General features: G+C 74.4%; 50 protein-coding genes and 1 pseudogene (2 of these 51 cut by a window edge). 21 read left to right on the forward strand and 30 right to left on the reverse strand.

All coding sequences use genetic code 11. The features are described 5' to 3' along the window. The 4 genes from amcB to LPA42_RS15295 form a co-directional block, all read right to left on the reverse strand. On the reverse strand, positions 1-894 hold the 5' portion of the coding sequence (gene amcB / locus LPA42_RS15280) for a cyclophane-forming radical SAM peptide maturase AmcB (RefSeq protein ID WP_304442013.1). It extends 213 nt beyond the left edge of the window; the window shows 894 of its 1,107 coding nt (coding positions 1-894); its start codon is at positions 892-894; its stop codon lies off the left edge, out of view. A gap of 131 nt (positions 895-1,025) precedes the next feature. Then, positions 1,026-2,180, reverse strand: a complete 1,155-nt coding sequence (purM, locus tag LPA42_RS15285; RefSeq protein WP_077935509.1) for a phosphoribosylformylglycinamidine cyclo-ligase — start codon at positions 2,178-2,180, stop codon at positions 1,026-1,028. A 64-nt stretch (positions 2,181-2,244) separates the two neighbouring features. Beyond that, a complete protein-coding gene (gene purF / locus LPA42_RS15290) occupies positions 2,245-3,783 on the reverse strand; it encodes an amidophosphoribosyltransferase (protein WP_077935508.1) in 1,539 nt (512 codons plus the stop codon). A gap of 158 nt (positions 3,784-3,941) precedes the next feature. Next, positions 3,942-4,307 (reverse strand): sterol carrier family protein, encoded by a 366-nt coding sequence (locus LPA42_RS15295; RefSeq protein ID WP_043961208.1) that lies wholly within the window; start codon positions 4,305-4,307, stop codon positions 3,942-3,944. A gap of 160 nt (positions 4,308-4,467) precedes the next feature. On the opposite strand from LPA42_RS15295, the gene LPA42_RS15300 reads away from it, so the two are divergent. Next, positions 4,468-6,738, forward strand: coding sequence for a carboxypeptidase-like regulatory domain-containing protein (locus tag LPA42_RS15300; RefSeq protein WP_077935524.1), 2,271 nt, complete (start codon positions 4,468-4,470; stop codon positions 6,736-6,738). A 102-nt stretch (positions 6,739-6,840) separates the two neighbouring features. Here the strand turns inward: LPA42_RS15300 and LPA42_RS15305 are convergent, their stop codons facing one another. From LPA42_RS15305 to purS, 4 genes and pseudogenes are all read right to left on the reverse strand, one after another. Further along, positions 6,841-7,602, reverse strand: a complete 762-nt coding sequence (locus LPA42_RS15305) for a 2-phosphosulfolactate phosphatase (protein WP_077935507.1) — start codon at positions 7,600-7,602, stop codon at positions 6,841-6,843. 453 nt (positions 7,603-8,055) lie between these two features. Then, positions 8,056-10,536 (reverse strand): annotated as a pseudogene (gene purL / locus LPA42_RS15310) (phosphoribosylformylglycinamidine synthase subunit PurL); the annotation flags it as partial. 64 nt (positions 10,537-10,600) lie between these two features. After that, the gene (purQ, locus tag LPA42_RS15315) at positions 10,601-11,284 is read right to left on the reverse strand and encodes a phosphoribosylformylglycinamidine synthase subunit PurQ (RefSeq protein ID WP_043961201.1); all 684 of its coding nucleotides are present in this window, start codon (positions 11,282-11,284) and stop codon (positions 10,601-10,603) included. Next, positions 11,281-11,544: a phosphoribosylformylglycinamidine synthase subunit PurS gene (gene purS, locus LPA42_RS15320; protein WP_043961200.1), complete on the reverse strand. Its 264-nt coding sequence runs from the start codon at positions 11,542-11,544 to the stop codon at positions 11,281-11,283. The genes purQ and purS overlap by 4 nt, the downstream gene beginning before the upstream one ends. A 366-nt stretch (positions 11,545-11,910) precedes the next feature. Between purS and LPA42_RS15325 the strand changes: the two genes are divergently transcribed. Both LPA42_RS15325 and LPA42_RS15330 read left to right on the forward strand, forming a co-directional pair. Then, a complete protein-coding gene (locus tag LPA42_RS15325; protein WP_077935506.1) occupies positions 11,911-12,594 on the forward strand; it encodes a DUF1986 domain-containing protein in 684 nt (227 codons plus the stop codon). Between the two features lie 24 nt (positions 12,595-12,618). After that, complete coding sequence (locus LPA42_RS15330; RefSeq protein WP_091282542.1) at positions 12,619-13,185, forward strand: YbjQ family protein; 567 nt, start codon at positions 12,619-12,621, stop codon at positions 13,183-13,185. A gap of 131 nt (positions 13,186-13,316) precedes the next feature. On the opposite strand, the gene purB is transcribed toward LPA42_RS15330, so the two are convergent. The 7 genes from purB to LPA42_RS15365 form a co-directional block, all read right to left on the reverse strand. Further along, positions 13,317-14,741 (reverse strand): adenylosuccinate lyase, encoded by a 1,425-nt coding sequence (purB, locus tag LPA42_RS15335; protein ID WP_228986635.1) that lies wholly within the window; start codon positions 14,739-14,741, stop codon positions 13,317-13,319. Between the two features lie 83 nt (positions 14,742-14,824). Continuing rightward, positions 14,825-15,520, reverse strand: coding sequence for a hypothetical protein (locus LPA42_RS15340; RefSeq protein ID WP_077935502.1), 696 nt, complete (start codon positions 15,518-15,520; stop codon positions 14,825-14,827). Positions 15,521-15,595: 75 nt separating this feature from the next. Beyond that, positions 15,596-15,847, reverse strand: coding sequence for a hypothetical protein (locus tag LPA42_RS15345; protein WP_043961194.1), 252 nt, complete (start codon positions 15,845-15,847; stop codon positions 15,596-15,598). Between the two features lie 28 nt (positions 15,848-15,875). Then, on the reverse strand, positions 15,876-16,736 hold the full coding sequence (locus LPA42_RS15350; protein ID WP_158229359.1) for a TNT domain-containing protein: 861 nt from the start codon (positions 16,734-16,736) through the stop codon (positions 15,876-15,878). Between the two features lie 136 nt (positions 16,737-16,872). Beyond that, positions 16,873-19,248, reverse strand: coding sequence for a hypothetical protein (locus tag LPA42_RS15355; RefSeq protein ID WP_144082510.1), 2,376 nt, complete (start codon positions 19,246-19,248; stop codon positions 16,873-16,875). Then, complete coding sequence (locus LPA42_RS15360) at positions 19,241-20,320, reverse strand: glycosyltransferase family 2 protein (RefSeq protein WP_228986636.1); 1,080 nt, start codon at positions 20,318-20,320, stop codon at positions 19,241-19,243. Before LPA42_RS15360 ends, LPA42_RS15355 begins: the two co-directional genes overlap by 8 nt. Positions 20,321-20,491: 171 nt before the next feature. Further along, positions 20,492-21,784 (reverse strand): acetyl-CoA C-acetyltransferase, encoded by a 1,293-nt coding sequence (locus LPA42_RS15365; RefSeq protein ID WP_077935499.1) that lies wholly within the window; start codon positions 21,782-21,784, stop codon positions 20,492-20,494. 56 nt (positions 21,785-21,840) lie between these two features. Here LPA42_RS15365 and LPA42_RS15370 point away from each other — a divergent pair, with 56 nt between their 5' ends. From LPA42_RS15370 to LPA42_RS15400, 7 genes are all read left to right on the forward strand, one after another. Continuing rightward, the gene (locus tag LPA42_RS15370) at positions 21,841-23,196 is read left to right on the forward strand and encodes a 3-oxoacyl-ACP reductase (protein ID WP_077935498.1); all 1,356 of its coding nucleotides are present in this window, start codon (positions 21,841-21,843) and stop codon (positions 23,194-23,196) included. Next, positions 23,196-24,077, forward strand: coding sequence for a MaoC/PaaZ C-terminal domain-containing protein (locus LPA42_RS15375; RefSeq protein ID WP_077935504.1), 882 nt, complete (start codon positions 23,196-23,198; stop codon positions 24,075-24,077). The genes LPA42_RS15370 and LPA42_RS15375 overlap by 1 nt, the downstream gene beginning before the upstream one ends. An 81-nt stretch (positions 24,078-24,158) precedes the next feature. Next, positions 24,159-24,911: an NUDIX domain-containing protein gene (locus tag LPA42_RS15380; protein WP_077935497.1), complete on the forward strand. Its 753-nt coding sequence runs from the start codon at positions 24,159-24,161 to the stop codon at positions 24,909-24,911. Further along, a complete protein-coding gene (locus tag LPA42_RS15385) occupies positions 24,908-25,894 on the forward strand; it encodes a serine/threonine protein kinase (RefSeq protein ID WP_077935496.1) in 987 nt (328 codons plus the stop codon). Before LPA42_RS15380 ends, LPA42_RS15385 begins: the two co-directional genes overlap by 4 nt. 10 nt (positions 25,895-25,904) lie before the next feature. Further along, positions 25,905-26,867 carry a hypothetical protein gene (locus tag LPA42_RS15390; RefSeq protein ID WP_077935495.1) on the forward strand — a complete coding sequence of 321 codons (963 nt, stop codon included), beginning with the start codon at positions 25,905-25,907 and terminating at the stop codon, positions 26,865-26,867. Further along, on the forward strand, positions 26,864-28,117 hold the full coding sequence (locus LPA42_RS15395; RefSeq protein WP_077935494.1) for an adenylosuccinate synthetase: 1,254 nt from the start codon (positions 26,864-26,866) through the stop codon (positions 28,115-28,117). The genes LPA42_RS15390 and LPA42_RS15395 overlap by 4 nt, the downstream gene beginning before the upstream one ends. A gap of 42 nt (positions 28,118-28,159) precedes the next feature. Beyond that, positions 28,160-28,780, forward strand: coding sequence for a DedA family protein (locus LPA42_RS15400; protein WP_077935493.1), 621 nt, complete (start codon positions 28,160-28,162; stop codon positions 28,778-28,780). 15 nt (positions 28,781-28,795) lie between these two features. On the opposite strand, the gene LPA42_RS15405 is transcribed toward LPA42_RS15400, so the two are convergent. Both LPA42_RS15405 and LPA42_RS15410 read right to left on the reverse strand, forming a co-directional pair. After that, positions 28,796-30,040, reverse strand: coding sequence for a HEAT repeat domain-containing protein (locus LPA42_RS15405; protein WP_144082509.1), 1,245 nt, complete (start codon positions 30,038-30,040; stop codon positions 28,796-28,798). Positions 30,041-30,114: 74 nt separating this feature from the next. Continuing rightward, positions 30,115-30,750, reverse strand: coding sequence for a TetR/AcrR family transcriptional regulator (locus tag LPA42_RS15410; RefSeq protein WP_043961177.1), 636 nt, complete (start codon positions 30,748-30,750; stop codon positions 30,115-30,117). 73 nt (positions 30,751-30,823) lie between these two features. Here LPA42_RS15410 and LPA42_RS15415 point away from each other — a divergent pair, with 73 nt between their 5' ends. The 4 genes from LPA42_RS15415 to LPA42_RS15430 all read left to right on the forward strand — a co-directional run bounded on the left by LPA42_RS15415 (position 30,824) and on the right by LPA42_RS15430 (position 35,454). Beyond that, positions 30,824-31,276 carry an SCP2 sterol-binding domain-containing protein gene (locus LPA42_RS15415; protein WP_043961175.1) on the forward strand — a complete coding sequence of 151 codons (453 nt, stop codon included), beginning with the start codon at positions 30,824-30,826 and terminating at the stop codon, positions 31,274-31,276. A 2-nt stretch (positions 31,277-31,278) separates the two neighbouring features. Next, positions 31,279-32,493, forward strand: a complete 1,215-nt coding sequence (locus LPA42_RS15420; protein WP_077935491.1) for an acyl-CoA dehydrogenase family protein — start codon at positions 31,279-31,281, stop codon at positions 32,491-32,493. Positions 32,494-32,580: 87 nt separating this feature from the next. Beyond that, positions 32,581-34,143 (forward strand): AMP-binding protein, encoded by a 1,563-nt coding sequence (locus LPA42_RS15425; protein WP_077935490.1) that lies wholly within the window; start codon positions 32,581-32,583, stop codon positions 34,141-34,143. An 87-nt stretch (positions 34,144-34,230) separates the two neighbouring features. Next, positions 34,231-35,454, forward strand: a complete 1,224-nt coding sequence (locus LPA42_RS15430; RefSeq protein WP_255704514.1) for a serine hydrolase — start codon at positions 34,231-34,233, stop codon at positions 35,452-35,454. A gap of 65 nt (positions 35,455-35,519) precedes the next feature. Here LPA42_RS15430 and purD read toward each other — a convergent pair whose 3' ends face one another. Both purD and LPA42_RS15440 read right to left on the reverse strand, forming a co-directional pair. Next, positions 35,520-36,770, reverse strand: a complete 1,251-nt coding sequence (gene purD, locus LPA42_RS15435) for a phosphoribosylamine--glycine ligase (protein ID WP_077935489.1) — start codon at positions 36,768-36,770, stop codon at positions 35,520-35,522. 44 nt (positions 36,771-36,814) lie between these two features. Further along, complete coding sequence (locus LPA42_RS15440) at positions 36,815-38,104, reverse strand: adenylosuccinate synthase (protein WP_043961166.1); 1,290 nt, start codon at positions 38,102-38,104, stop codon at positions 36,815-36,817. 122 nt (positions 38,105-38,226) lie between these two features. On the opposite strand from LPA42_RS15440, the gene LPA42_RS15445 reads away from it, so the two are divergent. Together LPA42_RS15445 and LPA42_RS15450 are read left to right on the forward strand one after the other, a co-directional pair. Continuing rightward, positions 38,227-39,267, forward strand: a complete 1,041-nt coding sequence (locus LPA42_RS15445) for a hypothetical protein (RefSeq protein ID WP_077935487.1) — start codon at positions 38,227-38,229, stop codon at positions 39,265-39,267. Positions 39,268-39,851: 584 nt separating this feature from the next. Then, positions 39,852-41,801: a chromosome partitioning protein gene (locus tag LPA42_RS15450; RefSeq protein WP_308291150.1), complete on the forward strand. Its 1,950-nt coding sequence runs from the start codon at positions 39,852-39,854 to the stop codon at positions 41,799-41,801. A 92-nt stretch (positions 41,802-41,893) separates the two neighbouring features. On the opposite strand, the gene LPA42_RS15455 is transcribed toward LPA42_RS15450, so the two are convergent. Beyond that, a complete protein-coding gene (locus LPA42_RS15455; protein ID WP_077935482.1) occupies positions 41,894-42,322 on the reverse strand; it encodes a DUF3151 domain-containing protein in 429 nt (142 codons plus the stop codon). 325 nt (positions 42,323-42,647) lie between these two features. Between LPA42_RS15455 and LPA42_RS15460 the strand changes: the two genes are divergently transcribed. Beyond that, positions 42,648-43,862 carry an LOG family protein gene (locus LPA42_RS15460; RefSeq protein ID WP_176734283.1) on the forward strand — a complete coding sequence of 405 codons (1,215 nt, stop codon included), beginning with the start codon at positions 42,648-42,650 and terminating at the stop codon, positions 43,860-43,862. A 57-nt stretch (positions 43,863-43,919) separates the two neighbouring features. On the opposite strand, the gene fbaA is transcribed toward LPA42_RS15460, so the two are convergent. Then, positions 43,920-44,942, reverse strand: a complete 1,023-nt coding sequence (gene fbaA / locus LPA42_RS15465) for a class II fructose-bisphosphate aldolase (RefSeq protein ID WP_077935481.1) — start codon at positions 44,940-44,942, stop codon at positions 43,920-43,922. 178 nt (positions 44,943-45,120) lie between these two features. Further along, positions 45,121-45,504 (reverse strand): phage holin family protein, encoded by a 384-nt coding sequence (locus LPA42_RS15470; protein WP_077935480.1) that lies wholly within the window; start codon positions 45,502-45,504, stop codon positions 45,121-45,123. Between the two features lie 127 nt (positions 45,505-45,631). Here LPA42_RS15470 and LPA42_RS15475 point away from each other — a divergent pair, with 127 nt between their 5' ends. From LPA42_RS15475 to LPA42_RS15490, 4 genes are all read left to right on the forward strand, one after another. Further along, positions 45,632-45,844: a hypothetical protein gene (locus tag LPA42_RS15475; protein ID WP_077935479.1), complete on the forward strand. Its 213-nt coding sequence runs from the start codon at positions 45,632-45,634 to the stop codon at positions 45,842-45,844. Positions 45,845-45,985: 141 nt separating this feature from the next. Next, positions 45,986-47,452, forward strand: coding sequence for a 3' terminal RNA ribose 2'-O-methyltransferase Hen1 (locus LPA42_RS15480; RefSeq protein WP_077935485.1), 1,467 nt, complete (start codon positions 45,986-45,988; stop codon positions 47,450-47,452). Next, positions 47,449-49,971 (forward strand): polynucleotide kinase-phosphatase, encoded by a 2,523-nt coding sequence (locus LPA42_RS15485; protein WP_077935478.1) that lies wholly within the window; start codon positions 47,449-47,451, stop codon positions 49,969-49,971. Before LPA42_RS15480 ends, LPA42_RS15485 begins: the two co-directional genes overlap by 4 nt. Positions 49,972-50,067: 96 nt before the next feature. After that, on the forward strand, positions 50,068-50,943 hold the full coding sequence (locus tag LPA42_RS15490; protein WP_077935477.1) for a DedA family protein: 876 nt from the start codon (positions 50,068-50,070) through the stop codon (positions 50,941-50,943). Between the two features lie 182 nt (positions 50,944-51,125). Here LPA42_RS15490 and LPA42_RS15495 read toward each other — a convergent pair whose 3' ends face one another. The 8 genes from LPA42_RS15495 to LPA42_RS15530 form a co-directional block, all read right to left on the reverse strand. After that, entirely contained in the window at positions 51,126-51,503 is a 378-nt protein-coding gene (locus LPA42_RS15495) for a helix-turn-helix transcriptional regulator (RefSeq protein WP_007073957.1), read from the reverse strand. A gap of 57 nt (positions 51,504-51,560) precedes the next feature. Beyond that, on the reverse strand, positions 51,561-52,100 hold the full coding sequence (gene pyrE, locus LPA42_RS15500; RefSeq protein ID WP_043963685.1) for an orotate phosphoribosyltransferase: 540 nt from the start codon (positions 52,098-52,100) through the stop codon (positions 51,561-51,563). Positions 52,101-52,268: 168 nt separating this feature from the next. Continuing rightward, the gene (locus LPA42_RS15505; protein ID WP_043961155.1) at positions 52,269-53,054 is read right to left on the reverse strand and encodes an SDR family oxidoreductase; all 786 of its coding nucleotides are present in this window, start codon (positions 53,052-53,054) and stop codon (positions 52,269-52,271) included. Positions 53,055-53,087: 33 nt separating this feature from the next. Next, the gene (locus LPA42_RS15510) at positions 53,088-53,699 is read right to left on the reverse strand and encodes a hypothetical protein (protein ID WP_077935476.1); all 612 of its coding nucleotides are present in this window, start codon (positions 53,697-53,699) and stop codon (positions 53,088-53,090) included. A gap of 111 nt (positions 53,700-53,810) precedes the next feature. After that, positions 53,811-54,725 carry a hypothetical protein gene (locus LPA42_RS15515; protein ID WP_077935475.1) on the reverse strand — a complete coding sequence of 305 codons (915 nt, stop codon included), beginning with the start codon at positions 54,723-54,725 and terminating at the stop codon, positions 53,811-53,813. 57 nt (positions 54,726-54,782) lie between these two features. After that, on the reverse strand, positions 54,783-55,766 hold the full coding sequence (locus LPA42_RS15520; protein ID WP_077935474.1) for a hypothetical protein: 984 nt from the start codon (positions 55,764-55,766) through the stop codon (positions 54,783-54,785). A gap of 40 nt (positions 55,767-55,806) precedes the next feature. Continuing rightward, positions 55,807-57,405 carry a polyamine aminopropyltransferase gene (locus LPA42_RS15525; RefSeq protein ID WP_228986638.1) on the reverse strand — a complete coding sequence of 533 codons (1,599 nt, stop codon included), beginning with the start codon at positions 57,403-57,405 and terminating at the stop codon, positions 55,807-55,809. Beyond that, positions 57,402-57,671, reverse strand: partial view of a hypothetical protein gene (locus tag LPA42_RS15530; RefSeq protein ID WP_228986639.1) — the 3' portion only. Its footprint extends 513 nt past the window's final position; 270 of the gene's 783 nt are visible here — the last part of the coding sequence; the start codon falls outside the window, past its right edge — the gene reads right to left on this strand; it ends in the stop codon at positions 57,402-57,404. The genes LPA42_RS15525 and LPA42_RS15530 overlap by 4 nt, the downstream gene beginning before the upstream one ends.

The following is a 57,671-nucleotide window of genomic DNA, read 5'->3' on the forward strand; positions in this document are numbered from 1 at the left end:
CGTCCGCTCCGCGCCGGCCACGATCTCGGCCAGCGGGGTCGTCAGCACGTTGCCGCTGCTGAAGTCGCCGTACCGGGGGTCGGAGAAGCCGGCCAGCTCCGGGGAGAGCACGACCACGGAGCCGTCGTAGCCGACCGTGGGGATCGGGTCCAGCCGCCGGGGCAGCAGCCCGTCGGCGGTGCCGTCGAGGACCGCCGCCGCGTACCGCAGCGACCACTCCACCTCGCGCAGGTGGATGCGGGGGTCCCGACGCCAGGCGGCCACCAGCTCCGCCCAGAACGCCCGCACCTGCGCCGCCTCGTGGGCGTTGCCCCGGGTGTTCACCCCCTCCGTCTCCTCGATGTTGACGCCCAGCACCTCGCAACCCAGGCCGAGGAAGTAGTCGTACAGCTCGGCGGCGCGACCCGGCTCCGGGTCGTTGACCACGGCCAGGGCCGAGAAGGGCAGCCCGTGCCGACGCAGCGCCGCCACCCCACGCACGATCCGGTCGTACGCCGGCCGGCCCGCCCGGGTGACCCGGTCGCCGTTGCGCCCGCGCGGCCCATCCACGCTCACGCTGACCCGCACCCGGTGCGCGGCGAGGAAATCGCACCAGGCGTCGTCGATGAGGGTCGCGTTGGTCTGCACGTGGTGCTCGACCTCCGGGCCGAACGGGGCGATCAGCGCGGCGAGGTGCTCCCGGCCGGCGGCCAGAGGCTCCCCGCCGTGCCACACCACCGAGAAGCGGCCGGCCTCCGCCCAGCGGTTCACCGAGGCCGCGACCGCCTCGGCGACCGCGACCGGCATCCGCCGGTCGACCGCCCGCATCGGGAGGTAGCAGTATGCGCAGTCGAGGTTGCACAGGGTCGTCGGCTGCATCACGACGTACGACGGGACCGGGGAGATCCCCCGCATCCCGCTGGACGGCCGTCCCCGAGCAGCCATCGCCCTCCTTCCCGACCCGAAGGGTGCCCCTCAGGCTAGGCGGCGACGGCCGCTCGGGTGAACCCCCGACCAGACGCCGAGCAAATCAATGGCCCTCGATATTAACCCCGAGTGTGCTGGCCGACCATCTGCACCTTGCCGGTGCCCTCGATGATCTCGCCGGCCTGCCAGGCGTCCACACCCCGGCCGGTCAGCGTGGCCAGCGCCCGGTCGGCGTCCTCGGCGGAGACGATCGCGAACATGCCGACGCCCATGTTGAACGTCGACTCCATCTCGTTGTCGTCGATCCGGCCCTTGGACTGGATCAGGTCGAAGATGGGCTGCGGCTTCCACGTGGAGCGGTTGACCACCGCGTCGACGTTCTCCGGCAGGATGCGCACCAGGTTGCCCGGGATGCCGCCGCCGGTCACGTGCGCGATGGACCGCACCTCGGCCTCGGCGATCAGCTTGAGGCAGTCCTGAGCGTAGATCTTGGTCGGCGTGAGCAGCTCCTCGCCGAGGGTGCGCTGGCGGCCGAAGTCCTCGATCACCACGTCCAGCCGCATCCGGCCCGCGCCCAGCAGCACGTGCCGCACCAGGGAGTAGCCGTTGGAGTGCAGGCCCGAGGAGCGCATCGCGATGACCACGTCACCGATCTCCACCCGATCCGGGCTGAGGATCTCGCTCTCCTCCACCACGCCGACGCCCGTGGCGGAGACGTCGTACTCGTCCGGACGCAGCACGCCCGGGTGCTCGGCCGTCTCGCCGCCGAGCAGCGCGCAGCCGGCGTACCGGCAGCCGTCGGCGATGCCCGCGCCGATCTCGGCCACCTTGTCGGGGACGACCTCACCGCAGGCGATGTAGTCGAGCAGGAACAGCGGCTCCGCCCCGCAGGCCACCAGGTCGTCGACGACCATGGCGACCAGGTCGATGCCGATCGTGTCGTGGATGTCGAGCTGCTGCGCGATCACCAGCTTGGTGCCCACCCCGTCGGTGGAGGACGCCAGGATCGGGTTCTTGTATTTCTTGGTGTCCAGCCGGAACAGGCCGGCGAAGCCGCCCAGGTCGCCCATGACCTCCGGGCGACGGGTCTGCTTGACCTTGGACTTGAGCAGCTCGACCGCGCGGTCGCCCGCCTCGATCGAGACGCCGGCGTCCGCGTACGAGACCGAGCGTTTGCGCGCCGGGCGGCCGTTGCCGGCCGTCCAGGGCTGGCGGTCACCGCCGGCGCCGGTCGGGCTGCTTCCTGTGCCGCTGCGCTCGGAAACGTGCGTCACGGTTCTCCCCTTTTGTGGTTCTCGCGGGGTCCGGCGGTGGCCGGTCGGCCCGCGTCGGGCGGTGCTATTGGCGGTGTACGGTCGCGCCGCCCGAAGTGGCGACGAGCGGTGGGACGTCGTGCCCGGGGGCGTCCGGGGCATCGGCGACCCGGCGTCCCACCCCTTCGAGCACGTGCTTGCCGATCAGGTTCCCGGCCGGCAGCTCGATCGGGTATTCCCCGTCGAAGCAGGCCCGGCAGAGCCGGGTCTTCGGCTGCTCGGTCGCGGCGATGAGGCCGGGCAACGAAACATAGCCCAGCGTGTCGGCGCCGATGGACCGCCGGATGCCCTCGTTGTCCAGCCCGTTGGCCAACAGCTCCGCCCGGGTGGCGAAGTCGATGCCGTAGAAGCACGGCCAGTTGACCGGCGGGGAGGAGATCCGCACGTGGACCTCCAGCGCGCCCGCCTCGCGCAGCATCCGCACGATCGCCCGCTGGGTGTTGCCGCGCACGATCGAGTCGTCGACCACCACCAGCCGCTTGCCCCGCACGTTCTCCCGCAGCGGGTTGAGCTTCAGCCGGATGCCGAGCTGGCGCAGGGTCTGCGACGGCTGGATGAACGTCCGGCCGACGTACGGGTTTTTCATCAGGCCGGCGCCGTAGGTGATGCCGGACTCCTCGGCGTAGCCGATGGCAGCCGGGGTGCCGGACTCCGGCACCGGGATGACCAGGTCGGCCTCGACCGGGTGCTCCTTGGCGAGCTGGCGGCCGATCTGCACCCGGGCGGCGTGCACGTTGCGCCCGGCGATGGTGGCGTCCGGGCGGGCGATGTAGACGTACTCGAAGAGGCAGCCCTTCGGCTCGGGCGCGGCGAACCGGGCCGAGCGCAGACCGTTCTCGTCGATGGCGATCAGCTCGCCCGGCTCCACCTCGCGGACCACGCTCGCGCCCACGATGTCGAGCGCGGCGGTCTCGCTCGCCACCACCCAGCCGCGCTCCAGCCGGCCGAGGACCAGCGGGCGCACGCCGTGCGGGTCGCGGGCGGCGTAGAGCGTCGACTCGTCCATGAAGACGAAGCTGAACGCCCCGCGCAGCTGGGGCAGCACCTCCAGCGCGGCGGCCTCGACCGAGAGATCCGGACGACTGGCCAGCAGCATCGTCACCAGCGAGGTGTCGTTGGTCGAGCCGTCGGCGGCCAGGCCCCGCTCGGCCACCTCGCGCTGCAGCTCGGCGGTGTTGACCAGGTTGCCGTTGTGCGCCAGCGCGATGGTGGTGCCCGCGCTGGTGGACCGGATGGTCGGCTGGGCGTTCTCCCAGGTCGAGCCGCCCGTCGTCGAGTAGCGCGCGTGCCCGATCGCGAGGTGCCCGCGCAGGCTGGCCAGGGTCGGCTCGTCGAAGACCTGGGCCACCAGGCCGAGATCCTTGTAGACCACCACCCCGGAGCCGTCACTGACGGCGATCCCGGCGGCCTCCTGGCCACGGTGCTGGAGGGCGTAGAGCCCGAAGTAGGTGAGGTTGGCGACCTCTTCCCCCGGCGCCCAGACACCGAAGACGCCGCAGGCGTCCTGGGGGCCGGGTCGTTGGGGATCGAGATCGTGGCTCAGCCGGCCGTCGCCTCGGGGCACCTGCCGCTCCCTCATGCTGGTCGGGACTGGCCGGGCCGGACGGATGTGCTGGTCCGCGTTGCCCGGCCGGGACCACTGTCGTCGCCTGACAGTGTACGCGAATCGGTGTCAATACAGAAAGTCACGATTCGCCTCCTCTCCGTGTTCGCGCGAGGGGACTATTCGCCCAGGTGGAGCGGAAGGTGCGCGGAGAGGTCCGCACGGACCCCGCTGACCCGTACGCGACCCTCGGTGACCGCGTCCGCCCAGCTCCGCCGGCCCGTCGCCAACTCCAGCCAGGTGGTCGGATCCAGCTCGACGACGTTCGGCGGGGTTCCCCGGGTGTGTCGGGGACCGGGAATGCACTGAACTGCACCGTAAGGTGGGACACGCACCTCCACCGATCGGCCGGGGGCACGCTCCGTGAGGGCGGTCAACAAGGCACGGACCGCCTCCCGGAACACCAGCCGTTCGGGGGTACGACCCTCGTCGAGCGCGGCGAGCGCCTCGGCGACCGCTGCGGACTTAATGTGCGGAGAGGACACGACGGGACGATACGACCCGCCTCCGGCGCTTTCGACGCTGGCCCTGGGTCGCGCCGATCCGGTCAGACAAGGCATAGTTGCCGACGGCGTATTCGTACCGTGATGATCCCCGGCCCGGCGCCCCGCCGGCGGAGGGAAGTCAGACCGGAAGGCGGTGGACGTGTCAACACACCGACGTGCCTGGCAGCAGCGGGCGGGTGTGGTCGTGGCGCTGGCAATCGGCGCCCTGCTCGCCGTCCCCGCCACACCCGCACTGGCCGCCGAGGTCAGCGTCACGCCCGGCTCGATCAACCTGAACGCGGGCAGCGACGCCACGGTGAGCGTCAAGGTGACGCCCAGCAACGACGACGCGAGCGCCCAGATCAGCCTCACCGGGCTGCCTGCCGGCGTGAGCTGCACGGGCGGCTGCGGCCAGATCAGCTTCAACGGCCAGGCCCCGAGGACCCAGCTCCTGACGATCAAGGCCAGCGACAGCGCGCCGGACGCCGGCGGGATCAACGTGACGGTCCAGGTGCAGCCCGACAAGTCGGACTCCACCACCGGTAGCTTCCAGCTCAACGTCAAGGGCAAGACCGCACCCACGACGCCCGCCCAGACGCAGACCGTCAAGTCGGTCTCCGGCAAGGTGGTCGCGGCGGCCAACGGCGAGGCGGTGCCGAACGCCATCGTGATGCTCCAGGACAGCACCGGGGCGAAGTTCGAGACCACCAGCAACGGCAGCGGCAACTTCAGCTTCACCGGCAGCACCGACAAGCCCATCGTTCCCGGGCGGCTCAGCATCGGCGCGATCCAGGGCGACGTCCGCGTCACGAAGTCCTTCACCGCCAGCGCCGGGCAGAGCATCAGCGGGCAGCGGCTCAGCCTCGCGATCAAGGTCGAGGTGAGCCCGAGCCCCAGCCCGTCGGCCAGCGAGGAGCCGCTGCCTTCCGACGAGGCCACCGACGACGCCACCGAGGAGCCGACGGAGGCCGCCCCGGGCGCCGCCAACAACGCCGCCTCCACCGAGGAGGACAGCGGCATGTCGTGGCTGCTCATCCTGCTCGGCGGCCTGTTCGTGGCGATCGGCGTCGGCACCATCGTGCTGCTCTGGATGAAGCGCCGGGAGAACGGCGACGACGTCGACGACGCGCCGAAGAGCGGCGCGGCGGCGGCGGGCGCGATCCCGGCCGCCCGGGGGGCGTACGGCGGGGCGGACGACCAGACGCGGGTCGTGAACCGGGTCGGTGCCGGGCCCGACCCGACGATGGTCGGCGGCACCTCGCTCAGCGACGCCCCGACGATGATGCACCGGCCGGTCGTCGACGACGTCCCGCCGGACCCCTACGGCGCTCCGCCGGCCCCGTACGGCGCAGGCGGCCCTCCGCAACAGGGCGGTTGGGCCGGCGGCGGCTACGGCGACGAGCCGCAGACCGGCGGGTACGGCGCGGCCGGCGGGTACGGCAACGCCCCGGCCTCCGGCGGCGGGTACGGCGGTGCCCCGGCCTCGGGCGGCGGCTACGGCAACCCCGGCGGCGGCTACGGTGCCGACGCGCCCGCCTCGGGCGGCGGCTACGGCAACCCCGGCGGCTACGGTGCCGAGGCCCCCGCCTCAGGTGGCGGCTACGGCGGCGCGCCGGCCTCCGGCGGCGGCTACGGCAGCGCCCCCGCGTCGGGCGGGTACGGCTCCGCCCCGGCCTCCGGCGGCGGCTACGGCTCCGCCCCGGCCTCGGGCGGCGGCTACGGCACCGCACCCGCCTCGGGCGGCGGCTACGGCAACCCCGGCGGGTACGGTGCCGAGGCGGCGCCGACCTCCTCCGGCGGCGGCTACGGCAACCGCGACTACGGCGCGCCCGCGGGTGCGCCGGCCGGCGGGTACCCGGGCCAGGGCGGTGGCGGCTACGGCGGCGAGCGCTACGACGAGCCGACGGGGCGGTACACCGGCGACACCGCTTCCTCCTACCCGCCGCCCGCCGCGGACCCGTACCCGACCAGCACCTACCAGGCGGAGCAGGGTCACGGCGGCTACGGCCAGCCGGAGCCCCCGCAGTACGGCGGCCGCGGCGGCGAGCCCACCGGCGGCTACGGCGCGGCCGAGCCCACCGGTGGCGGCTACGGCGGCGGCGGTTACGGCCAGCACGGCCAGCAGGGCGGCGGCTACGACGCCGGCCAGCAGCAGGGCGGCTACGACCAGCGCGGCGGCTACGGCGCCGAGGGCTACGGTCAGCAGAGCGGCTACGGCCAACAGGGCGGCTACGGTCAGGAGCCCCCGCAGCAGCGCGGCGGCGGCTACGACGACCGCGGCTACGACCAGCAGCCCACCAGCTACGACCAGCAGCAGGGCGGCTACTACGGCGACCAGGCCCAGCAGCAAGGCCGGGGCCGGCCCGACGGCCCGCCGCCCCCGCAGCAGCAGGACCGGGGCGGTCGCCGGCTGGACTGGCTGGACGACTGACCGACGCGGGCCACGGCCCGCGCAACGCGACGACGAAGAAGGCGGCTGCCCGGTAACCCGGAGCCGCCTTCTTCGTCGGTACGCGTGAGCCGAGTCCCCCGCTCAGAGCCGGGCCGCGGAGAAGACGCCCTGCCGCAGCACCGGCACCACGCCCGACACACCGACCTGGACGGCCACTTCCACGTCCCCGCCGAAGCCGCCCTCGACGAGTTCCCGGCCGGAGACGCAGCCGCGCACGGCGGCCGGGACGTCCGGCGTGGCGGCGAGCGCGGCCAGCGCCATCGCCGCCTCCACCGACAGCCCGCCGGGGACGCCGGAGAGCGCGTCGAGCACGCACGCCGCCCCGAGCTGGTCCTCGACGCACGGGCGCAGGGAGCCGTCCGGCCAGCGTTCCCCGGAGGCCACCACGCCGACCGGGGCGTCGATCGAGCCGTACCCCTGGTCGGTCAGCCAGCGCCCGACGGCGCGGGCGTTGCGCAGGCAGGCCGCGACCACCGGCAGGCCCGTGGCGCTGGCGGCGGCGCTGATCGCCGAGCCGTTGGGCGAGGGCAGCACCAGGTCGGCGACGGCCGGCGCGGTGCGCAGGGCCGCCGGGGAGAGCGACCACGGCTGGTCCGGGGTCGCCTGCCGACGGCCCACGGCGGCGACGGCGCCGACCCGGCGGGCGTACTCGGCGGCCTGCTCGCCCCAGGGGAACGGGTGCACCCGCATGCCCCGGGCGACCGCCACCTCCACGGCGGTGGTGAACGAGAGGACGTCCACCACCACCAGGACGGCGCAGACCCGGCCGAGTTCCGCCGCGCCGGCCAGCCCCCAGTCGAACCGGGCACCCGAGCCGGGCTGGACGTAGACCGTCGCGGTCACGCCTCAGCGCTGGTCGGGCGCGGCCGTCGGACCTGCCTCACCGGAGTCGGAGCCGGCGGTCGCCTCCGGGCCGTCGACCCGCTGCGGCTCGGCCCCGGCCGGCGGCGTCCCACCGTCGGCCGGCTGCGCCGCGTCGACGCCCGGGGCCGGGTCGGTGGCGGCCGGGGCAGCCGCGTCGGCGGCAGTCGGCTCGCCGGGCCCGGCCGGCTCGGCGTCCGCGTCCGGTGCTCCGGCAGCCTGCGGGGCAGGCGACCCGGCTGCCGACGGTGCCTCGTCGTCGGCCGGCGTCGCCACGGCCGGCGGTGCCGGCGTCGTCGCAGCGGCAGGTGCCGCCGCGACGGCGGGCTCCACCGGGGTCACGGAAGCCGGCTGGGCCGGGGTCACGGCGGCGGGCGGAGCGGCGACCGGCACCGCAGCGGCGGCCCGCGCGGTCGGGGCGGCCGACTCGGCCGGCTCCGACCCGCCGAAGAGCCGGGGCAGCGTGGCGGTGTGCGCGGCGGACAGCTCGTCCAGGCCGATCCGGAACTGGTCGCGCACCTCCAGCGCGCCGCTCGCCGGGTCGGTGACGCCGACGAACTCCCACGGCACCCCGCGCTCGGCGCAGAGCGCGGTGAACGCCTTCTCGTGGCCGCGCGGCACCGAGACCAGGGCCCGCCCGGCCGACTCGCTGAACAGGAAGACGAACGGCATCGAGCCGCCGGCGAACTGCTCCGGCACCGCGATCACCGCGCCGACCCCGCGCCGCAGGCAGGACTCGACCAGGCTCTGCGCGAGACCACCGTCGGAGAGGTCGTGCGCGGAGCTGAGGTGCCCGACCCGGGCCGCCTCGGCCAGCAGGTCGGCCAGCTGCCGCTCGCGGCCCAGGTCGACCTGCGGCGGGATGCCGCCGAGGTGCTCGTGGGTCACCCAGGCCCACTCGGAACCGGAGAGCTCCACGTGGGTCTCGCCGAGCAGGAAGAGCTGGTCGTGGTCGCCGCCGGTGCGCGGGACGAAGCCCATCGGCACCCGGCTGGCCACGTCGTCCAGCACGCCGAGCACGCCCACCACCGGGGTGGGGTGGATCGCCGCCGCGCCGGTCTGGTTGTAGAAGCTGACGTTGCCGCCGGTCACCGGGATGCCCAGCTCCAGGCAGCCGTCCGCCAGGCCGCGCACGGCCTCGGCGAACTGCCACATCACGCCCGGGTCCTCGGGCGAGCCGAAGTTGAGGCAGTTGGTCACGGCGATCGGCTTCGCGCCGGTCACGGCCACGTTCCGGTACGCCTCGGCCAGCGCCAGCTTGGTGCCGTGGTACGGGTCGAGGCGGGCGTACCGGCCGTTGCCGTCCAGCGACAGGGCCACGCCGAGGCCGGTCTGCTCGTCGATGCGGATCACGCCGGAGTCCTCCGGCTGGGCGAGCACGGTGTTGCCCAGCACGTACCGGTCGTACTGCTCGGTGACCCAGGTCTTGTCGGCGAGGTTCGGCGACGCGATCATGCGCAGCACGGTCTCGCGCAGGGCCTCCGGCGTCGACGGCCGGGGCAGCGTCTCGGCGCGGTCGGCCTGGAGCAGGATCAGGTCGGCCGGCTCGCGCATCGGGCGGGCGTAGACCGGACCGTCGTCGACCAGCGACCCCGGCGGGACGTCCACGACGAGCTGGTCGCGCCAGGTGATCACCAGGCGGCCGGGCCGACCGTCCGGCGACGGCGCGGTGACCTCGCCGATCGCGGTGGCCCAGACGCCCCACTTCTCGGCGGTCTTGAGCACCGCCTCCAGCTTGTCCGGGGCGACGACCAGCAGCATCCGCTCCTGGGACTCGCTGGCCAGGATCTCCTGCGGCTCCATCGACGCCTCGCGCAGCGGGACCCGCTCCAGCCAGACCCGCATGCCGGTGCCGGCCGACGCGGCCGTCTCGGTGAGCGCGCAGGTCAGGCCCGCGCCGCCGAGGTCCTGGATGCCGACGACCAGCTCGGCGTCGTACAGCTCCAGGCACGCCTCGATCAGCAGCTTCTCCATGAAGGGGTCGCCGACCTGCACGGACGGGCGGCGCTGCTCGCTGCCCTCGTCGAAGGTGGCGCTGGCCAGCACCGACACGCCGCCGATGCCGTCGCGGCCCGTCCGGGCGCCCATCAGCACCACGACGTTGCCGGGGCCGGTGGCTTCCTTCTTCTGCAGCCGGTCGACCCGCAGCACGCCGAGGCAGAGGGCGTTGACCAGCGGGTTGCCCTGGTAGCAGGGGTCGAAGACGACCTCGCCGCCGATGTTGGGCAGGCCGAGGCAGTTGCCGTAGCCGCCGACGCCGGCCACCACGCCGGGCAGCACCCGGGCGGTGTCGGGGTGCTCGGCCGCGCCGAAGCGCAGCGGGTCCATGACGGCGACCGGGCGGGCACCCATGGCGAGGATGTCCCGGACGATGCCGCCGACGCCGGTCGCCGCGCCCTGGTACGGCTCGACGAAGCTCGGGTGGTTGTGCGACTCGACCTTGAAGGTCACCGCCAGCTCGTCGGAGACCTGCACCACGCCGGCGTTCTCGCCGATGCCGGCCAGCAGCCGGTCGCTCGGCGGGGCCTTCTCGCCGAACTGGCGCAGGTGCACCTTGCTCGACTTGTAGGAGCAGTGCTCGCTCCACATGATCGAGTACATGGCCAGCTCGGCCTGGGTGGGACGCCGGCCGAGGATCTGCCGGATCCGGTCGTACTCGTCGTCGCGGAGGCCCAGCTCGGCGTACGGCTGGAGCTCCTCGGGGGTTTCGACGGCGCGCGGCACGGTGTCCAGGCCGTGCGCCCAGTCGGCGGCCGGGACGGGCCGGGACGACTCGGGGTGGACCGGCTCGCCGGGACGGGCGGCCGGGTCGACCGGGCCGGCCTGCGGCGCCACGGTGGCCGCGAAGGGCTCCGCCTGGGTGGCCGGAAGGCCGCCCGGGGTCTCCCGTACCGCCGGGTCCGGATGGGTGGTCATGACCTCTCCTCGCTGCGCTCGCCGCCGCAGGGGCGGTGGAGCCGACCGTTGGTGCCGCGCACGGTCACGCCGGCGCCCCCACCAGGTGCTTGAGCACCGAGGTGAAGAAGCCGAGGCCGTCCAGGGAGGGGCCGGTGAGCGCCTCCACGGCGTGCTCGGGGTGCGGCATGATGCCGACCACGTTGCCGGCGGGGTTGGTGATGGCGGCGATGTCGCGCTGCGACCCGTTGGGGTTGCCGCCGACGTAGCGGGCGACGACCCGGCCCTCGGCCTCCAGCTGGTCCAGCGTGGCGGCGTCGGCGACGTAGCAGCCCTCGCCGTTCTTGACCGGGATGAGGATCTCCTGGCCGGCCTGGAAGGCGTTCGTCCACGCCGTGCCGGCCGCCTCGATCCGCAGGACCTGGTCGCGGTTGCGGAAGTGCAGGTGCTGGTTGCGGGTCAGCGCGCCGGGCAGCAGGTGGGCCTCGCAGAGGATCTGGAAGCCGTTGCAGATGCCGAGCACCGGCAGGCCGCCCCGGGCGGCGTCCACCAGGGTCTCCATCACCGGCGCGAACCGGGCGATGGCCCCGCAGCGCAGGTAGTCGCCGTAGGAGAAGCCGCCGGGGAGGACGACGGCGTCCACCCCGCGCAGGTCCGGGTCGCCGTGCCAGAGCCGGACCGGCTCGGCGCCGGCGATCCGGACGGCACGGGCCGCGTCCCCGTCGTCGAGCGAGCCGGGGAAGGTGACCACACCGACCCGGGCGGTCACGGGTGCGCGCCCGCGGTCTCGTCGGTCTCGACCAGGCGGACGGTGAAGTCCTCGATGACCGGGTTGGCGAGCAGCTTGTCGGCGATCTCCCGGGCCCGGTCCAGGTCCGGTTCACCGGTGAAGTCGATCTCGATCCGCCTGCCGATCCGGACAGAGGCGACGTCGCTGACGCCGAGCCGGGGCAGCGCGTTTGCGACGGCCTGGCCCTGAGGATCGAGGATCTCGGGCTTGAGCATGACGTCGACGACGACGCGAGGCACTGGGCACTCCTGACTGTGTACGCAGTTGGGTGCCGACCCACAACGGGCGAGCGCAGCCAGCCTACCTGGCAGATACCGCCTCAGCCGCACCGGCCGGGCGCGGTTCAGGCAGTGATCAACATAACCGGCGGAACGCGGGGCCGCTCCGTGTCCGATCACACGCGAAACGTCCCGGAGCAGGCGGTTCACCACGCCAGTGGTCGCCAAATTGTTACATCGGCTAGTCTCGATCAAAGCCTTGCCGCCAGAATTGGCCACCCCTAGTATCCATCGATACAGGTCAATGGAAGTCCTGGCGGGTGACCCCCGCGCCCGCCGGCACGACCGACCCGGCGACCCCGGGTCCTAGGCAAGGAGTACCTCCCCATGCGCATCCGTTCCCTGCTCGCCGTGGCCGGTGCCGCCCTGGCCGGCGTCCTCGGCGTCACCAGCGCCGCCACCGCCGCACCGGCCGGCCCCCAGCCCATCATCGGCGGCGGCACCGTCTCCTCCGCACCGTGGGCCGCCGCCGTCTTCAGCAACGGCTCCTTCACCTGCTCCGGCAGCGTGATCGCCTCGACGTGGGTGCTCACCGCCCGGCACTGCGTCAGCGGCACCATGTCCGTGCGGATCGGCAGCGTCTACTACGCCTCCGGCGGCACCACCCGCACCGTGAGCGCCTCCTACACCCGCTACGACCTGGCGCTGCTGCGGCTCTCCAGCGCGGTCAGCACCTCCACCGTCTCGCTGGCCAGCAGCAACCCGCCGGTCAACTCCACCAACACGATCTACGGCTGGGGCATGACCTGCTACAGCGGCTGCGGCGCGTCCAGCCAGCTCAAGACCGCCAGCGTCCGGGTGACCAGCACGAACGTCACCGACGCGTACGGCGGCCAGGCGATCCGGAGCACCGCGGTCAACGGCAACGCGTGGCGGGGCGACTCGGGCGGCCCGCAGTTCTACAACGGCCAGCAGGTGGGCGTCGCCTCCACCGCCGACGGCGTGAGCATCCAGAACTACGGCAGTGTCGCGTACAACCGGGCCTGGATCACCTCCGTGGCCGGTGTCTGACGGTTAGCGCCCTCCTCGGCGCGGATGGTCGGCCGAGCGCCGACCGTCCGCGCCGACCCCTTTTGCAGCATCCGATCAGGTGACCACGGCCGACGAACCGCCGCCCGCCGGTGCGACAGCATCAGAACCGTGCTGGTCGTGACGACGGATCAACTGCCCGGCTACGAGATCCGCCAGATCCTCGGCGAAGTGGTGTCCTCGATGGCCAGGACGCGCAACCCGTACCGCGAGGGGGTGAAGAACCTCCGCGGCGGCGCGTACGACCCCATGGCGCCGGACAACCTGACCCGCTGGCGTACGGACTCGGTGGCCCGCCTCGGCGAGGAGGCCCGCCGCCTCGGCGCGAACGCCGTGATCGGCATGCGCTTCGACAGCCGGGACTGCGGCGAGATGTGGATGGAGATCTGCGCGTACGGTACCGCGGTCATCGTGGCCGCCAAGACCCCGGACGTCATGCCCCCGGACCAGCCGATGATCGCCGCCGACACGGCACACGACCCGGCGATCGCCGAGGCCCCGGGCGGCATAGCCGAACCGGCGAGCGCCCCCAACCTCTCCTCGGCCGCCGAAACCCCCACCCGCAACGCGTGACCCCCCACCCACCCGGCCCGGGGTCGGCCGGGGTCGGGTCGGTGATCAAGAGAAAAGTGTCAGAGTTGATCTCCAGCATGACGCAAATCTCTTGATCACCGGGGCGAACCGGGGGGTGGGGGCGGGGTGGGTCAGAGGATGGGGGGTGGGGTGTAGGTGGCTGCCTTGGGGTGGGTGAGGGCGATCTTGGCGATGCGGGTGGTCACCCGGTCGACCTGGGCGCCGGCGGTGCCCACGAAGGCCGTCCGGTCGGCGATCAGCGCGTCGATGTCGGCGCGGGACAGGCCCAGCCGGTCGTCCGCCGCCAGCCGGTCGAACAGGTCGTTCTCGGTGGCGCCCTGCTCCCGCATGGCCAGCGCCACGCCGACCGCGTGCTCCTTGATCGCCTCGTGCGCCGCCTCCCGGCCGACGCCCCGGCGCACCGCCGCGACCAGGATCTTCGTCGTGGCCAGGAAGGGCAGGAAGCGCTCCAGCTCCCGGTTGACCACCGCCGGGTACGCCCCGAACTCGTCCAGCACGGTGAGGAAGGTCTGGAACAGCCCGTCGGCGGCGAAGAACGCGTCCGGCAGGGCCACCCGGCGGACCACCGAGCAGGAGACGTCCCCCTCGTTCCACTGGTCGCCGGCCAGCTCGCCGACCATCGACAGGTAACCCCGGATGATCACCGCGAAGCCGTTCACCCGCTCGCTGGACCGGGTGTTCATCTTGTGCGGCATCGCGCTGGAGCCCACCTGGCCCGGCTTGAAGCCCTCGGTGGCCAGCTCCTGGCCGACCATCAGCCGGATCGTGGTGGCCAGCGACGACGGCGCGGCGGCGACCTGGGCCAGCGCGGCGAGCACGTCGAAGTCGAGCGAGCGGGGGTAGACCTGGCCGACGCTGTCCAGCACCCGGGCGAAGCCGAGGTGCTCGGCGACCCGGCGCTCCAGCTCGGCCACCTTGTCGGCGTCGCCGTCGAAGAGGTCGAGCTGGTCGGCGGCGGTGCCGACCGGGCCCTTGATCCCCCGCAGCGGGTACCGGGCGATCAGCTCCTCCAGCCGCTCGTACGCGATCAGCAGCTCCTCGGCGGCCGACGCGAAGCGCTTGCCCAGCGTGGTGGCCTGCGCGGCGACGTTGTGCGACCGGCCGGTCATGACCAGCCCGGAGTGCTCGTTGGCGAGCCGGGCGAGCCGGGCGAGGGTGGCCACCACCCGGTCCCGCACCAGCTCCAGCGACGCGCGGACCTGGAGCTGCTCGACGTTCTCCGTGAGGTCCCGGGAGGTCATCCCCTTGTGCACGTGCTCGTGCCCGGCGAGCGCGCTGAACTCCTCGATGCGGGCCTTCACGTCGTGCCGGGTGACCCGCTCCCGCTCGGCGATCGAGGCCAGGTCGACGTCGTCGAGCACCCGCTCGTACGCCTCGACCACGCCGTCGGGAACGGCCACGCCGAGGTCCCGCTGGGCGCGGAGCACGGCGAGCCAGAGCCGCCGCTCCATCCGCACCTTCTCCTCCGGCGACCAGAGGGCGACCAGTTCGGGCGAGGCGTACCGGTGGGCGAGCACGTTCGGGATCGTCGTCACGTGCCTCATTCTCTCGCACGCTCGGACCGCCGCCCGAGCCAGCCCACCCGTGGCGGCGGGGCTGGCCGGCGTGACGTCGCTGGTCAGACGCGCGGGATGTCGTGCACCTTCGCGGTCACCACGATGGTCTTCGACTGCTTGCCGTGCGCGTTGCGGACGGTCAGCGTGTAGGTGTGCTCCTGGACGTCGCCCTCGCCACCGGAGCAGGGGAAGTTCAGGGTCTCGCTGCCGGCCGGCGGGTAGTTGTCGCCGTACACGCCGGGGCCGTCGACCGAGAGGGCCACCGAGTCGACGTTGCCGGTCTTCCACTCCACGACGACCGGGGTGCCGGCGATCGGGTTGACGTTGGTCCCGGCCGGGCAGGTCGGCTTCTGGGCGACCCGGAAGTATCCGATGGTGGGGCCGCTGGACTTGGTGCCGGACCCGCCGCCGCTGCTGCTACCGGAACCGCCGCCGGTCGAACCGCCGCCCGTGGAACCGCCGCCCGTCGAGCCACCACCAGTCGAGCCACCACCAGTCGAGCCACCACCAGTCGAGCCACCACCGGTGGAGCCGCCGCCCGTCGAGCCGGTGCCGGTGCCGCTGTCGCCGGAGCTGGAACCGGAGCCAGCGGCGGCCGAGGCCGGCATGTCGCCGGGTGCCTCGGTGACGGTCGTCTTCGCGGTGGACCCCCCGGAACCCGTCGCGGTGGACGCGCAGCCGGCGGCAGCGAGCGCGACGGCCAGGCCGAGGACGACGGGGGCGAGGTGGGCGGGGCGGAGCAGGACTCGACCGGGCATGGCCACTCCTTGACGGGTGCCGCCGGTGACGTCCGGGCGGGCTGGACCCACAGTAGGGACGCCCGGCAACAGGGATCAGTACGGCGCGGGCCGACCCGTCAGCGCCGTGTAGAGGCCGGCGGCGGCGGCCTCCTCGGAGTCGTACGCCTGGCGGACGTCGTGCGTCCCGCGTTCGTACAGGCCGATCTCCCAGCGTCCGTCGGGCGAGCGGCGCAGGAACCAGAAGTCGGGCGGGACCGGCACGTGCTCGTGCACACCCTCGATCTCGAAGGCGTCCGGGGACAACCCGGCCGCCAGCAGCGCGGCGCGTACGTGATGCCGGTCCACACCCGACCTCCGTTCATCCGGTTCGTCGTCAGCAGACGGCCGGGAAGCCGCCGCGCTGGAGCGGGACGGCGCACGGTGCCGCCTCCAGGTTCTCCTCCACCAGGAAACCGTGCGCGAGCAGCCAGGTGACGCTCAGGTTGCCCCCGGCCTGCGGCAGGTACGCGGGGTTGAGCTGGAACTGGGTGCCCATTCCCGGCTGGGCGAACCACGGGGCGATCGGCCCGGAGTCCACCGGGAACGGCTTGACCACGCAGTAGACGTGGTAGTTGGCCAGCGGCGCGTCGGCCGGCGTGTTCAGGTTCGACGGCGGCAGCGACCGGGCGCTGAACGGGGTGCCGAGCGGGGCGAGGAACGCGCCGCCCGGGAAGCCGAAGCGGTCGAGCCGGTAGCCGGGCAGCAGGGTCTGCTTCGCCTTGATCGGCACCCCGTTCGGGCCGAGGACGAAGCCGTTCGCGGGCGGATAGACGTACGCGGTCTGGGTGGCGTTGCCGTACTGCTGGAGGAACTGCGACTCGGTGAGGCCACCGAAGCGCTGGTAGCCGGCGAGCAGCGGACCGACCGGCGGCGCGGTGGGCAGCGTGGCGGGGCCGAGCAGCGGGTTGTTGTCGTAGAACTGGGTGGTCGGCGGCGCGTTCGGCGGGACGCCGGGGCGGCACAGGCTGTCGCCCACGGGCGGCTGCGGCTGGGCGGGGCCCGTGGGGGCCACGTCGCCGGAGCCCGGGAGACCGGAACCCCAGAAGCCAGCGCCGAGGCCGGTGACGGAGGACCGGTCGGCGATGAGCCGGGTGCCCTGGTCGGTGTCGATCGGGGCGGCCTGGGCCGCCACGGCGGGAAGCAGGGCCAGGGCTGCGCCGGAGAGCGCCGCCAAGGCCCAACGAGGTATTTTCACGTCAAACCTCCAGAAAAGGGACAGGAGCTGCCCTCATCTTCTGGAGATCGGAACTGGAATGTGAGGTTTCGTGCGGTTTTCTACCGGTAGAGGTCGGTCAGCGCAGCCGGCACGCCGCCAGCGCGGCCGGTGACCGTCAGCGCAGTCGGTACACGGTCACCGGGCCGGCGACGAACCCCACCTCGGCGAGCCGGGCCAGCTCCGGCGACACCGGGCCGGCGGCCGAGTCGGCGAGCAGCCACCGCACGCCGTCCTCGCGGTGCGCCCGGTCCAGTTCGGGGGCGGTCGGCGCGGTGAACAGCCGCTCGTTGCGGGCGAACAGCTCGGGGTCGGGGGCGGGCTGCCGGGGGTACGAGAAACCGTCGCGGGCGTGCCCGGCCAGGGCCTCGTCCGTGTAGCCCCAGCTCTCCACGAGCGTCCGCCGGCCGCCCAGCCCGCTCACCCAGAAGGCCCGCGCGTCGCAGTGCGGGACGGTCCGCACCGGCCGGCAGTGCACGTTGGTGGCCACCACGTCCGCCGGGCCGGCGTGGGCGTCCAGCCAGAGGGCGGCCCGCGCCTCGTCCCGGGTGAGCGCCCAGGGCCGTTCGGCGGCGGTGAGCGCCCGGGGCGGGTCCCCGATCCGGCGCGCGGTCCACTCCAGGCCGCCGGCCACGCTCGCCCCGCAGAGCGCGGCGAGGACCCCGGCCACCGCCGCCCGGGCACGCCACGACGCCCCCGCCGGCCGCCCGCCCCGGCTTTGGTCTCGCCGGGCGCGCAGCGCGGCGAGCAGGACGGCCAGCAGCGCGGCGACGCCGGCCAACAACAGCACCCGGCCCGCCGGCACGGCCATCGCCCACAGCCAGGCCCGCCGGGTCCGCTCGGACGGGGCCAGCGGGTCGAGCAGCCACTGGGCCGCCGCGCCCACGGTCGCCGCGACCGCCACGACCGGCCACCACGGGCGCGCCTCGGCCAGCAGCCACGCGGTCAGCAGCGCCCCGAACGGGACCATCGCCATGAAGAAGTAGAGCTGGCTGACCGACGGGTGGAAGAAGGACCAGGCACCGCCCGCCCCGGCCAGCAGCGCCCCGGCCAGCAGCCATGCCGCCGGGTCGACCCGGGTGCCCCGGCGGGCCAGGAGCAGCACGCCGACGAAGCGGGGCGCCTGGAGCGCCAGCCACCAGCCCAGCACGGCGAGCGCGAAGAGCCACCCGGCCGCGCCGGCCGCCGCGAGCCCCGGCGGCAGCAGGCCGCCCGCCGCGATGCCCCCGCCCGCGCCGACGGTCGCCCGCCACGGCGCGAGGAACCGCAGCACCCCGAACACCTGCGGGGAGAGCACCCCCGCGCCTCCCCCGGCGAACAGCCGGTACCCGACGGCCATCGCCGCGACCAGCACCGCGAACAGCGACCCGGCCGCCCACGGCACCCGGCGGGCCCGCCAACCGACGACCACCCCGGCCAGCGCCACGCCGGCGATCAGCGGGGGCAGGCCGCTGGACTTGGCCCCGGCGACGGCCAGGCCCGCCGCCGGCACCAGCGCCCACCCCCACCCGGGCCGCCGGCCGCGCACCACGTCCGCGCAGACGCCGGTGAGCAGAAGGAGCAGGGGCAGCAGGTACGTCTGCGAGGGGCTCTCCACGGACAGCGGGAGGGTGCCGCTGGCCGTCGCGGCGGAGCCGAGGGAGAGCGACACCCCGAGGTACGCCGTCGCCGCGGCGACCGGGCCGGCCCACCAGCGCCCGCTGAGGTCCCGGGCCAGCCCGGCGGTGACGACGACCGCCGTCGCGGCGACCGGCACCAGCCACAGCCGGAGCAGGATCGTCGCCGGTGCCGTACCGGTGATCATGCTGGCGCTGGCCAGGTGCGCGTCGACCAGATAGTGGTAGCGCAGCGGTTCCCCGGCGAGTTGCGGCAGCTCGAAGGGCATGGTCCGGGTCAGCTCGTGCACCAGCCCCAGGTGGTAGAGCAGGTCCTGGTAGTAGACGTGGTCCACCGGCGGCAGCGGGTTCGCCCGCCAGCCCACGGCCGCCCAGGCCACGACGAGGACCAGCACCCCGGCGACCGCGGTCGTCCAGCGCAGCGGCAGCGGCCGGGGCCGGGCGATCCGCCAGTGCCGGCGCAGCCGGGGCACCGCGACGAACAGCGCCAGCACCGGCACCGGCCACCAGCGCAGCGCCGGCTGCGTGCCGGTGGCCGTGGCGAGCGCCCAGGCGGCGAGTTCCAGCAGCAGGCCGACGGCGGCGCCGTAGCCCAGGTCCTCCGGCAGGTTGCCCCGGCTGCCCCGCAGCGCCCGGTGCACGAGCGTGCCCGGCAGCACCAGGGCGAGCGACCAGTACGCGACGTACCGGGCGACGTCGCCGCCCGGGGTGCCCGTCCACCACCAGCCGGCGACCAGCGCGGCGAGCACCGTGGCCCAGGCGAGGGCCGCCGCGACCCGGCGGGCCGGCGGGCCGCCCCGACCCGTCGGTGCGTCGTGCGGGGCGGGCGCGTCCGACGCCACCGGCGGGCCCTGCGTCAGCACCGCCGGTTCAGTCACCGGCCCGGCCAGCCGCCACCGCCACGGCCGGCGCGTCGGACGCCCCGGCCGGGTCGACGGGCACCCCGCCGGGGCCGGATGCGCCACCGGAGCCGAAGGGGACCCCGCCGGATTCGAAGGGCACCTCGGCGGAGTCGAAGCCGACGAGGTGGGTGGGGCGGTCCTGCACCGTGCGGTAGATGCGGCCGACGTACTCGCCGAGCAGCCCGAGGCAGATCAGCTGGACGGCGCTGAACAGCAGCACCGCCACGAACAGCGAGGTCCAGCCCGGAATGGTCGCGCCGTCGGCGTAGGCGACCAGGCCGAGGACGGCCAGCACCAGGCAGGCCGCGAAGCTGACCACGCCGAGCCAGGTGGCCAGCCGCAGCGGCGCGGCGGTGAAGTTCGCCGTGCTGTCCCAGGCCAGCGCGATCATCCGGCGCAGCGGGTACTTCGTCTCCCCGGCCGCCCGCGCCGCGCGGGAGTAGCGCACCTCGGCGGCGGCGAAGCCGAGCGAGGGCACCAGCAGCCGGTAGACCGGGGTGCGCTCAGGCAGCCGGCGCAGCACCTCCACCACGTCGCGGCTGACCAGCCGGAAGTCGCCCGCCTGCGCGGGCAGGTCCGCGCCGACGATGCGCCGCATCAGCCGGTAGTACAGGCCGGCGGTGCCGCGCTTGAACGGCGTGTCGGTGCTGCGGTCGGCGCGCACCCCGTACACGACGTCGACGCCCCGGTCGCGGGCGGTGGCCAGCATCTCGGGGATGACCTCGGGCGGGTCCTGGAGGTCGGCGTCGATGCTGACCACCCAGCGGCCCCGGGCCCGGTGCAGGCCGGCGGTGAGGGCGGCCTGGTGGCCGCTGTTGCGGCGCAGCCGGACGAGCCGGAGCTGGGGCCAGGACCGGGCGTGGTCGAGCAGCAGCCGGGCCGTGGCGTCGCGGCTGCCGTCGTCGACGGCGACCACCTCGTACGTGGTGCCGGTGCCGTCGAGCACCGGCCGGAGCCGCTCGACGAACACCGCGACGACGTCCTGCTCGTTGTACATGGGGACGACCACGGACAGGTCCGGTGTCGCCCCGGCTGCGCTGATGTCCATCGCCGGCCACCCTGCCGGCCCGAGGCCACCACAGCCACACACCGAGTTGAACGCCCGGTGAACGTCGGCCGCCCGGCACCGGACGGCCGGACGGCGGCGGGTCAGCGCGGCGAGCTGCGGCGAGGCCCGGCGAGGCCCGGCGCGGCGCGGTGGGGCAGGCGGGGCCGGGCGTCAGCGCTCCAGGATCGCCGTGACCCCCTGGCCGCCGGCCGCGCAGATCGAGATGAGCCCCCGCCCGGAGCCGGACTCGGCGAGCAGCTTGGCCAGCGTGGCGACGATCCGCCCGCCGGTGGCGGCGAACGGGTGGCCGGCGGCCAGGGACGAGCCGTTGACGTTGAGCCTGTCCCGGTCGATCGACCCGAGCGGGGCGTCCAGGCCGAGCCGGTCCTTGCAGAACTCCGGCGACTCCCAGGCGGCCAGCGTCGCCAGCACCTGCGAGGCGAACGCCTCGTGGATCTCGTAGTAGTCGAAGTCCTGCAACGTCAGCCCGGCGCGGGCCAGCATCCGGGGCACCGCGTACGCGGGGGCCATCAGCAGCCCCTCGTCGCCGTGCACGAAGTCGACGGCCGCCGTCTCCGACCAGGAGAACCAGGCGAGCACCGGCAGGTTGCGCTCGGCCGCCCACTCCTCCGAGGCGAGCAGCACCGTGGACGCGCCGTCGGTGAGCGGAGAGGAGTTGCCGGCGGTCATGGTCGCCTGCTCGGCGTCCGGGCCCCGGTGGCCGAAGACGGGCTTGAGCGAGCCAAGCTTCTCCATGGTGGTGTCGGGGCGGAGGTTCTGGTCCCGGTTCAGCCCCAGGTAGGGGGTCAGCAGGTCGTCGAAGAACCCCCGGTCGTACGCGGCGGCGAGCCGCTGGTGGGAGCGGAGCGCCAGCTCGTCCTGGGCCTGCCGGTCGACGTTCCAGCGCAGGGCGGTGCGGGCGGCGTGCTCGCCCATCGACAGCCCGGTGCGCGGCTCGGCGTTGCGCGGGATCTCCGGCTGGAACGGCTGGAGCGGACGCAGTTTCGCCGCGATCTTCAGCCGTTCGCCGAGGGTGCGGGCGGAGTTGAGCCGGAGCAGGGTGCGGCGCAGCTCCTCGTTGACGGCCAGCGGGGCGTCGGAGGTGGTGTCGACGCCGCCGGCGATGCCGGCCTCGATCTGCCCGAGGGCGATCTTGTTGGCGACGAGGATCGCCGCCTCCAGGCCGGTGCCGCACGCCTGCTGGATGTCGTACGCCGGGGTGTGCGGGTCGAGCTTCGAGCCGAGCACCACCTCGCGGGTGAGGTTGAAGTCCCGGGAGTGCTTGAGCACCGCCCCGGCGACGACCTCGCCGACCCGCTGCCCGGCCAGCCCGAACCGCGCGACGAGCCCGTCGAGGGCCGCGCCGAGCATGTCGGCGTTGGACGCGCTGGCGTACCGCGAGTTGGACCGGGCGAAGGGGATGCGGTTGCCGCCGATGACCGCGACCCGCCGGATGCTCTGCACGATCCCGCCTCCGTTTCAGGACTTGCCCACAACCTACTGGCCAGTAGGCTACGCCTATGACCGACAGGTACGCGAGCTTCGTCCGATCGGGGGCCGGCCGCGCGCTGGTCAAGCGCCTGGGGCTGCCCGACCCGCCACGACTGCGCCGGCACACCCCGGGGGACCCGCTACTGACCGGGCCGGCCCTGCTCGGCTCGGCCACCGGCGGCCGGCTCGCCGGGCAGGTCGGCACGATCCTGACCGCCGCCGGGGTCGAGCTGCGCGATCCGGCCACCGCCGACGCCCAGGAGCGCTTCGGGGCCCTGGTGTACGACGCCACGGGCGTCGCCGACTCCACCGGCCTGCGCCAGCTCTACGACTTCTTCCACCCGCGCGCCCGCTCGGTGCTGCCCGGCGGCCGGGTGATCGTGCTCGGCACCCCGCCCGACGAGTGCGGCACGCCGCGCGAGGCGACCGCCCAGCGGGCCCTGGAGGGGCTGACCCGCAGCATCGGCAAGGAGTTCGGCCGGGGCGTCACCGCCCAGCTCGTGCACGTCACGGCGCACGGGGACGCCGGCACGGCCACCGGCCTGGAGGCCACCCTGCGGTTCCTGCTCTCGGGCCGCTCCGCGTACGTCTCGGGGCAGGTCGTCCGGGTCGGCGCCGGCGCGGCCGACCCGCCGGCCGACTGGGACCGGCCGCTCGACGGCCAGGTCGTCCTGGTGACCGGGGCGGCCCGGGGCATCGGCGCGGCCCTGGCCCGGGTGCTGGCCCGCGACGGCGCGCAGGTCGTCGCGCTCGACATCCCGGCCGCCGGGGACGAGCTGGCCGCCGTCGCCAACGAGATCGGCGGGACCGCCGTGCAGCTCGACCTGACCGCCCCGGACGCGCCCACCCGGCTCGCCGACCACCTCGCGTCCCGGCACGGCCGGGTCGACGTGGTGGTGCACAACGCCGGCATCACCCGGGACCGGACGCTGGGCCGGATGGACGCCGACCGGTGGGACAGCGTCATCGACGTCAACCTGTCCAGCCAGGAACGCATCAACGACGTGCTGCTGGAGCGCGGGCTGATCCCGGCCGGCGGCCGGATCGTCTCGGTCTCCTCGATCGCCGGGATCGCCGGCAACCGGGGCCAGACCAACTACGCCACCTCCAAGGCGGGCGTGATCGGGCTGGTGCAGTCGCTCGCCCCGGCGCTGCGCGAGCGCGGGATCAGCGTCAACGCGGTCGCCCCCGGGTTCATCGAGACCCGGCTGACCGCCCGCATCCCGCTCGTCGTGCGGGAGGCGGGCCGGCGGATGAACAGCATGGCCCAGGGTGGCCTGCCCGTGGACGTCGCCGAGACGATCGGCTGGCTGGCCTGGCCGGCGAGCGGCGCGGTCAGCGGCAACGTCGTCCGGGTCTGCGGCCAGAGCCTGCTGGGGGCGTGATGACCGACGCGGAGACGCAGGGCCGGACCCTGCTGGAGCTGCCCCGGCTGCCGCAGGCCGGCCCGCTCTACCGGCGGGCCCTGCTCGGGGCGCTGCCCGGCCCGGGTCGCCGCCGGGGCGACGCGCTGCCGCAGGTCGAGCTGGCCGTCGCCGGGGTCGCCGTCGACCGGGCGCACCTGGCCGACTACGACCGGGTGTGCGGGTTCCGGCTGGCCGACCGGCTCCCGGGGACGTACCCGCACGTGCTGGGGTTTCCGCTGGCGCTGCGGCTGATGACCGCGCCGCAGTTCCCGCTGCCGCTGGTCGGGCTGGTGCACGTGGCCAACCGGATCACCGTGCGCCGGCCGGTCGAGGCCGGCGAGCCGCTGGACTTCCGCGCGTACGCCGAGAACCTGCGCCCGCACGAGCGGGGGCGGCAGGTCGACGTGGTGCTGGTCGGGGCGGCCGGCGGGGCGGAGGTGTGGCGCGGCGTGTCGACGTACCTCGGCAGGGAGCGCACGGCCGGCGGCGGCGCGCGGCGCGACCGGGGTGACCGGCCCGCCGCGCCGGCCGCCACCGCCTCCTGGCGGGTGCCGCCGCGGGTCGGCACCGACTACGCGCGAATCTCCGGCGACCACAACCCGATCCACACCTCCCGGCTGGGGGCGCGGCTGTTCGGCTTCCCCCGCCCGATCGCGCACGGCATGTGGAGCAAGGCGCGCTGCCTGGCCGCGCTGGAGAGCCGGCTGCCGGAGGCGTACACGGTCGAGGTGGCGTTCAAGCTGCCGGTGCCGCTGCCGTCCACGGTGGCCTTCACCGCCACCGCCGACGGCCCGGCCTGGGAGTTCGCCCTGCACGACGCGCGCAGCGGCAGGCCGCACCTGGCGGGCTCCGTGCGCTGACGAGGGCCAGGGCTTGGCATTCACTCTTTCGTGCGCTAAGTTGTTCTCACGTTGAGATGTTCTCAGAGTGAGAGAGACGCCGTGAACGAGCAGGAGTTCCTCGCCGCCTACGACCCCCGGGCCTACCCGGCGGTGGCCGTCACCGTCGACGTGGTCGCCCTGACCGTCCGGTCCGACGCGCTGCACCTGCTGCTCGTCCGCCGGGGCGGGCCGCCGTTCGAGGGCCACTGGGCGCTGCCCGGCGGGTTCGTCCGCCCCGAGGAGGACCTGGCGACCGGGGCCCGGCGGGAGCTGGCCGAGGAGACCGGCCTCGGCGGCGAGCGGCTGCGCCGCGTCCACCTGGAGCAGCTCGCCAGCTACGGCGACCCCGACCGCGACCCCCGGATGCGGATCGTCTCGGTGGCCTACCTCGCGTTCGCCCCCGACCTGCCCGACCCGGCCGCCGGCAGCGACGCCGACGACGCGATCTGGCTGCCCGTGACCGCGCTGAGCAGCCGGCAGCTCGCCTTCGACCACGACCGGATCATCGACGACGGCCTGGAGCGGGCCCGGTCCAAGCTGGAATACACCCCGCTGGCCACCCGCTTCCTCGACACCGAGTTCACCATCAGCGAGCTGCGGGCCGTCTACGAGACCGTCTGGGGGCACCCGCTGCACCCCGGCAACTTCCACCGCAAGGTGCTCTCCGTGCCGGGCTTCGTGGAGAGCACCGGCGCGAGCACCGAACGCGGCGGCACGCGCGGCGGCCCCCGCGCCAAGCTCTACCGGGCCGGCGACGCCCGACTGCTGCACCCGGCGCTGCTGCGCCCCGCCCGGGAGGAGACGGTGCGGTGAACACCCACGAGGCGATCCGGCTGGTCACCGCCGCGCGCACCGACGCCGACCTGTTCGGCGCCGACCCGTCGGCCCACCGCTACCGCGAGCTGGTCGCGGCCCTGCACCCCGACCGGCTGGGCGCGCTCGACCCGGCCGTACGCGCCGCCGCCACCGACGCGTTCGTCCAGGTCACCAACCGGTGGCGGGCCGGGCGGGCCAGTGCCGGCCCGATCGTCCTCGGCGGCCACCGGCTCGGCCCGCTCGCCCACACCGGCGACCTCGCCGACCTCTACGACGTCGGGTCGGACCGCCTGCTCAAGCTGCCCCGCGACCCCGCCGACAACGACCTCGTCGCCCGCGAGCAGCACGCGCTGCGCACCATCTCCGAACGCGGCGACCCCCGCTACCTGCCGTACGTGCCCCGGCTCGTCGACACCCTCCGGCACCGGGACCCGGCCACCGGGGCGGAACGGCGGATCAGCGTGCTGGCCACCGCGCCCGGCCTGCACAGCCTCGACGAGGTGCGCCGCGCGTACCCCGACGGGCTCGACGGCCGGGACGCGGCCTGGATGTGGCGGCGGCTGCTGGTCGCCCTCGGCCTGGCCCACCGGGCCGGCATCGTGCACGGCGCGGTGCTGCCCCGGCACGTGCTGATCGAGCCCGACGGGCACGGCGTGGTGCTCGTCGACTGGTGCTTCTCCGCCGCCACCGGGGGCACGATCCCCGCGCTGGTGCCCGGCCACGAGGACTGGTACCCGCCGGAGGTCGCCGCCCGGCGGGCCTGCGGGCCCGGCACCGACCTGGCGATGGCCGCCACGTGCATGGCGTGGCTGATGGGCGACCGGGCCCCGCGCGAGCTGCGCGCCTTCGCCCACGGCTGCCGCCGCCCGGCGCTGCCGTCCCGGCCCGACGACGCGTGGCGACTGCTGCGCGAACTGGACGAGGTGCTCGAACGGCTCTACGGGCCGCGCACCTTCCGACCCTTCACCCTCAACCCCTAGGGAGGCTGCCATGGGCAGTGGAATGTGGTCCACCGACGTGTACGACGCCGCCGACCGGTACCGCCGGGCCACCGGCAAGAGCGCCTTCGCGTACAGCGACAGCGGGGCGCGCAAGGTGCACCCGGCGCTCGACCCGCGCGACGCGATGCGGGAGAGCCGCGACTCGGCCGAGCACCCGCAGTCGACGGCCATCACGGTGCTGTTCGACGTCACCGGCTCCATGCGGAACGTGCCCCGCACCCTCCAGGCCAAGCTGCCGCAGCTGCTCGGGCTCCTGCTCCGCCAGGGGTACGCCCGCGACCCGCAGATCATGTTCGGCGCGATCGGCGACGCCACCTGCGACCAGGTGCCGTTGCAGGTCGGGCAGTTCGAGTCGGACAACCGGATGGACGACGACCTCGGCCGGATCGTGCTGGAGGGTGGCGGCGGCGGCCAGATGACCGAGTCGTACGAGCTGGCCATGTACTTCATGGCCCGGCACACCGCCACCGACTGCTGGGAGAAGCGGGGCCGGCGCGGCTACCTGTTCATCATCGGCGACGAGCTGGCCTACCCCCGGGTGGACCGGCGGCAGGTGAGCCGGCTCATCGGTGACGACCTCCGCGAGGACGTGCCGCTGCTGCAGATCGTCGACGAGGTGACCCGGCGCTGGGACACCTATTACCTGCTCCCCGCCGGCAGCAGCTACGCCGGCAACACGAAGGTGCTGGACTTCTGGCGCGACCTGCTCGGGCAGAACGCCGTCGTGCTCGACGACCTCGACGCGGTCTGCGAGACCATCGCCCTCACCGTCGGCCTCGGCGAGCAGGCCGTCGACCTCGACCAGGGCCTGGCCGACCTCAAGAAGGCCGGCTCGAAGGCCACCGGCACCGTGTCGAAGGCGCTGGCCCGCCTCGGCCGGGGCACCCGCGACCAGGTGGCCACGCTGCCCGCCCCGTCGACGCCGCCCACCCGTGGGGTGACCCGGCTGTGAACCACGTGCTGGTGGTCGACCTCGGCTACGGCGACGCAGGCAAGGGCACCGTCGTGGACTGGCTCTGCGCCACCCGGCCCGTCCACACGGTGATCCGCTTCAACGGGGGCGCGCAGGCGGCACACAACGTCGTCCTGCGCGACGGGCGGCACCACACGTTCGCGCAGTTCGGGGCGGGCACCTTCCGCCCCGGCGTGCGGACCCACCTGTCCCGGCACGTGGTGGTGGACCCGCTCGCCCTGGCCGCCGAGGCCGACCACCTCGCCACGGTGGGCGTGCCCGACGCGCTCGACAGGCTCACCGTCGACGGGGAGGCGCTGCTGGCCACCCCGTACCACCGGGCCGCCAACCGGGCCCGCGAGCTGGCCCGCGGAGCCGACCGGCACGGCTCCTGCGGGCTGGGGGTGGGCGAGGCCGTCGCGTACGGGCTCGCCCACCCCGACTCCGCGCCCCGGGTGGCGGACTGCCGCACCCCGGCCGTGCTGCGCCGCCGGCTGGCCGCCCTGCGCGACCGGCTCACCGCCGAACTCGGCCCGCTGGACGCCCCGCCCGTCGACGACTGCCTGCCCGCGTTCACCGCGTTCGGCGACCGGGTGGCGATCGTCGACCGGTCCCACCTGGCCGGGGTGCTGCGCGCCGGGACCTGCGTCTTCGAGGGGGCGCAGGGGGTGCTGCTCGACGAGTGGCACGGCTTCCACCCGTACACGACGTGGAGCACCACGACGTTCGCCAACGCCGAGGGCCTGCTCGCCGAGGCGGGGCTCGCCGGCACCGCCGAGCGGCTGGGCGTGCTGCGGGTCACCACCACCCGGCACGGCCCCGGCCCGCTGGTCACCGAGGACCCGGCGCTGTCGCTGGCCGACGCGCACAACGCCACCAACCCGTGGCAGGGGCGGTTCCGGTTCGGCCACTTCGACGCGGTCGCCCACCGGTACGCCCTCGACGCGGCCGGCGGCGTCGACAGCCTCGCCCTCACCCACCTCGACCTGGCCGACCGGGGGCTGCGGATCTGCCGCCGCTACGACGGCACCGACCGCCTGGAGCCCGGCCCGCCCGGCGACCTGGACCGCCAGGCCGCCCTCACCGCCCGCCTGCTCGCGGCCCGCCCGGTCTACGACGACGGCCCTCCGGCCGACTGGCCGGCGGCGGTCGAGGAAGCGCTGGGTGCCCCGGTGACGCTCACCTCCCACTCCCCCACCGCCGAGGGCAAGCTTGTAAGGAAGGGCACCTTGTTAACGCCTTTTGTATAGGAAGGGCCCCTTCTTAACGCCGCGACGGCAGAGCATGAGGGCATGCAGTCGGTCCTCGGCCTGCTCCACGACACGGTCACCTCGCCGTGGGTCTACCTGGTGATCTTCGCGGTCACCGCGGTCGACGCCGTCTTCCCGGCGGTGCCCGGCGAGACGATCGTGGTGACCGCCGGGGTCTTCGCGGTCGGCGGGCAGCCGGACCTGACGATGGTGATCGTGCTCGCCGCGTGCGGCGCGCTGGCCGGCGACCACCTGTCGTACGCCATCGGCCGGAGCGGCGGCGCGCACCGGCTGGCCCGGCTGCCGGCGGACAGCCGGCGGCGCGCCGGATCCGAGTGGGCCCGCCGGGCAGTCGACCGGCGCGGCGGCATGATGCTCACCACCGCCCGCTACGTCCCCGGCGGGCGCACGGCGGTGACCCTGACGATGGGCGCGGTCCGCTATCCGCTGCGGTCGTTCGTGCTCTTCGACGCGCTCGCGGCCGGCACCTGGGCGGCGTACTGCGGGCTGCTCGGCTACTTCGGCGGGCTGGCCTTCGAGCGGGAGCCGGTCAAGGGCATCCTGGCCGGGATCGGGCTGTCGGTCGCGATCACCGGCCTGCTGGAGGCCGCCCGCTGGCTTCGGCTCCGCGCCCGCCGACGCGCCGCCGGCCGGCCCCGCTGAGCGGACCGTCGAGGGTCAGGTCGGAACGCCTTCGAGGTACGCCAGCATCGCCTCCCGGCTGCGCGGCAGGCCGTAGTCGCCGACGAGCAGGCTGAAGTTGACGAACGTCGAGTCGCCGAACAGCCACGCCTCGGGCGACCGGGCCAGCAGCTCGACGAGCCGCCGTTGCCGGGGAGCCAGCGCCGCACACGGCACCCCCGAGGGCAGGCTGCCTTCGGGGAACGCCAGGCGCAGGGCCTCGGCCGTCACCGGCAACGCCTGCTCACCGGTGACGGCGGGCAGCCGGTCGAGCAGCGCGTCGAACGCCCGATCGGTGTGCCGTGGCCCGAGCAGGCGCAGGGACAGCCCCGCGTACCCGTTGAGGTCGCCGTCGAGGAACGGCACCTCGGCCCCGTCGGCCGTCAGCCGGTTGCCCGGGCCGGCGGCCGTCCAGCCGAGCAGCTCGTCGACCGTCGCCTGGTCGGCATCGGCACCGAGCACCCGGGCCCGACCGACCGCGGCGGCCCAGCGGATCACCGGGCGCGCGTCGGTCAGCAGCCCGGCGTCGGGCGCGGCACCGAGCAACCCGGCGGCCACCAGGACGGTCGCCGCCTCGTCCTCGTCCACCTCCAGTGCGGCCCCGGCCGCCGCGACGAGCGCCGGGAGGCTGCCGGCCGCGTCCTCCGGAAACCAGGCGAGCGCGTACGCCGCCCCGGCGCGCAGCCCCGGGTCGGCGTCGGTGAGCAGGTCACGGAACAGGGGCACGCCGGCTCGCACCGCGTCGTAGACGGCCAGCTCGATGTACGCCCACAGGCGCTGCTGATCCGCCTCGTCGAGCGACTCCACGTACGCCCACTCGACGTACTCCTTCTGGGTTTCGTCGTCGCCGTGCCACGGGGGCGGCTTGGCGGCGAGCAGCTCCCGCCCGCCGTCGGCCGCCCGGCGGAACTCGGCCACCGGGACGCCCTCGGGCAGCCACCGCTCGTCGTAGCCCACCGCGAGCGCCGTCACCAGGTAGAGCACCAGCTCCCGGTCGGGGGTGGCCGGGTCGGCGAGCAGCTCCAGCAGGAACGGCACGGCGTACGCCGACGCCTCGTAGCGTGAGCCCTGGTGGAAGATGTTGGCGTAGAGCGCGCCGAAGGCGGCCTGCCGCTCCTCCTCGTCGGGCGAGCGCAGGGCGCGGAGCAGGCCGGGCACGTCCCCGGCCGAGCCGTAGGCGTGGCCGAGCCGCACCCAGTCGATGTCGTCGATGCCGTCGAGCACCCGCCCATCCTCGCGCACCCCACCGACATTCCCGCCAGGCGTGTTAACAGGGGGCCCTTCCTATACGGAAAGCGTTAACAAGGTGCCCTTCCTTACCCCTCGGGGTGCCAGGTGACGCCGCGGAGGAGCTGGTCGGCGCCGAGCCAGGCGACGTTCATCATCCGGGTGGCGGTCTTCTCCGGGTCGGCCTCCGGGTGGTCGGCGAGCCAGTCGCCCAGCGACTCGCTCGCGCCGACCAGGGCGTACGCGACGACCTCCAGGTCGGTGGCGCCCACCTCGCGGCCCCGGGCGCGCAGGGCGTGGTCGAGCATCCCGGCGACCACCTCGACGAGCCGGGCCCGCATGGCGGCGAGCTCCCCGGCGAACGGCTGGGAGCCGCGGGCCTGCCGGTAGAGCACCGCCCAGCCGTCGCGGTGCGCCCCGACGAAGCCGAAGAACGCGCGCAGGCCGCGCCAGAGCCGCTCGTCAGCATCGAGGTCGGGGGCGGCGGCCCCGGCGATGGCCTCCATCATGCGGGTGCCCTCGCGGTGCAGGCAGGCGACGAAGAGCTCCTCCTTGCTGCCCAGGTACGCGTACACCATGGGTTTGGAGATGCCGGCGTCCTCGGCGATCTCGTCCATGCTCGCCGCGTGGAAGCCGCGTCGGGAGAAGACCCGGACGGCGGCGTCGAGCATCTGCTGCTCGCGTACGGCCCGGGGGAGGCGCTTGAAGGTGGGGGTGCTGGACACCTTGCGAGCATACCTACTCGTGCGTAAGGTTACGCTAGAGTAACCACAGTCGCCGCTCGAGAGGTTCCTTTCCATGACTGACTTCGACCCGGCCAACTTCGCCAACTACGGCCCCAAGGAGTTCGCCCAGCTGGTCAAGTCCACCCCCGACGACAAGATCGTCGAGGTGATGTCCGGCGAGCTGCGCGGCAAGGTCCTGAGCGAGGTCTTCGGCCGGATGCCCACGCTGTTCCGCGCCGACCGGGCCGGCTCCACCAACGCGGTGATCCACTGGGGCATCACGGGCCGCCCCGACGGCGGCACGGACACCTACGAGATCGTCGTCGCCGACGGCGCGTGCACGGTCAACGAGACCCCGCAGCACGACCCCAAGCTGAGCCTCACCATGGGCCCCCTGGAGTTCCTGAAGATCGTCTCCGGCGGCGCGAACCCGGTGATGATGTTCATGACCGGCAAGCTGAAGGCCAAGGGCGACCTCGGCCTCGCCGCCAACATCGCCAACCTGTTCGACATCCCCAAGGGCTGACGATGGCCGAGTTCTCGCTCGACCTGAACGAGGAACAGCGGGACCTGCGGGACTGGGTGCACGGCTTCGCCGCCGAGGTCGTGCGCCCGGCCGCCGCCGAGTGGGACGAGCGCGAGGAGACCCCCTGGCCCGTGATCGCCGAGGCGGCGAAGGTCGGGCTGTACGGCTTCGAGTTCCTCGCCACCTGCTGGGCCGACCCCACCGGCCTGTCCCTGCCGATCGCCAGCGAGGAGCTCTTCTGGGGCGACGCCGGCATCGGCCTCGGCATCTTCGGCACCTCGCTGGCCGTGGCCGCCATCTACGGCGCGGGCACCCCCGACCAGCTCGTCGAGTGGGTCCCCCAGTGCTTCGGCGACGCCGACTCCCCGGCCGTCGCCGCGTTCTGCACCACCGAGCCGGAGGCCGGCTCCGACGTCGGCGCGATGCGCACCCGGGCCGTCTACGACGAGGCCAGCGACGAATGGGTGCTGCGCGGGCAGAAGGCGTACGCCACCAACGGCGGGATCGCCGGGGTGCACGTCGTCACCGCCTCGGTCGACCCGACGCTCGGCTCGCGCGGGCAGGCCGCGTTCGTCGTACCCCCGGGCACCGCCGGGTTGAGCGCGACCCGGAAGCTGCGCAAGCTGGGGCTGCGCGCCTCGCACACGGCGGACGTCTTCCTCGACGACGTCCGGGTCCCCGGCCGCTGCCTGCTCGGCGGCAAGGAGGCCCTCGACGAGCGGCTGGCCCGCGCCCAATCCGGCCAGAAGGCCTCCGGCCAGGCCGCGATGCGCACGTTCGAGCTGTCCCGGCCGACCGTCGGCGCGCAGGCGCTCGGCGTGGCCCGCGCCGCCTACGAGTACGCGCTGGACTACGCCAAGGACCGGGTGCAGTTCGGCCGGCCGATCATCGAGAACCAGGCGGTCGCGTTCGCGCTGGCCGACATGAAGATGGAGATCGACGCCGCCCGGCTGCTGGTCTGGCGGGCCTCCTGGATGGGGCGCAACAACCGCCCGTTCACCGCCGGCGAGGGCTCGATGTCCAAGCTCAAGGCCGGCGAGGTGGCCGTGTCGGTCACCGAGAAGGCCGTGCAGCTGCTCGGCGGGGCCGGCTTCCTGCGGGACCACCCGGTCGAGCGCTGGTACCGGGACGCCAAGATCTACACCATCTTCGAGGGCACGTCGGAGATCCAGCGACTGGTGATCTCCCGGGCCATCTCCGGCGTCCACGTCCGCTGACCCGACCACGAACCGACCCGACCCGACCCGACCCGACACGCCGCACGGTCGCCGGGTGGGTCCCGCACGCCCGGAGGAGGCCCGCGGATGGATCTGCCGTTCACCGTCGCCACGCTGACCCGGCGCGGGCTGCTCACCCCGGGCCCGCCGATCCGGGTCGCCGCCCAGCTCAACGCGCTGCGCCGGTGGGGCTGGAGCCTCGCCGGCGAGCTGCGCCAGGCCGCCGCCCGGGACCCGGGCCGCACCGCCGTCGTCGACGAGCAGGGCGCCGAGCTGACGTACGGCGCCCTGCTCGACCGCGCCGAACGGCTGGCGAAGTCGCTGCGCGGCGGCCTCGGCGTGCACAGCGGGGACCGCATCGGGCTGCTCTGCCGCAACCACCACGGGCTGATCGAGGCCATGGTCGCGACCACCCTGCTCGGCGCGGACGCGGTGCTGGTCAACACGGGGCTCTCCCCCGCGCAGCTCGCCACCGTCGCCGCGGAGCAGGGGCTGAAGGTCCTCGTGCACGACGCCGAGTTCGCCGAACGGGCCCTCGGCCTCCCCGCCGACCTGCACCGGGTCGACGAGGCCCGGCTGGAGGAGCTGATCGCGGCGGCGCTGCCCGGCGACCTCCAGCCGCCGCCGCGCGAGGGCCGCACCATCGTGCTGACCTCCGGCACCACCGGCGCGCCCAAGGGGGCACGCCGGCCCACCCCGCACGGCTTCGGCCCGCTGGTCTCCATCATCGACCGCATCCCGCTGCGCGTCCGGGACACCGTGCTGATCGCCGCACCGCTGTTCCACACCTGGGGGTACGCGGCGCTCCAGGTCTGCTTCGCCCTGCGGGCGACGATCGTGCTGCACCGACGCTTCGACCCGTCCGCCACGCTCGGCGCGCTCACGGCGCACCGCTGCGACGCCATGTTCGCCGTGCCGGTGATGGTGCAGCGGCTGATGGAGGTGCCGCCGCCCGAGCCGAAGCCACCCCTGAAGGTGGTCGCCCTCAGCGGGTCGGCGCTGCCCGGCGGGCTCGCCCTGCGCTTCATGGACACCTACGGCGACGTCCTCTACAACCTGTACGGCTCGACCGAGGTGTCCTGGGCGTCCATCGCCGGCCCCGCCGAGCTGCGGGCCGCCCCGACCACCGCCGGCCGTCCGCCGCACGGCACCCGGCTGCGCATCCTCGACGACGAGGGCAGACCGGTACCCGCCGGCCGGGTCGGACGGATCTTCGTCGGCAACGAGATGCTCTTCGAGGGCTACACCTCGGGCACCGCCCGGGAGAGCCGGGACGGGCTGCTGGACACCGGCGACCTCGGCCGGGTCAACGCCGACGGGCTGCTCTTCGTCGACGGGCGGGCCGACGACATGATCGTCTCCGGCGGGGAGAACGTCTTCCCGTCCGAGGTGGAGGACCTGGTCGCCCGGCTGCCGCAGGTCCGCGAGGTGGCCGTGATCGGCGTGCCCGACGACGAGTACGGCCAGCGCCTCGCCGCGTTCCTCGCCCTGCACCCCGGCGAGACCCTCGACCCGGAGGCGGTCCGCGAGTACGTCCGGCACTACCTGGCCCGGTTCAGCGTCCCCCGCGACGTGGTCTTCGTGAAGTACCTGCCGCGCAACGCCACCGGCAAGGTGCTCACCCGCGAGCTACGCCGCTACTTCGGCTGACCGGGGATCCCCCCGAGGCCGCCGCCCGGGTTCGTCGGGGGACTTGCCCGGATGCTCCCGGGCGCGCCCCGCCGGCAGGCTGACGGCATGACAATCATGAATCGGCGTACGGTCGCCGCCACGGCACTCGCCGCCCTGCTCACCGTCGCCGTGCCCGGCGCGGTCACCGCCGCCCCGCGCGCCACCACGCCCCTCGGCCCCGCGCCCGCCCCGCTCGCCGCCGCAGTCGACAACGACCGGTCCGGGGTCGACTGCCGACCCGGCACCCTCGACCCCGCCCCGATACGGGCGGCGATCGCCGGCCTACCCGACGCCGACGCGACCAGCGCCCAGGTCCGGATCACCACCCCGGACGGCTGCTGGACGGGCACCAGCGGGGTGCGGGACCTGCGCACCGGGGCCCCGGTGCCGCCGCACGCCCGGTTCCGGGTGGGCAGCGTCACCAAGGTGTTCACGGCCGCGCTGGTGCTGCAACTCGCCGCCGAGGGACGGGTCGACCTCGACGGGTCCGTGCAGGGCTACCTGCCGGGCCTGCTGCCCGCCGACTACCCGACCGTGACCGTCCGCCAACTCCTCCACCACACCAGCGGCATCCCCAGCCCGACGCCGCCGGGCGACATCGAGTGGCAGCTCGCCCACCGGTACGACCGGTGGACCCCGGAGCAGATCGTCCGCACGGGGCTGGAGAACCCGCGCGCGTTCGACCCCGGCGAGAAGCAGGACTACACCAACATGGGCTACATCGTCGCCGGGCTGCTCGTCGAGAAGGTCACCGGCCACACGTACGAGCAGGAGCTGGCGCGGCGGATCGCCCGGCCGCTCGGCCTACGCGACACGTACGGGCCCGGCGACGACCCGCGCATCCGGGGCCCGCACGCCCACGGCTACCAGGCCGTCACCCGGGACGGGGTGACCGAGCTGGTGGACGCCACCGTGTGGAGCCAGACCTACACCCCCGCCTCCGGTGACGTCATCTCCAGCCTGGCCGACCTGGACACCTTCATGACGGCGCTGTTCGCCGGCCGGGTCGTGCCGGAGCCGCAGCTCACCGAGATGTTCACCCTCCCGCCGGTGGACGACGTCGAGGGCGGCCCGGCCCGGTACAGCGCCGGCCTGTCCGCCATGCCGCTGGACGACGGCGAGACCCTCTGGGTCAAGACCGGCTCCCGGTACGGCTACCTGGCCGCCGTGGCGTCGACCCGGGACGGCCGGTTCCGGGTCGAATACTCGATCACCGCAACGGACGCCAAGGGCGAGGAGCTGAGCGCGACCGCCCAGGCCGTCATCGCCGCCGCGCTCGGCATGGCCTGACGGTCACACCGGACCCCACTCCCTGACCGCCCCGCCGGAACCCGCTCGGTAGGGAGTGCCCCCGGTCAGCCGGGGATCGTGATCCGGCCGTCGACCGCCGCGGCGGCGATGTCGGTGCGGTGGTGCGAGCCCGCCAGCCCGATGCCGCCCACCAGCTCGTACGCGGCGTCGCGCGCGGCGGCGAGGGTGGGGCCGGTGGCCGTACCGCAGAGGACCCGGCCGCCGGCGGAGAGCAACGCGCCGTCGGCGGCCCGGCGGGCGGTGCCCGCGTGGATCACGCCCGGACGGTCGGCGCCGGTGATCACGTCGCCGGTGCGCGGGGTGCCCGGGTAGTTGCCGGCGGCCACGACCACGGTCACCGCCGCGCCGTCGCGCCAGCGCAGCGGCGGGTGGTCGGCCAGGGTGCCGGCGGCGGCGGCGTGCAGCAGGCCGCCGAGCGGCGTCTCCAGCAGCGCGAGGACGACCTGGGTCTCCGGGTCGCCGAAGCGGGCGTTGAACTCGATCACCCGGGGGCCGGCGGCGGTCATCGCCAGGCCGACGTAGAGCAGGCCGGAGAACGGGGTGCCCCGGCGGCGCATCTCGGCCAGCGTCGGGTGGACGACGTCGGCCATCACCTCGTCGACGAGGCCGGGCGGGGCCCACGGCAACGGCGCGTACGCCCCCATGCCGCCGGTGTTCGGGCCGGCGTCGCCGTCGCCGACGCGCTTGAAGTCCTGGGCGGGCAGCAGCGGCAGCGCCGCCTCACCGTCGGTGACCACGAAGAGGGAGACCTCGGGGCCCGCCAGGTATTCCTCCACGACGACCCGGCCGCACTCGGCGGCGTGCGCCAGCGCGGCGGCCCGGTCGTCGGTGACGACGACGCCCTTGCCGGCGGCCAGCCCGTCGTTCTTCACCACGTACGGCGCGCCGAACTCGTCCAGCGCCCGCGCCGTGCCCTCCTGGTCGGTGCAGGTGTACGCCCGCGCGGTGGGCACCCCGGCGGCGGTCATCACGTCCTTCGCGAACGCCTTCGAGCCCTCCAGCCGGGCGGCCTCGGCGGACGGCCCGAACGCGGCGATGCCCTTGGCGCGTACGGCATCGGCGACCCCGGCCACCAGCGGCGCCTCGGGGCCGATCACCACCAGGTCGACGCCGGTCTCCACGGCGAGCGCGGCGACGGCGGCGGGGTCGGCGGCGTCCACCGACCGCAACTCGGCGACCTCGGCGATCCCCGGATTACCCGGCGCCGCGATCAGCCCCTCGACGGCCGGATCGGCTGCGAGCCCCAGGGCGAGCGCATGCTCCCGCCCGCCACCACCCAGAAGAAGTACGCGCACGCCCACGGACTCTACCCACCCCCCGTCCGCCCCTTCCCCACCCCTCAGGGGAGGAGGGGGTGACGGGTCACGTTTTCCTCACGGCCCGGGCCCACGCCCACCACGCTGACGCGGGTGCCGCAGAGCTCCTCGATGCGCGCGATGTAGCGGCGCGCGTTCTCCGGCAGCTCGTCCTCCGTCCGCGCCTTGGTGATGTCCTCCCACCAGCCGTCGTGCTCCTCGTAGATCGGCGTGGCGTGGTGGAAGTCGGTCTGCGTCATCGGCATGTCGTCGAACCGCTCGCCGTTGATCTCGTAGCCGACGCAGAGCGGGACCTTCGGCAGGCCGGTGAGCACGTCCAGCTTGGTGATGACCAGGTCGGTGACGCCGTTGAGGCGGCACGCGTACCGGGCGACGACGGCGTCGAACCAGCCGCAGCGGCGCTCCCGGCCGGTGGTCGTGCCGTACTCGTGGCCGACCTTGCGCAGGTGCTGGCCGTTGTCGTCGAACAGCTCCGTCGGGAACGGGCCGGACCCGACCCGGGTCGTGTACGCCTTGCTCACCGCGATGACCTTGTTGATCGCGGTCGGCGGGATGCCCGCGCCCACGCACGCCCCGCCCGCCGTCGGGTTCGACGAGGTCACGAAGGGGTACGTGCCGTGGTCCATGTCGAGCATGGTGGCCTGGGCGCCCTCCAGCAGCACCGTCTCGCCCCGGTCCAGGGCGTCCCAGAGCATCACCCGGGTCTCGGCGATGTACGGCTTGAGCCGCTCGGCGTAGGCCAGGTATTCCTCGACGGTCGCGTCGACGTCGATCGCCTTGCGGTTGTAGACCTTGAACAGGATCTGGTTCTTCTCGCGCAGGGCGAGCTCCAGCTTCTTGCGCAGGATGCCCGGGTCGAGCAGGTCCTGCAGCCGGATGCCCATCCGGGCGACCTTGTCGCCGTACGCCGGGCCGATGCCCCGGCCGGTGGTGCCGATCCGGGCGCTGCCCAGGTAGCGCTCGACCACCCGGTCCAGGGCCCGGTGGTGCGGCATGATCAGGTGCGCGTCGCCGGAGATGCGCAGCCGGGAGACGTCCACGCCACGCTCGGCGAGGCCGTCGATCTCGGTCAGCAGCACCTTCGGGTCGACCACCACGCCGTTGCCGATGATGATCATCGCGCTCGGCGAGAGCGCGCCCGACGGCATCAGGTGCAGCGCGTACTTCTGCCCGTCCGGGGTGATCACCGTGTGGCCGGCGTTGTTGCCGCCGGAGTAGCGCACGACGTAGTCGACCCGCTCACCCAGCAGGTCGGTAACCTTGCCCTTGCCCTCGTCGCCCCACTGAGCGCCGATGAGCACGATCGCTGGCATCTTCTCCGCCTCCAGAAGGCTCGGGTGCCAGGTGGCGACCGGTAAGCGAGCCCGGGGTGTCAGGCTAACAAGAGGTCACGGCGGGACCGGCAGGGGTTCGTCGACAGGCAGGAGGCTCCTTCGTGTACGACGTGGTGCTGCTCACCCTCGGCTCGGAGCGGGACGCTCCCGGCGGGGCCTGCGGCAGCGGCGGCGCCTGCTGCGGCGGCGAAGAGGGCGCAACCGGTGACGCCGCGAGCGGCGGCGGGGCGACCGGTGACGACGGTCACGCCCCGGCCGAGCAGCGGTGCGAGACCCCCCGGGTGCCGGTGCTGGCCTGCGCGGACGCCCTGACCGCCCGGGGAGCCCGGGTGGAAACGGTCACCGCCCGCTCGGACGCGGAGATCGACGAGGTGCTCGCCCGGCTCGACGGCCCGCCCCGCCCCGACGGGCTCACCTGGCCCGACCCGGACTCGAAGACCCGGCTGGTCGTCGCCACGGCCAGCGACGGCCAGTTGCGCGCCGTCGTGCGCCGGCTCGTCCGGCGGTACGCCCCACCGCCCAGCCGCCGCCCGGCCGACCTGCCCGGCAACCGTACGGTGCCGGACCTGCCGCCGGTGGGCGTACTCCCGCTCGATCCGGCCCGGGCCCGCGGGCAGCGTGACCTGGCCGCGCAGCTCGGCCTGCCGCGCGACCCGGCGGCGGTGGCCGCCGCGGTGCTGGACGGCACCGTCCGGCGGCTGGACCTGCTGCGCAACGACGGCGGCTCGGTGACCCTGGACGGCGCGCTGATCGGCGCCGCCGACGACGCGGGCCGGCCGCTGCACTGGCGGGGGCGCGTCGAGGTGGACGACGCCGTGCTGTCGGCCGGCGACGATCCGCTGCTGGCCTGCGCGATCGGCAACGCGGCCGGGTACGCCCGGCTCGACGAGCTGCCGCTGCTCTCCGCCGGCGACCCGACGGACGGGCTGGTGGAGGTGGCGGTGGCCGTTCCCGTGGTGACCCGCTCGACGTTGGGTAGGAAACGGGTGCGGTTCGAGGTGCGCCGCGCGCGGGGGCGCGCGGTTGCCGTCGTGCCGCGTGACGAGCGGGTGCCGTACCTCGACGACGGGGTCGAGGGCGAGTTGAGCCGGAAGCGGTCCTGGTGGGTCGAGCCTGCGGCCTGGGCGGTCTACGCGGCCTGACCCGGCGCACCCCCGGGTCGGCCGTCGGCGCCATGGCAACGCCGGCGGAGACCGGCGCGGCGGGAACACCGGCGGCGACCGGCGCGGGAGGAAAGCGGAGACCCGCGTCGATCCCGGCGGTTCGGCTCCGGGGCCTATCCTCGGCAGGAGGAATTGGGAGGAACCGCGTGGACGACAACGCCGACCGGGTCCACGTGCCCGGCCAGCAGCCGGTGCCGGAGCGGGACATCGAACCGCTCTGGCCGCCGGAAGCGACCGATCCCGGGCGGGGCGGCTCCGCTCCGGCGTGGGCCATGACAGCCGCGGCGGGTTCCGTGCCGTACCAGGAGGACGCCGAGCCGTCGTTCGTCGCCTCCGACGCCTACCCGTCGCTGGGAGCCACGCCGAGCACCTACGCGCCGTACCAGGTGGCCGGTCCGCAGGGCGAAGCGCCCGCAGCGACAGGCCCGGAGCGGGGCGGGCCGGGGCCCGACGCCTGGGCCGCCCGCGGCACGGACACGCCCGACACCTGGGCCACGCACGGCGCGGGCGGTCCCGCCCCGGTGCCTGCGGAGACCGCCTGGGCGCCGCCCGCCGTCAGCGGGGTGCCGGCTCCCCGGGCCGGGCAGCCGACGCCGGGTCCGGTCGACCTGCACCTGCCCTTCACCCTGGACCCGCAGGCGTCGCCCGGGCCGCTCCCGGGCGAGGGGTACGGGTCGCCGGGCGACGCGGTGGCGTCGGAGCCGCCGACGGCTGCCGGGACCTTGCGGGCCGCCGACGGGACGACGGCCGCCGGGCCGGTCCCGGTGGCACCGGGCGTGACGGCGGTCGGGCCGGTGGCGCCAGCGACCGGGAACACGGGCGCGAGCAGCAACGGTACGGCCGGCGGCGCGGAGGGGCCGGGCGGTACCGACGCGGCGGACGGCTCGGGCCGCACGGCCGCGCACGGCGGCGGGCGGGTGGCCGAGTCGCCGTGGGCGCTGCCGCCGCAGCGACCCGCAGCGGCGCGGGCGACCGAGGCGGCGGCCCGACCCGCACCGCCGCACCCCGCCGAAACGGCCCCACGGCCCGCACCGCCGCAGCCGGCCGTGGTGGCACCGGAGCCCGTCGACGCGGCAGCACGGCCCGGGCCGCCGCAGCCGGTCGACGGGGTGCCGCGCCCGGTCGAGGCAGCACCTCCGCAGCCACCCGGGCCGTTCCCGCCGGTGATGAACCCGCCCGGGCCGCTGGCCCCCACCCCGTACCCGCCGGCCGTCGCCGGGGCCGCGGCCGGGCCGGTCGACCCGTACGCGGGGGGCTATCCGGCCACGGCGGGCGAGGCAACGACGGGATGGGGTCCCGGCCAGCAGCAACCGCCGCCCGCCCCGCCCCGCCCCGACGCGGCCCCGCCGGGCCCGAGGCATCCCGACCAGGGCCACCCCGAACAGGGACACCCGGTCGCGGGGCACCCCGGGCCCGGGCAGCCGGCCACGTCCGGGTGGTACCCACCGGGCTGGCCGCCGCAGCCCCCGGCTCCCGTGGCACAGCAGCCGGTGGCACCGGTGCCGCAGCCGCCGTACCGGCAGGCCGACGGGGTGACCCGGGTGCCGCCGGGGTACCCGGAACCGGCGTGGACGCCCGACACCGGGATCGCGCCGACCGCAGAGGACTTCGCCCGCCGCCGGCAGGTGCGCCCGGCCGACCCGGTGGCCACGATGGGCGTACGGGCCGTGGTGAACAAGACCGGGTTGATCAAGCTCCCGCCAGGACGGCACGAGCAGGAGATGCGCCACGACATCGAGATGGTGCGTCGCAACTTCGGCGGGCTGCGCCAGGTGACCGTGGTCAACCCGAAGGGCGGCGCGGGCAAGACCGTGGCCATCCTGCTGCTCGCCATGACCTTCGGCCAGAAGCGCGGCGGGTACGTGCTGGCCTGGGACAACAACGAGACCCAGGGCACCCTGGGGATGCGCGCCCAGCAGGACTTCCACTCCCGCACCGTGCGGGACATGCTGCGCGACCTCGGCCAGTTCCAGGGCGCGCACGGGCGGGTCGGCGACCTGTCGCAGTACGTCCGCTCGCAGGGCGAGGGCATGTTCGACGTGCTCGCCTCGGACGAGTCGGCCACCGGCGGGGAGATGCTCACCGCGTCGGCGTTCGCCGAGATCCGGGAGGTGGTCAGCCGGTTCTACAAGCTGATCTTCGTGGACACCGGCAACAACGTGCGGGCGCAGAACTGGCAGGCCGCGATGGACGCCACCGACCAGCTCGTGGTGACCATGTCGGCCCGTAACGACTCGGCGGAGACGGCCGCCCGGATGCTCGACCACCTGGAGCAGAGCGGCCGGCACCGGCTGGTCCGGCAGGCGGTGACGGTGGTGTCGATGCCGCCCTCGCGGAAGGAGATCGACCTGCCCGCCATCCAGGAGCACTTCGCGGCCCGGACCCGGGCGGTGCTGCTCGCCCCGTACGAGCGCCTGATCGACACCGGCGAGCCAATCCGGTACGGGCAGCTCTCGTCGGCCACCCGCGACGCCTGGCTGAAGATCGCCGCATCGGTCGCCGAGGGGCTCTGACCGGCACCCGGTTCCGACCGGGGCGGGGCCCGATCAGCGCGGCGGCCGGCCCGACGGGTGTCGGACCGGCCGCCGCACCTGCTCGGGATGGGTCAGGCGCTGGCCAGGGCGTCCCCGGCGGCCGGGTCGCAGTCGCGCAGGAACTGGGCGCAGCGCGCGGCCTCGTCCGCCTCGCCGATCTCGCCGGCGGCCCGGGAGAGCACGTAGAGGCAGCGCAGGAAGCCCCGGTTCGGCGCGTGCGACCAGGGCACCGGGCCGTGGCCCTTCCAGCCGCTGCGGCGCAGCTGGTCGAGACCCCGGTGGTATCCGGTCCGGGCGTAGGCGTACGCGGGGACGACCTGGCCGTCGGCCAGGGCCCGGCTCGCGAGCGCACCCCAGCCCGCACTGTAGGTCGGGAAGCGGGCCGCGACCTCGGCGTACGCCTCGTCGGTGCCGGCCTCCTCGGCGGCGGCCAGGGTGGTGTCGGCCTCGTCGTGGGCCGGCAGGAGGGTGGCCGGTGGCTCAGGCAACAGGTTCTGCATCGTCCCATTCAACCCGCTTCGCTCTGCGCCGCGCGAGGGGGTCCGCAGACCCGGCCACCTGAACGGTTGAGGCTTTCGTCACGCCTGTGGTCGTGGCACCGACCCTGCGGTCCACGATGGCCGGACCTGCGGTTCGCCCCGGCCGGACCTGCGGTTCCCGGGGCCGGACCTGCGGCCCATGCCGACGGGTGATGTTTTCCACTACAACTATTGGTCCGGAGCCTCCCCAGGACCCGGTTGGAGCAGGAGCCCGGTGGCCTCGCCGCCGGGCTCCTGTGCGTACGGGATGGTTTGCGGGGTTGACCCGGGTGGGCAGGATGGCGTCGTGCCGACCCCACCTCCCGCGGACGTGCTCTCCCCGCACGACACCAGCGCCACCGAGATCGAGACCCGCAGCGCGTTCGAACAGCGGCTGGCCGGCGGAAGCCTGGCCGGGCTGACCGTGCAGGGCCTGCGCCTCGACGTCGACCCGGTCCCCGACCTGAGCGGGACGGAGGTGACGGGCACCCTCTTCGTGGGCTGCCGGTTCGCCTCCCGCGAGGTGGGCGCCGACCTGGTCCGGCGTGGCGCGAACGTGGTGCCGCCCTTCTCCGGGCTGCCGTACCCGACCCAGCCGTCGCACCTCTACACCCCGGAGGACCTGGCCGCCGGGTTCGCCGAGGGCGGCTTCGCCGGCATGTACGACACCCGGGTGTACGAGCACTTCCGGGCGCACGGCGGGGCGCTACCGGAGGTGAAGGAGGCGCTCGGCCAACGGCTGCACGACCACGGCGTGGACAACGCGCTGGTCGACGCCACCCGGGCCTGGCTGGCCGCGCACGGGCCGCAGTCCGTGGTGGGCGTGATGGGCGGGCACGCGGTGCGCCGGGGCAGCGTGCCGTACCGGATGGCGGCGGTGCTGGGCTGGGAGCTGGCGCGGGCCGACCGGCTGGTGGTGACCGGTGGTGGGCCGGGCGTGATGGAGGCGGCCAACCTGGGCGCGTACCTGTCGACCCGGCCGGCCGGGGAGCTGACGGCGGCGATCGACCTGCTCGCGACCGCGCCGGACTTCACCGACCACGACCGGTACACGTCCGCCGCCCTGGAGGTCCGGGTGCGGTACGCCCCGGCGGTGCCCCGGCAGCGCGACCCGGACCTCAACCTGGATCTGGGCTGGGCGCGGGCCGGCGGGCTGGCCATCCCCACGTGGCTGTACGGGCACGAGCCGGCGAACCTGTTCGCGGGGCGGATCGCGAAGTACTTCTCGAACGCCATCCGGGAGGACACGATCCTGCGGCTGGCCCGGGGCGGGATCGTGTTCGCGCCCGGCCGGGCCGGCACGGTGCAGGAGGTGTTCCAGGCGGCGACGAAGACCTACTACGGCACGGACGGGGCGAGCGGCGCGTACGTCTTCCTCGACCGGGCGTACTGGACGACGGAGCTGCCGGTGGAGTCGCTGCTGCGCCCGCTGCTGGCCGCCTCGCCGTTCGGCGACCTGTCGGGCACGGTGCACCTCACCGACGACGTGCACGAGGCGGTCCGCGTCCTGACGGCGGGCTAGGTGCAAGGAAGGGCCCCTTGTTATCGCCTGGGCGATAACAAGGGGCCCTTCCTAACGTCACTTGAGCTTGGTGCCGGTGGAGCGCAGGTGCTCGCAGGCCTCGACGACGCGGGCGGCGAGCCCGGCCTCGGCGAGCTTGCCCCAGGTGCGCGGGTCGTACTGCTTCTTGTTGCCGACCTCGCCGTCGATCTTCAGCACGCCGTCGTAGTTGCGGAGCATGTGGTCGGCGACGGGCCGGGTGAAGGCGTACTGGGTGTCGGTGTCGATGTTCATCTTCACCACGCCGTAGTCCAGCGCCTCGCGGATCTCGGACAGCAGCGAGCCGGAGCCGCCGTGGAAGACCAGGCTGAGCGGCTTTTCCTTGCCGTACTTGGCGGCGACGGCCTCCTGGATGTTGTTCAGGATCTCCGGCCGGAGCTTCACGTTGCCCGGCTTGTAGACGCCGTGCACGTTGCCGAAGGTCAGCGCCGCCATGTAGCGGCCCTTCTCGCCCAGGCCGAGCGCCTCGACCATGGCCAGGCCATCCTCGACGGTGGTGTAGAGCTTGTCGTTGATGGCGTTCTCGACGCCGTCCTCCTCGCCGCCGACGACGCCGACCTCGATCTCCAGGACGATCTTGGCCTCGGCGGCCCGGTCGAGCAGCTCGGCGGCGATCTCCAGGTTCTCCGCCACGGGCACGGCCGAGCCGTCCCACATGTGCGACTGGAACAGCGGCTCCTGGCCGGCGGCGACCCGCTCCTTGGAGATCTGCATCAGGGGCCGGACGAACTTGTCCAGCTTGTCCTTCGGGCAGTGGTCGGTGTGCAGCGCGACGTTGACCGGGTACTTCTTCGCGACCTCGTGCGCGTACGCGGCGAACGCCACCGCGCCGGTGACCATGTCCTTCACGGACGGACCGGAGAGGTACTCCGCGCCGCCGGTGGAGACCTGGATGATGCCGTCGCTCTCCGCGTCGGCGAAGCCCTTGAGCGCCGCGTTCAGCGTCTGCGAGGACGTCACGTTGATCGCGGGGTATGCGTACCGGCCCGCCTTGGCGCGGTCCAGCATCTCCGCGTAGACCTCGGGGGAAGCGATGGGCATGTCGAACGCTCCTTACTTACCGCTGTCGGCCGTCACCGGCCGCTGTCTTCCGTGGGTGCGCCGGACCGCGCTGTCCTCCGCCGGAAGTATCCCGCAGGAGGTGGCCACGGACGAAACCGGCCCATGGCCGGCCGCCGCGCGGGCCGCCCGCAAGGCCCGGCGGCACCCGGTCGGAGCCTCACCGGTCCGCCAGGTTGTCCGGCACGGCGACGCTGATCAGCCAGGTCACCACCGCCATGACGATGGCCCCCCAGAAGGCGGGCCAGAAACCCTCCACCCGGAACGGCAGGTCCAGGTGCCGGGCGATCCAGTCGGTCAGCAGGAACAGCAGCGCGTTGACCACCAACGCGAACAGCCCCAGGGTCAGCAGGTAGAAGACGCAGCCCACCACCTTGATCACCGGCTTGAGCACCGCGTTGACCACGCCGAAGATCAACGCCACCGCCACCAGGGTCAGCGCGGTGTTGCCGCCGCTGCGGCCACCCACGTCGACGCCGGGCACGATCAGCGTGGTGATCCACAACGCGATCGCGGTGATCGCCAGCCGGATCAGGAAGCCCACGGCACCATCCTGGCACCGCCGGCCCGATCCGGAGGAGGGAATCCGCCGACTCCACCCCCGCCACCGAGCGGCAGCCCCGGCCAGCCCGTACGGTGTGGGTAGCTTTCCGCCGATTCAGGGAGGGACGATGGGTCAGCCCGACGAGGACTTCACCCCGAGCGACCACCTCGCGCCGGAGGAGCGGGACCCGGAGGCCCCGGCGGCCGACGCCGTGGAGCAGGCCACCTCCGCCGACCCGGCCGACAGCGAGGGCGAGCCGAGCCGGGGCCTGGAGGTCGGCGACTGGGACGCCATGGAGCAGGCCCGGATCGTCGCCGCCGACGAGGACGACTACCGCTGAGCACCCACGGCCCCGCGCCACCAGAGCGCCGGCCGACACCACGAAGGGTTTCCGGGGAGCCCCCCACCGCAACCACCACAACCAAGCACCGCACCGAAAAGCGGACGACGCAAGATCGAGGCCCCTGACACCATGGGGGCCGTGCTGCTCACCCTCACCACGACGCACCGTCCCGCCACCGACCTCGGCTACCTGCTCGTCAAGCATCCGGACCGGGTGCATTCCTTCGAGCTGCCCGTCGGCGCGGCGCACGTGCTCTACCCGGAGGCCGACGAGCAGCGCTGCACCGCCGCCCTGATCGTCGACGTCGATCCGCTGCGGCTGGCCGGCGGGCACGGCAGGGGCAGGGGCCACCGGCAGGCGGCCGCCCCGGACAACTTCACCCTCGGCCAGTACGTCAACGACCGGCCGTACGCCGCGTCGAGCCTGCTGGCCTCGGCGCTGGCCAAGGTGTTCCGCTCGGCGCTGCGCGGCGAGTCCCGGGACCGGCCGGAGCTGGCCGCCGTGCCGATCCCGCTGGAGGTGCGGGTCCCCGTGCTGCGTTGCCGGGGCGGCGGCGAATTGGCCGAGCGGGTGTTCGCCCCGCTGGGCTGGGCGGTGACGGCCGCCCCGATCCCGCTCGACGAGTCGCACCCGCAGTGGGGCGACAGCCGGTACGTCGACCTGACGCTCACCGGCACGCTGCGGCTCGCCGACGCCCTCAACCACCTGTACGTGCTGCTGCCCGTCCTCGACGACGCGAAGCACTACTGGGTCGCCCCGGACGAGATCGACAAGCTGCTCCGGGCCGGTGCGGGCTGGCTCGCCGACCACCCGGAGCGGGCCACCATCACCCGCCGCTACCTGGCCCACCGCCGCGCCCTCGCGGGGGAGGCGATGGCCCGGCTCGCCGAGCGGCGGCTGGCCGAGGAGCCGCCCGCCGACAGCGTGGCCGAGGAGGACCGCGCGGAGGTCCCGCGCCGGCCGGCGCTGGCGCTGCGCCGCCGGGAGGCGGTGCTCGCCGCGCTCGCGGAAAGCGGGGCGACCCGGGTGCTGGACCTCGGCTGCGGTCCGGGCGCGCTGCTGTCCGCCCTGGTGGGCGACCGGCGGTTCACGGAGGTCGTCGGCACGGACGTGTCCGCCCACGCGCTGACGCTGGCGGCCCGCCGGCTGCGGCTGGACCGGCTGCCGGAGCGGCAGCGCGACCGGATCCGGCTGTGGCAGTCCGCCCTGACCTACCGGGACGACCGGCTGCGCGGGTACGACGCGGCGGTCCTGATGGAGGTGATCGAGCACGTCGACCCGCCGCGCCTGCCGGCGCTGGAGGACGCCGTGTTCGGCCACGCCCGGCCGGCGACGGTCGTGGTGACCACGCCGAACGTCGAGCACAACGTCCGCTACGAGGGGCTCGGCGTGGGCCGGTTCCGGCACGCCGACCACCGCTTCGAGTGGACCCGGGCCGAGTTCGCGGCCTGGGTGGACCGGGTCGCGGCGACGTACGGCTACGCGGCGCAGCTCCGGGGTGTCGGCGACGACGATCCGGAGGTGGGTCCGCCGACCCAGCTCGCCGTGTTCCGCACCACGGAAACGACGACCGCAGGAACGGGCACGAAGGAGAAGGCCGCGTGATCGAGATTCCCGAGCTGGCCCTGGTGGCGCTGGTCGGCGTCTCCGGCTCCGGCAAGTCCACCTTCGCCCGGCGGCACTTCGCGCCGAGCCAGGTGCTCTCCTCCGACGCGTTCCGGGGGATGGTCGCCGACGACGAGAACGACCAGTCGGCCTCCGCCGACGCGTTCGACGCCCTGCACCACGTGGCGGGGATCCGGCTGCGGCGCGGCCTGCTCACCGTCGTGGACGCCACCAACCTCCAGCCGCACGCGCGCGCCGGGCTGGTCCGGGTGGCCCGCGAGCACGACGTGCTGCCGGTGGCGATCGTGCTGGACGTGCCGGAGGCGGTGGCGTGGGAGCGCACGCAGGGGCGGGCCGACCGCACCCACGGCCGGCAGGTGCTGACCCGGATGCAGCGGGACCTGCGGCAGTCGTACGGGCGGCTGGCCCGGGAGGGCTTCCGGAAGGTGCACGTGCTGCGCGGGGTCGACGAGATCGACGCGGCGCAGATCCGCTACGAGAAGCTGTTCAACGACCGGCGGGAGCTGACCGGCCCGTTCGACATCGTCGGCGACGTCCACGGCTGCCGCGAGGAGCTGGAGGCGCTGCTGCTCCGGCTGGGCTACGTGCTGCGCCGCGACGACGCGGGCCGCCCGGTGGACGCGGTGCACCCGGCCGGGCGTACCCCCGTCTTCGTCGGTGACCTGGTGGACCGCGGCCCGGACTCCCCCGGGGTGCTCCGCCTGGTGATGGGCATGGTGGCGGCCGGCCACGCGATCTGCGTGCCGGGCAACCACGAGCAGAAGCTGCTGCGCAAGCTGCGCGGCCGGGACGTGCGGCTCACCCACGGCCTGGCCGAGACGATGGCCCAGCTCGACGCGGAGGACCCGGCGTTCGTGGCCGAGGTCGCGACGTTCGTGGACGGCCTGGTCAGCCACTTCGTGCTCGACGGCGGCCGGCTGGTGGTCGCGCACGCCGGGCTCAAGGAGGAATACCACGGCCGCGCGTCGGGCCGGGTCCGGTCGTTCGCGCTGTACGGGGAGACCACGGGCGAGACCGACGAGTACGGCCTGCCGGTGCGCTACCCGTGGGCACGCGACTACCGGGGCTCGGCCATGGTCGTGTACGGGCACACGCCCACCCCGGAGCCGGAGTGGGTGAACAACACGATCTGCGTCGACACCGGCTGCGTGTTCGGCGGGAAGCTGACAGCGCTGCGGTACCCGGAGAAGGAGCTGGTCTCCGTCCCGGCGGTCAAGGAGTGGTACGCCCCGGTCCGCCCGCTGGTCGCGCCCGCCCCGGCCCGCCCGGACGCGGTGCTGGACCTGCGCGACGTGACCGGTCGGCGGCACGTCGAGCACGCGTACGGGACGCTGACCGTGCCGGCCGAGAACGCCGCCGCCGCGCTGGAGGTGATGAGCCGGTTCGCCGTGGACCCGCGCTGGCTGACCTGGCTGCCGCCGACGATGGCGCCCTGCTCCACGGCCACGGCCGACGGGTTCCTGGAGCATCCGGCGCAGGCGTTCGCCGACTACCGGGCGGCCGGCGTCGACCGGGTGGTGTGCGAGGAGAAGCACATGGGCTCGCGGGCGGTGGTGCTGGTCTGCCGCGACCCGGACGGCGGCCCGTTCGGGCCTGGCGGCGGGGTGGTGCACACCCGCACGGGCCGACCGTTCTTCGGCCCGCCGCTGGACGGCGAGCTGCTGGGCCGGGTCCGGGCGGCGGTCGGCGCGGCAGGGCTCTGGGCGGAGCTGGACACCGACTGGCTGCTGCTCGACTGCGAGCTGCTGCCCTGGTCGGCGAAGGCGGGCGGGCTGATCCGCGAGCAGTACGCGAGCGTGGGCGCGGCGGGCCGCGCGGCCCTGCCGGCGGTGCTGGCCACCCTGGACGCGGCGGCCGGGCGGGGGCTGCCGGTGGGCGACCTGCGGGCGCGGATGGCGGCCCGCCGGGCGGACGTCGAGGCGTACTCGGCGGCCTACCGGGCGTACGTGGCACCGACGGACGGGCTGGCCGGGGTGACCCTCGCCCCGTTCGCGGTGCTCGCCTCCGCCGGGGCGAGCCACGTCGAGCGGGACCACGGCTGGCACCTGGACCTGGCCGACCGGCTGTGCGCCGCCGACCCGGGGTTCTTCACGGTCACCCGGCGGCGGGTCGTCGACCTGGCCGACGCCTCGGCCGAGGCGGACGCGACCGACTGGTGGCTGGCGCTGACCGCCGCCGGCGGGGAGGGCATGGTCGTCAAGCCGTACGCGGGGCTGGCCGCCCGGTCGCCGAAGGGGTCGCTGCTCCAGCCGGGCATCAAGTGTCGGGGCCGGGAGTACCTGCGGATCATCTACGGTCCCGGGTACACCGAGCCGGAGCAGTTGGCCGCGCTGCGCCGCCGGTCGCTGGGGCGCAAGCGGGGGCTGGCCCTGCGCGAGCACGCGCTCGGGCTGGCGGCCCTGGCCGCGCTGGCGGATGGCGCTCCGCTGTGGCGTCGCCACGAGTTGGTCTTCGCCGTCCTGGCCTGCGAGTCGGAGCCGGTCGACCCGCGCCTGTGAGGCGGGACCGGGCTGGTCGCCCCCGCCGGTGCGGGCGGCGGCCGGCCCGGTCCGGGGCGGCGCGGAGCGCGACCGGTTCCGGGTTCGGTACCCTGTGTGGCCGTGGACACAGCAGAGAAGGCACGGGCGGTCTCCGAGACCGTCGCCCTGAACCCGCTCGATCCGAAGGATCTACTCCAGACCTTCGGGCTGATCGGTGTCTGGGTGATCCTGTTCGCCGAGACCGGGCTGCTCGTCGGCTTCTTCTTCCCGGGCGACTCGCTGCTGTTCCTGGCCGGCGTCGCCGCCTCGCCGGTGGCGGACGCGATCTTCGGCGACGGCACCCGGCTCTCCCTGGTCGGGCTGCTGATCGGCGGCCCGATCTGCGCGATCGTCGGTGCGCAGCTCGGGCACTGGCTCGGCGCGCGGTACGGCCGCCGCATGTTCGAGCGCCCCAACTCGCGGCTGTTCAAGCGGGAGTACGTGGAGAAGGCCGAGCACTACTTCCGGAAGTTCGGCCCGGCCAAGGCCGTGGTGCTGGCCCGGTTCATCCCGATCGTCCGCACGTTCCTCAACCCGGTGGCCGGCGTGCTCGGCATGCCGGCGAGGCAGTTCTTCCTGTGGAACGTCGTCGGGGCGATCCTGTGGGTGGACGGCATCCTGCTGATCGGCTACCTGCTGGCCGAGCAGATCTACAACGCGATCGGCGACAAGATCGACCGGTACATCCTGCCGGTGGTCGCGCTGATCATCCTGATCTCGGTGCTGCCGATCTTCTTCGAGTTCCTCCGCGACCGGCGGGCCCGCAAGCGGGGCGAGGTCATGACGGTGATCGCCGCGGCCAGCGCGGCCGGTGCGGTGGAGGCCGTCCGGGACGCGGTCGAGCACCACCACCACGACCACCACGGTCAGGCCCCGCACGGGCAGCAGCAGTTCCCGCAGCAGCCGCCGCAGGACGGCGGTCGGTGGCCGGAGCGCGGCGAGGGCCACTGACGGAGAAGGCGTACGTCGATGGCCGGTCCCGTTTCGACGGGACCGGCCATCGTTCAAGCCGCAATCAAGTAACGAGGCGACTGCCGGTTACCCGGGCAGGCGTCACCGTCCGGTGGTGGCGCCACCCCTTGCACGCCACCCGATGCCGTCCTGAGGCGGGACGGCCGGAACGGAAAACCTCGTCAGCGGGCCTTCTTGGTGGCCCGCTTACGCGGCGGGGTCAGCAGATCCGCGATCGTGGCGATCGCGGTCGGCACCAACCTGTAGTACGCCCAGACCCCGCGCTTCTCCCGCTCCAGCAAGCCGGCCTCGGTGAGGATACGCAGGTGGTGGCTGACCGTCGGCTGGGAGAGGCCGAGCGGCGCGGTCAGGTCGCACACGCACGCTTCGCCCTCGGGGGCCGACTGGATCAGGCTGAGCAGCCGCAGCCGAGCAGGGTCGGCAAGGGCCTTGAGGACCCCCGCCAGCCGCTCGGCGTCGGCGCGTTCGATCGGCTCGCCGGCAAGCGGCGAGATCTGAGGCATGGTCATTTCAGCCAACGCAGTTCCCACGTATTCCATCCTTCCACCAGCAGCATCGATCCGCCTGCATATCAGCAAGTCCGAATCGGCAAACTTTTAGGCCACAAGGCCGAGGTCAGCCAACGTATAGGCCGCCCGATACGGCAGTCCGGCGGCTTCCACCGCGTCGCCGGCGCCACGATCAACAATAACCGCCACACCCACTACTTCGGCTCCGGCCTCGCGCAGCGCCTCTACTGCGGTCAGCACGCTGCCACCGGTCGTCGACGTGTCCTCGACCGCCAGTACCCGTCGTCCGGCCACGTCCGGCCCCTCGATGCGGCGTTGCAGACCATGAGCCTTACCCGCCTTACGGACAACGAAAGCGTCGAGCGATCGGTCGGTCGCCGACGCGGCGTGCAACATGGAGAGCGCCACCGGATCGGCGCCCAGGGTCAGGCCACCGACGGCGTCGTACTCCCAGTCGGCGGTCAGGTCGAGCAGCACCCGACCGACCAACGGAGCGGCCTGGTGATGGAGCGTGACACGTCGCAGATCGACATACCAGTCCGCCTCCCGACCGGAGGAGAGCACCACCCGCCCGTGGACCACAGCCAGGTCGATGATGAATTTACGCAGGTCGTCGTGGTCCCCCATGGCGATAGAGGGTACTGCGCAAGTCTGGGAGGTGTGTGTGGGGTCCACCCCGGTCAGCCCCACGGGCGACCGATGGTTGGCGATATTCGGCTACTCTGTGCGATCGATTAGCCGGGCCGGGTCGGCCGAACCGCCGAAGGGGACGGTCTGCCGCCGCTGCGCCGCAGGTCAGCCGGGGCGACGGTCGTCGCGGCCCCGGGTGTCCCGGGCGAACCGGCGCAGCAGCCCCCGGGGAGCGTGCCGCACCGCCGCGACGGCCAGCTTGTAACGCCGTGACGGAACGCTGACCGTGCGGCCTTTCCGCAGGTCACGCAGGGCTTCGTCGACGACCTGCTCGGCGGTCAGCCACATCAGGCGGGGCGTGCCGGACATGTCGATCCCGATCCGCTCGTGCGCGCCGGTGCGGGTGTAACCAGGGCAGAGGGCCATCACGCGTACTCCACGCGGGCGGGTCGCGAGGTCGACGGACTCGCTGAAGGCCGTCACCCACGCCTTGCTCGCCGGATACGTCGATCCCGGCATCACGGGACCGAAGCCGGCGACCGAAGAGACATTTATCACTGCCCCGTCGCCCCGCCGGATCATCGGGCCGACCGCCGCGCGGGTCAACCGCAGCACCGCGTGCACGTTCAGCCCCAGCAGGCGGGACTCATCGGCCATCGAGGACCGCAGGAACGGCTGGTTGAGGCTGATCCCGGCGTTGTTGACGAGCAGGTCCACCTGCTCGTCGCCGGCCAGCCGCCGTTCCACGTCGGCGCAGCCGTCGGCGGTGGACAGGTCCGCCGGGATCACCTCGACGGGGTGGCCGTACCGGCCCGTCAGCTCGGCGGCCTTCTCCGCCAGCCGGGCGGCGTCGCGTGCCACCAGCACCAGGGCCCAGCCGTCGGCGGCGAGCCGGCGGGCGAACTCCGCGCCGATGCCCGCCGTCGCGCCGGTGACCAGCGCACGGCGCATGGCGGGGACCTGCTCTGGCGTCACGGACGATCCTCAGCGGGGCGGGTGGTGCGGGGCGGCGGTCGGTGCCGGCGCGGGGTGCCGCCGGCGGAACCAGGCGCTGGCGCTCGGCGAGACCAGCAACGCGGCTACCACAAGGTAACCGAGCGCCTGGCCGACCGAAAGCGCGGCGTTGGCCGCGAGCCAGAACTCCGGGTACGCGTCGCCGACGAGGCCCAGCAACTCGGCGGCGGACCGGTCGCCGGCGGACAGCCGCAGCGGCACGGCCCGCTGGCCGACCAGCGCGGCCACCGCGCAGCAGCCGAACAGCGCGCCCAGCCCGCAGACCACCCAGGTCGCCAGCCGGGCCCCGGGCCGGCCGGCGAGCAGCCCGGCCGCCAGGCCGACCAGCACGACGCCCACCAGCACCGTCACCACCGCCGAGGCGATCGTCGCGCCGCGCAGCAGGAGGACCACGTCGTCGACCTCCGCCGCACCGGCCGAGGTGCCGGCCGCCGCCGACCGGAACCGCCCGACGGTGCCGCCGAGGGCGAGCAGCGCGGCGACCGCCGAGGCCACGGCACCGGCGGCCATCAGCAGCAGCACCGCCGCCGCCAGCCCGACGGCCGCGGGGCGACGGGCCGGCACCTGATCGGGGTACGACACGACGAGTCCCTCCGGTAGGCGTCCGGTTGGAACCTACTCGGAGGGACGGTCGGTGTCGCCGTTATCCGGCGCGCCCCGCCCGGCTGGTCGCGGGCGGGGCGGCATCGATGCTCAGTCCGACGACGAGGAGGACGAGCCCGAGTCCGACGAACCGCCGGACGAGGAGCCGGAGTCCGAGGAACCGCCGGACGACCAGCCCGAGTCCGACGAGCCGCTGGAGGGCGACGGCCCCGGGTCGCCACCCTGCCCGGGCCCGGACGGGTCCGGCCGGTCGGACGGGGACGGCCCCGGCTGGTCCGGGTAGGGCGACTGGTCCGGGGTGGACGAGCTGTGGGTCCCGTGCGGGTACGTCGGGTGGCCGGGCTGGTAGCCGGGGGTGGCCGGGTAACCCGGGGTCTGCGGGTAGCCGGGCTGCTGCGGGTACGCCGGGTAGGCGGCACCCGGGACCGGCGGCTCCCAGCCCTGCTTCGGCTTGCGGAAGAACTCGTTCGCCTTCGGCAGGGCCAGCAGGATCAGCGCGGCCAGCACGGCGAGCAGGCCCGCGACCCCGAGCAGCAGGCTGACCGGGGTGTACCAGGAGGGCAGCGCCGCGGTCAGGCTGCGCTCGATCTCCTCGGCGCTCGGCGCGTCCCCGCCGGCCGACGGCCCGCCCATCGAGCCGGCCGCGCCGTTGATCATGCTGCCGCCGACGCAGCAGAGCAGGATGCCGCCGAGCACCCAGGTGGTGATGCGGCTGCCGTTGCTGCCCCGGTTGTTGAAGATCGCCAGTACGACGAGGACCAGGGCGAGGACCAGCATCAGCACGGCGCTGCCGATGGCGAAGCCGACGACGAAGGTGCCCAACCCCTCGGCCCCGCTCGCGGTGCCCGCGAACGCGTCCTCGAAGCCCTGCCGGAGCTTGCCGGCCACGGCGATCGTCGTGACGAGGTTGAGCAGCTGGAGCAGAGCGAAGAACATGAGCAGGTAACTGGAGATCGTCACGATGCCCGGACGGGCCCGCGACGGCGTGCTGTGGGTATCGACCATGACTTCTCCCTTCTAGATCACGACGTCACGGTATCGTCCGGAGTCCCGTGCCGCCCGTCAGCGGGCCCGGGACAGCCGGCGGTGCTCGGCCGTCACCACGGCGAGCAGGAACAGGTCGAAGGCCAGCGCGGCGACCGCCCCGAACTGGTTGACGGTGAAGTTGAAGATCTGCCCGAACAGCAGGTCGACCAGGATCGCCAGCTTGAACAGCCGGAACGCGCCGATCCGGTCCCGCCGCAGCCGGACGGCCGCCGCGATGCTGAGCACCGCCGTGGCCAGCGCGGACGCCGACACGCCGAGCACCGCGCCCCACTCCCGCTCCTCGTCCAACGCCCCGGTGACGCCGTCGACCGCCACCCCGACCACGGTCAGCGCCGGCTCCACCACCAGGTAGAGCACCACGAAACGGACCACCCACCGCTGGTCGGTCAGCCCGACGGCGACCCGGCGGACGCGGGCCAGCCACGGCTGCCAGAACCGGGGCGGCGGCGGTTCCCGGCGGGGCACCGCGTCGAGCAGCGCGGCCACGGCGGCCTCGGTCTCCGCGCCGGAGCCCCGGGCCAGCCGCAGCACCTGCGCCCGACGCCGGTCGGTGAGCCCGTCGATCAGGCCGCCGGCCACGGCGTCCAGGGCGTTCGCGGTCCGCTCCTCGGGGATCAGCCGGGTCCGCTCCCGGACCGCCTGCGTGATGACCACCAGCACCGCGAAGACGGCGTAGATGATGCCGGCGGCGGGGGCGTAGAAGTAGTCGGTGCGGGCCGTGACGAACTTGCCCACCTCGTCGATGAACAGGCCGAACCCGATCCCGCCGAGGATCGCGCCGGTCATCCGGGCCGCGCCGCCGAGGAAGACCAGCGCCACGCCGAGGCCGGCGGCCAGCAGCAGGCCGCCCCAGAGCACGTGCGCGATGTGCAGGCCGCCGCCGCCGAGCTGGGGATAGCCGGTGGCCCGCAGGAGCACCCGGGTCAGCAGCACGGCGGCCACCCCGGACAGCACGAACGCCTGGAGGTACGCCGCCGCGGCCAGCGCCCGGGGCGGCATCCAGTGACGACGCGACGGTCCGCGCACCATGGTCCCGACGCTAGTAGCCGCGCCACTCGACGCGGGCGTACTCCAGCACCCTGGGCCGCAGCAGCGTGGAGGCGGGCACGTCGAGCCGGCCCCGGTCGGCGGGGAAGTTCGCGGCCGACGCCAGCGTGCCGGCGGTGAGGAAGCGCAGCCGGGGGGCGTCGGCGGGCAGCGCCAGCGCGGGCGGGGCGGCACCCGGGGCGGCGAGCACGAACCCCCAGTCGCCGAAGCTGGGCACGTCGACGTGGTACGGCACGGTGGCGAAGCCGGCCTCGCGTACCGACGCCTCGATCGACCAGTACGACCGGGGCGCGAAGTACGGGGAGCCGGACTGCACGACGAGCCGCCCGCCGTCGGCGAGGACCGCCCGGACCAGCGCGTAGAACTCGACGGTGTAGAGCTTGGCGGTGGCCGTCTCGTCGGGGTCGGGCAGGTCGGCGACGACCACGTCGAACCGTTCGGTGGCGGAGCGCAGCCAGCCGAACGCGTCGACGTTGACCACCCGCACCCGGGGGTCGGCGAACGCGTCGCCGTTCAGCTCGCGCAGCTGCGGCTCGCTGCGGGCCAGCGCCACCACGGCCGGGTCGAGGTCGACGACGGTCACCCGCCGCACGTCGGGGTAGCGCAGGATCTCCCGCACCGCGAGCCCGTCGCCGGCGCCGAGCACCAGCACCTCGCCGCGCGGGCCGTTCAGCGCGGGGTGTACGAGCGCCTCGTGGTAGCGGTACTCGTCGACGGAGCTGAACTGGAGGTCGCCGTTGAGGAACAGCCGCAGGTCGGTGTCGGCGTGGCCGACCTCCCGCACCGAGCGGGTCAGCACGATCTCCTGGTAGCGGCTGCGCTCGGCGTGCACCACCGGGTCGCGGTAGAGCTGCTGCCGGGCGGTCACCTCGAAGTCGGCGGCGGTGACCCAGGCGTACCCCAAACAGAGCGCGACCACGACGGAGCCGGCGCCGACGGCGACGCGCGCTCGGCGGCTCAGCTCCGCCCGGAACACGGTGCAGACCAGCGCCACGCCGGCCACCGCGTTCACCGCGCCGACCACCAGCGCGCCCTTGAGCTGCCCGAAGACCGGGATCAGCAGGAACGGAAAGGCCAGCCCGCCGAGCAGCGCGCCGACGTAGTCGGCGGCGAACAGGTCGGCCACGGCGCTGCCGGCGGACTGCTGGCGGATGCGTTGCAGCATGACCATCAGCAGCGGGATCTCCGCGCCGATGAGCAGCCCGAGCACGAACGCGGTGCCGACCAGCGCCGGGCCGTACAGGTCGAGCCAGGCGAACGCGGCGTAGAGGCCGAGCACCGACAGCCCGCCGAGCAGGGCGAGGAGCAGCTCGACCACGGCGAACGCGGCGGCGGCCCGGGGCTGCAACGGCTTCGCGGCGAGCGCGCCGACGCCCATCGCGAAGACCATCACGCCGAGCACGATCGACGCCTGGCCGACGGCGTCGCCGATCAGGTAGCTGCCGAGCGCGACCAGGGCCAGCTCGTAGACCAGGCCGCAGGCGGCGCAGACGAAGACCGCGACCAGCACCGCCGAGCGGGCCAGCCGCCAGCGCGGCCGGGCGGCGGCGGGGGCCTCGCCGTCGACCGCCGCCGGCACCTCGGTGGTCACGCCTTCCCCGGGGTACGCCCGGCGGGCGCCGCCGCGCGCTGCCGGCCCCGCTGCACGAACCCGACGGTGAACAGCAGCGCGGTGACCAGCAGCAGCCCGCCGGTGGCGAGCAGCCAGCCCCAGCGGTCCCGCCAGAAGTCGCTGCCGGCGTCGGGCAGCGGGGCGGCGGTCGCGCCGGGCTGCGCGGTGGGGGCGGCGGCGGGCGACACCACGCCGGTCTCGGCGAGCAGCAGCGGCAGCGCCACGGCGGCCCGGCAGACCGCCCA

Origin of the sequence: Micromonospora sp. DH13, assembly GCF_020873825.1 — a bacterium.
GTDB lineage: Bacteria > Actinomycetota > Actinomycetes > Mycobacteriales > Micromonosporaceae > Micromonospora > Micromonospora haikouensis.

What these genes read in the sequence shown, in the direction of transcription:
- LPA42_RS15325 (WP_077935506.1), top strand. Translation starts at nt 11,911, where the DNA reads ATGCGCATCCGTTCCCTGCTCGCCGTGGCCGGTGCCGCCCTGGCCGGC.
- LPA42_RS15330 (WP_091282542.1), top strand. Translation starts at nt 12,619, where the DNA reads ATGGTCGGCCGAGCGCCGACCGTCCGCGCCGACCCCTTTTGCAGCATC.
- LPA42_RS15340 (WP_077935502.1), bottom strand. Translation starts at nt 15,520, where the DNA reads ATGCCCGGTCGAGTCCTGCTCCGCCCCGCCCACCTCGCCCCCGTCGTC.
- LPA42_RS15360 (WP_228986636.1), bottom strand. Translation starts at nt 20,320, where the DNA reads ATGGACATCAGCGCAGCCGGGGCGACACCGGACCTGTCCGTGGTCGTC.
- LPA42_RS15370 (WP_077935498.1), top strand. Translation starts at nt 21,841, where the DNA reads ATGACCGACAGGTACGCGAGCTTCGTCCGATCGGGGGCCGGCCGCGCG.
- LPA42_RS15375 (WP_077935504.1), top strand. Translation starts at nt 23,196, where the DNA reads ATGACCGACGCGGAGACGCAGGGCCGGACCCTGCTGGAGCTGCCCCGG.
- LPA42_RS15390 (WP_077935495.1), top strand. Translation starts at nt 25,905, where the DNA reads ATGGGCAGTGGAATGTGGTCCACCGACGTGTACGACGCCGCCGACCGG.
- LPA42_RS15400 (WP_077935493.1), top strand. Translation starts at nt 28,160, where the DNA reads ATGCAGTCGGTCCTCGGCCTGCTCCACGACACGGTCACCTCGCCGTGG.
- LPA42_RS15415 (WP_043961175.1), top strand. Translation starts at nt 30,824, where the DNA reads ATGACTGACTTCGACCCGGCCAACTTCGCCAACTACGGCCCCAAGGAG.
- LPA42_RS15420 (WP_077935491.1), top strand. Translation starts at nt 31,279, where the DNA reads ATGGCCGAGTTCTCGCTCGACCTGAACGAGGAACAGCGGGACCTGCGG.
- LPA42_RS15425 (WP_077935490.1), top strand. Translation starts at nt 32,581, where the DNA reads ATGGATCTGCCGTTCACCGTCGCCACGCTGACCCGGCGCGGGCTGCTC.
- LPA42_RS15430 (WP_255704514.1), top strand. Translation starts at nt 34,231, where the DNA reads ATGACAATCATGAATCGGCGTACGGTCGCCGCCACGGCACTCGCCGCC.
- LPA42_RS15440 (WP_043961166.1), bottom strand. Translation starts at nt 38,104, where the DNA reads ATGCCAGCGATCGTGCTCATCGGCGCTCAGTGGGGCGACGAGGGCAAG.
- LPA42_RS15455 (WP_077935482.1), bottom strand. Translation starts at nt 42,322, where the DNA reads ATGCAGAACCTGTTGCCTGAGCCACCGGCCACCCTCCTGCCGGCCCAC.
- fbaA (WP_077935481.1), bottom strand. Translation starts at nt 44,942, where the DNA reads ATGCCCATCGCTTCCCCCGAGGTCTACGCGGAGATGCTGGACCGCGCC.
- LPA42_RS15475 (WP_077935479.1), top strand. Translation starts at nt 45,632, where the DNA reads ATGGGTCAGCCCGACGAGGACTTCACCCCGAGCGACCACCTCGCGCCG.
- LPA42_RS15495 (WP_007073957.1), bottom strand. Translation starts at nt 51,503, where the DNA reads ATGGAATACGTGGGAACTGCGTTGGCTGAAATGACCATGCCTCAGATC.
- pyrE (WP_043963685.1), bottom strand. Translation starts at nt 52,100, where the DNA reads ATGGGGGACCACGACGACCTGCGTAAATTCATCATCGACCTGGCTGTG.
- LPA42_RS15505 (WP_043961155.1), bottom strand. Translation starts at nt 53,054, where the DNA reads ATGCGCCGTGCGCTGGTCACCGGCGCGACGGCGGGCATCGGCGCGGAG.
- LPA42_RS15515 (WP_077935475.1), bottom strand. Translation starts at nt 54,725, where the DNA reads ATGGTCGATACCCACAGCACGCCGTCGCGGGCCCGTCCGGGCATCGTG.
- LPA42_RS15520 (WP_077935474.1), bottom strand. Translation starts at nt 55,766, where the DNA reads ATGCCGCCCCGGGCGCTGGCCGCGGCGGCGTACCTCCAGGCGTTCGTG.